At 72.4% G+C, this 56,493-nt stretch carries 53 protein-coding genes and 1 pseudogene; 39 read left to right on the plus strand and 15 right to left on the minus strand.

The genetic code is table 11. From position 1 onward, the window contains the following. Positions 1-252 precede the first annotated feature (252 nt). Positions 253-1,641 carry a nucleobase:cation symporter-2 family protein gene (locus OG982_RS24575; protein WP_266783255.1) on the plus strand — a complete coding sequence of 463 codons (1,389 nt, stop codon included), beginning with the start codon at positions 253-255 and terminating at the stop codon, positions 1,639-1,641. Positions 1,642-1,756: 115 nt separating this feature from the next. Here OG982_RS24575 and OG982_RS24580 read toward each other — a convergent pair whose 3' ends face one another. Both OG982_RS24580 and OG982_RS24585 read right to left on the minus strand, forming a co-directional pair. Beyond that, positions 1,757-2,362 carry a 3'-5' exoribonuclease gene (locus tag OG982_RS24580; RefSeq protein WP_266783253.1) on the minus strand — a complete coding sequence of 202 codons (606 nt, stop codon included), beginning with the start codon at positions 2,360-2,362 and terminating at the stop codon, positions 1,757-1,759. Between the two features lie 89 nt (positions 2,363-2,451). Continuing rightward, on the minus strand, positions 2,452-3,642 hold the full coding sequence (locus OG982_RS24585; protein ID WP_266783251.1) for a GDSL-type esterase/lipase family protein: 1,191 nt from the start codon (positions 3,640-3,642) through the stop codon (positions 2,452-2,454). Positions 3,643-3,926: 284 nt separating this feature from the next. On the opposite strand from OG982_RS24585, the gene OG982_RS24590 reads away from it, so the two are divergent. Then, the gene (locus OG982_RS24590) at positions 3,927-5,453 is read left to right on the plus strand and encodes an NnrS multi-domain protein (protein ID WP_266783249.1); all 1,527 of its coding nucleotides are present in this window, start codon (positions 3,927-3,929) and stop codon (positions 5,451-5,453) included. Positions 5,454-5,567: 114 nt separating this feature from the next. Here the strand turns inward: OG982_RS24590 and aceB are convergent, their stop codons facing one another. From aceB to OG982_RS24605, 3 genes are all read right to left on the minus strand, one after another. Continuing rightward, positions 5,568-7,187: a malate synthase A gene (gene aceB, locus OG982_RS24595; protein WP_266783247.1), complete on the minus strand. Its 1,620-nt coding sequence runs from the start codon at positions 7,185-7,187 to the stop codon at positions 5,568-5,570. A 262-nt stretch (positions 7,188-7,449) separates the two neighbouring features. Beyond that, positions 7,450-8,076, minus strand: coding sequence for an NTP transferase domain-containing protein (locus OG982_RS24600; protein ID WP_266783245.1), 627 nt, complete (start codon positions 8,074-8,076; stop codon positions 7,450-7,452). Further along, positions 8,028-8,279: a hypothetical protein gene (locus OG982_RS24605; RefSeq protein WP_266783243.1), complete on the minus strand. Its 252-nt coding sequence runs from the start codon at positions 8,277-8,279 to the stop codon at positions 8,028-8,030. Before OG982_RS24605 ends, OG982_RS24600 begins: the two co-directional genes overlap by 49 nt. A gap of 88 nt (positions 8,280-8,367) precedes the next feature. Between OG982_RS24605 and OG982_RS24610 the strand changes: the two genes are divergently transcribed. Beyond that, entirely contained in the window at positions 8,368-9,855 is a 1,488-nt protein-coding gene (locus OG982_RS24610) for a PLP-dependent aminotransferase family protein (RefSeq protein ID WP_266783241.1), read from the plus strand. A gap of 65 nt (positions 9,856-9,920) precedes the next feature. Here OG982_RS24610 and OG982_RS24615 read toward each other — a convergent pair whose 3' ends face one another. The 3 genes from OG982_RS24615 to OG982_RS24625 all read right to left on the minus strand — a co-directional run bounded on the left by OG982_RS24615 (position 9,921) and on the right by OG982_RS24625 (position 12,095). Further along, positions 9,921-10,100: a peptidoglycan-binding protein gene (locus OG982_RS24615; RefSeq protein WP_266783239.1), complete on the minus strand. Its 180-nt coding sequence runs from the start codon at positions 10,098-10,100 to the stop codon at positions 9,921-9,923. A 124-nt stretch (positions 10,101-10,224) separates the two neighbouring features. Further along, complete coding sequence (locus OG982_RS24620; protein WP_266783237.1) at positions 10,225-10,854, minus strand: response regulator transcription factor; 630 nt, start codon at positions 10,852-10,854, stop codon at positions 10,225-10,227. Beyond that, a complete protein-coding gene (locus OG982_RS24625; RefSeq protein ID WP_266783235.1) occupies positions 10,854-12,095 on the minus strand; it encodes a sensor histidine kinase in 1,242 nt (413 codons plus the stop codon). Before OG982_RS24625 ends, OG982_RS24620 begins: the two co-directional genes overlap by 1 nt. 133 nt (positions 12,096-12,228) lie before the next feature. Between OG982_RS24625 and OG982_RS24630 the strand changes: the two genes are divergently transcribed. Beyond that, positions 12,229-13,335, plus strand: coding sequence for an ABC transporter permease (locus tag OG982_RS24630; protein ID WP_266783233.1), 1,107 nt, complete (start codon positions 12,229-12,231; stop codon positions 13,333-13,335). Then, positions 13,332-14,015 carry an ABC transporter ATP-binding protein gene (locus tag OG982_RS24635; protein WP_266783231.1) on the plus strand — a complete coding sequence of 228 codons (684 nt, stop codon included), beginning with the start codon at positions 13,332-13,334 and terminating at the stop codon, positions 14,013-14,015. Before OG982_RS24630 ends, OG982_RS24635 begins: the two co-directional genes overlap by 4 nt. 86 nt (positions 14,016-14,101) lie before the next feature. On the opposite strand, the gene OG982_RS24640 is transcribed toward OG982_RS24635, so the two are convergent. Further along, positions 14,102-14,905, minus strand: coding sequence for an IclR family transcriptional regulator (locus OG982_RS24640; RefSeq protein WP_266783229.1), 804 nt, complete (start codon positions 14,903-14,905; stop codon positions 14,102-14,104). Positions 14,906-15,232: 327 nt separating this feature from the next. On the opposite strand from OG982_RS24640, the gene allB reads away from it, so the two are divergent. Further along, positions 15,233-16,576 (plus strand): allantoinase AllB, encoded by a 1,344-nt coding sequence (allB, locus tag OG982_RS24645; protein ID WP_266783227.1) that lies wholly within the window; start codon positions 15,233-15,235, stop codon positions 16,574-16,576. Between the two features lie 2 nt (positions 16,577-16,578). Then, positions 16,579-17,691, plus strand: coding sequence for an allantoicase (gene alc, locus OG982_RS24650; protein WP_266783225.1), 1,113 nt, complete (start codon positions 16,579-16,581; stop codon positions 17,689-17,691). Between the two features lie 118 nt (positions 17,692-17,809). On the opposite strand, the gene OG982_RS24655 is transcribed toward alc, so the two are convergent. After that, positions 17,810-18,538 carry an SDR family oxidoreductase gene (locus OG982_RS24655; RefSeq protein WP_266783223.1) on the minus strand — a complete coding sequence of 243 codons (729 nt, stop codon included), beginning with the start codon at positions 18,536-18,538 and terminating at the stop codon, positions 17,810-17,812. A 184-nt stretch (positions 18,539-18,722) separates the two neighbouring features. On the opposite strand from OG982_RS24655, the gene OG982_RS24660 reads away from it, so the two are divergent. The 3 genes from OG982_RS24660 to OG982_RS24670 all read left to right on the plus strand — a co-directional run bounded on the left by OG982_RS24660 (position 18,723) and on the right by OG982_RS24670 (position 21,639). Next, on the plus strand, positions 18,723-19,343 hold the full coding sequence (locus tag OG982_RS24660; protein ID WP_266783221.1) for a dihydrofolate reductase family protein: 621 nt from the start codon (positions 18,723-18,725) through the stop codon (positions 19,341-19,343). Between the two features lie 117 nt (positions 19,344-19,460). Then, positions 19,461-20,423, plus strand: a complete 963-nt coding sequence (locus OG982_RS24665; protein ID WP_266783219.1) for a DMT family transporter — start codon at positions 19,461-19,463, stop codon at positions 20,421-20,423. A 22-nt stretch (positions 20,424-20,445) separates the two neighbouring features. Continuing rightward, positions 20,446-21,639, plus strand: coding sequence for a cytochrome P450 (locus OG982_RS24670; RefSeq protein WP_266783217.1), 1,194 nt, complete (start codon positions 20,446-20,448; stop codon positions 21,637-21,639). 80 nt (positions 21,640-21,719) lie between these two features. Here OG982_RS24670 and OG982_RS24675 read toward each other — a convergent pair whose 3' ends face one another. Beyond that, positions 21,720-22,742: a Gfo/Idh/MocA family oxidoreductase gene (locus tag OG982_RS24675; protein ID WP_266783215.1), complete on the minus strand. Its 1,023-nt coding sequence runs from the start codon at positions 22,740-22,742 to the stop codon at positions 21,720-21,722. A 172-nt stretch (positions 22,743-22,914) separates the two neighbouring features. Between OG982_RS24675 and OG982_RS24680 the strand changes: the two genes are divergently transcribed. The 12 genes and pseudogenes from OG982_RS24680 to OG982_RS24735 all read left to right on the plus strand — a co-directional run bounded on the left by OG982_RS24680 (position 22,915) and on the right by OG982_RS24735 (position 33,157). Next, positions 22,915-23,925, plus strand: a complete 1,011-nt coding sequence (locus OG982_RS24680; RefSeq protein WP_266783212.1) for a sugar ABC transporter substrate-binding protein — start codon at positions 22,915-22,917, stop codon at positions 23,923-23,925. Further along, positions 23,922-24,953, plus strand: coding sequence for an ABC transporter permease (locus OG982_RS24685; RefSeq protein ID WP_266783210.1), 1,032 nt, complete (start codon positions 23,922-23,924; stop codon positions 24,951-24,953). The genes OG982_RS24680 and OG982_RS24685 overlap by 4 nt, the downstream gene beginning before the upstream one ends. After that, on the plus strand, positions 24,950-25,819 hold the full coding sequence (locus OG982_RS24690) for an ATP-binding cassette domain-containing protein (RefSeq protein WP_266783208.1): 870 nt from the start codon (positions 24,950-24,952) through the stop codon (positions 25,817-25,819). Before OG982_RS24685 ends, OG982_RS24690 begins: the two co-directional genes overlap by 4 nt. A 16-nt stretch (positions 25,820-25,835) precedes the next feature. Then, positions 25,836-26,957 (plus strand): annotated as a pseudogene (locus tag OG982_RS24695) (ROK family glucokinase); the annotation flags it as partial. A 230-nt stretch (positions 26,958-27,187) separates the two neighbouring features. Next, a complete protein-coding gene (locus OG982_RS24700) occupies positions 27,188-27,787 on the plus strand; it encodes a hypothetical protein (protein WP_266783204.1) in 600 nt (199 codons plus the stop codon). A gap of 9 nt (positions 27,788-27,796) precedes the next feature. After that, positions 27,797-28,429, plus strand: a complete 633-nt coding sequence (locus OG982_RS24705) for an MBL fold metallo-hydrolase (protein WP_266783202.1) — start codon at positions 27,797-27,799, stop codon at positions 28,427-28,429. A gap of 57 nt (positions 28,430-28,486) precedes the next feature. Further along, a complete protein-coding gene (locus OG982_RS24710; protein WP_266783200.1) occupies positions 28,487-29,272 on the plus strand; it encodes an exodeoxyribonuclease III in 786 nt (261 codons plus the stop codon). An 88-nt stretch (positions 29,273-29,360) separates the two neighbouring features. Continuing rightward, on the plus strand, positions 29,361-29,801 hold the full coding sequence (locus tag OG982_RS24715; RefSeq protein ID WP_266783198.1) for a DUF6278 family protein: 441 nt from the start codon (positions 29,361-29,363) through the stop codon (positions 29,799-29,801). A 142-nt stretch (positions 29,802-29,943) separates the two neighbouring features. Then, entirely contained in the window at positions 29,944-30,687 is a 744-nt protein-coding gene (locus tag OG982_RS24720; protein WP_266783196.1) for an amino acid ABC transporter ATP-binding protein, read from the plus strand. Between the two features lie 12 nt (positions 30,688-30,699). Beyond that, the gene (locus OG982_RS24725; RefSeq protein WP_266783194.1) at positions 30,700-31,620 is read left to right on the plus strand and encodes a glutamate ABC transporter substrate-binding protein; all 921 of its coding nucleotides are present in this window, start codon (positions 30,700-30,702) and stop codon (positions 31,618-31,620) included. A gap of 17 nt (positions 31,621-31,637) precedes the next feature. Next, complete coding sequence (locus OG982_RS24730; protein WP_266783192.1) at positions 31,638-32,282, plus strand: amino acid ABC transporter permease; 645 nt, start codon at positions 31,638-31,640, stop codon at positions 32,280-32,282. Then, positions 32,279-33,157, plus strand: coding sequence for an amino acid ABC transporter permease (locus tag OG982_RS24735; RefSeq protein WP_266783190.1), 879 nt, complete (start codon positions 32,279-32,281; stop codon positions 33,155-33,157). Before OG982_RS24730 ends, OG982_RS24735 begins: the two co-directional genes overlap by 4 nt. A 44-nt stretch (positions 33,158-33,201) precedes the next feature. Here the strand turns inward: OG982_RS24735 and OG982_RS24740 are convergent, their stop codons facing one another. Further along, positions 33,202-34,782, minus strand: coding sequence for a CocE/NonD family hydrolase (locus OG982_RS24740; protein ID WP_266783188.1), 1,581 nt, complete (start codon positions 34,780-34,782; stop codon positions 33,202-33,204). A 147-nt stretch (positions 34,783-34,929) separates the two neighbouring features. After that, positions 34,930-36,108: an Ig-like domain-containing protein gene (locus OG982_RS24745; protein WP_266791731.1), complete on the minus strand. Its 1,179-nt coding sequence runs from the start codon at positions 36,106-36,108 to the stop codon at positions 34,930-34,932. A gap of 254 nt (positions 36,109-36,362) precedes the next feature. On the opposite strand from OG982_RS24745, the gene OG982_RS24750 reads away from it, so the two are divergent. From OG982_RS24750 to OG982_RS24775, 6 genes are read left to right on the plus strand one after another with little or no spacing between them, the layout of a single operon-like run. Next, positions 36,363-37,526 (plus strand): peptidoglycan bridge formation glycyltransferase FemA/FemB family protein, encoded by a 1,164-nt coding sequence (locus OG982_RS24750; protein WP_266783186.1) that lies wholly within the window; start codon positions 36,363-36,365, stop codon positions 37,524-37,526. Next, on the plus strand, positions 37,451-39,199 hold the full coding sequence (murJ, locus tag OG982_RS24755; RefSeq protein ID WP_266783184.1) for a murein biosynthesis integral membrane protein MurJ: 1,749 nt from the start codon (positions 37,451-37,453) through the stop codon (positions 39,197-39,199). The genes OG982_RS24750 and murJ overlap by 76 nt, the downstream gene beginning before the upstream one ends. Positions 39,200-39,238: 39 nt before the next feature. Continuing rightward, on the plus strand, positions 39,239-39,922 hold the full coding sequence (locus OG982_RS24760) for a response regulator transcription factor (RefSeq protein ID WP_266783182.1): 684 nt from the start codon (positions 39,239-39,241) through the stop codon (positions 39,920-39,922). Beyond that, entirely contained in the window at positions 39,919-41,361 is a 1,443-nt protein-coding gene (locus tag OG982_RS24765) for a HAMP domain-containing sensor histidine kinase (RefSeq protein WP_266783180.1), read from the plus strand. The genes OG982_RS24760 and OG982_RS24765 overlap by 4 nt, the downstream gene beginning before the upstream one ends. Further along, positions 41,358-41,855: a hypothetical protein gene (locus tag OG982_RS24770; protein WP_266783178.1), complete on the plus strand. Its 498-nt coding sequence runs from the start codon at positions 41,358-41,360 to the stop codon at positions 41,853-41,855. The genes OG982_RS24765 and OG982_RS24770 overlap by 4 nt, the downstream gene beginning before the upstream one ends. Positions 41,856-41,899: 44 nt before the next feature. Next, positions 41,900-43,159 (plus strand): cytochrome P450, encoded by a 1,260-nt coding sequence (locus OG982_RS24775; protein ID WP_266783176.1) that lies wholly within the window; start codon positions 41,900-41,902, stop codon positions 43,157-43,159. Here OG982_RS24775 and OG982_RS24780 read toward each other — a convergent pair. Further along, on the minus strand, positions 43,119-43,844 hold the full coding sequence (locus OG982_RS24780) for a hypothetical protein (RefSeq protein WP_266783174.1): 726 nt from the start codon (positions 43,842-43,844) through the stop codon (positions 43,119-43,121). The two genes, OG982_RS24775 and OG982_RS24780, sit on opposite strands and share 41 nt — an antisense overlap. Positions 43,845-43,946: 102 nt before the next feature. Between OG982_RS24780 and ggt the strand changes: the two genes are divergently transcribed. Then, complete coding sequence (gene ggt / locus OG982_RS24785) at positions 43,947-45,743, plus strand: gamma-glutamyltransferase (protein ID WP_266783172.1); 1,797 nt, start codon at positions 43,947-43,949, stop codon at positions 45,741-45,743. A 26-nt stretch (positions 45,744-45,769) separates the two neighbouring features. On the opposite strand, the gene map is transcribed toward ggt, so the two are convergent. After that, positions 45,770-46,537: a type I methionyl aminopeptidase gene (gene map, locus OG982_RS24790; protein ID WP_266783170.1), complete on the minus strand. Its 768-nt coding sequence runs from the start codon at positions 46,535-46,537 to the stop codon at positions 45,770-45,772. A 64-nt stretch (positions 46,538-46,601) separates the two neighbouring features. On the opposite strand from map, the gene OG982_RS24795 reads away from it, so the two are divergent. The 10 genes from OG982_RS24795 to OG982_RS24840 all read left to right on the plus strand — a co-directional run bounded on the left by OG982_RS24795 (position 46,602) and on the right by OG982_RS24840 (position 56,441). Continuing rightward, the gene (locus OG982_RS24795) at positions 46,602-46,853 is read left to right on the plus strand and encodes a helix-turn-helix domain-containing protein (protein WP_008737976.1); all 252 of its coding nucleotides are present in this window, start codon (positions 46,602-46,604) and stop codon (positions 46,851-46,853) included. Between the two features lie 126 nt (positions 46,854-46,979). Next, positions 46,980-47,150 carry a hypothetical protein gene (locus OG982_RS24800; RefSeq protein ID WP_266783167.1) on the plus strand — a complete coding sequence of 57 codons (171 nt, stop codon included), beginning with the start codon at positions 46,980-46,982 and terminating at the stop codon, positions 47,148-47,150. Beyond that, positions 47,147-47,527, plus strand: coding sequence for a PPOX class F420-dependent oxidoreductase (locus OG982_RS24805; protein WP_266783165.1), 381 nt, complete (start codon positions 47,147-47,149; stop codon positions 47,525-47,527). The genes OG982_RS24800 and OG982_RS24805 overlap by 4 nt, the downstream gene beginning before the upstream one ends. A gap of 99 nt (positions 47,528-47,626) precedes the next feature. Further along, positions 47,627-49,189 (plus strand): UL36 very large tegument protein, encoded by a 1,563-nt coding sequence (locus OG982_RS24810; RefSeq protein ID WP_323139278.1) that lies wholly within the window; start codon positions 47,627-47,629, stop codon positions 49,187-49,189. Between the two features lie 184 nt (positions 49,190-49,373). Next, positions 49,374-50,216 (plus strand): nitrilase-related carbon-nitrogen hydrolase, encoded by an 843-nt coding sequence (locus tag OG982_RS24815; RefSeq protein WP_266783161.1) that lies wholly within the window; start codon positions 49,374-49,376, stop codon positions 50,214-50,216. Further along, on the plus strand, positions 50,213-51,508 hold the full coding sequence (locus tag OG982_RS24820; RefSeq protein ID WP_266783159.1) for an aspartate aminotransferase family protein: 1,296 nt from the start codon (positions 50,213-50,215) through the stop codon (positions 51,506-51,508). Before OG982_RS24815 ends, OG982_RS24820 begins: the two co-directional genes overlap by 4 nt. A 19-nt stretch (positions 51,509-51,527) precedes the next feature. Then, positions 51,528-52,928: a dihydropyrimidinase gene (gene hydA, locus OG982_RS24825; RefSeq protein ID WP_266783157.1), complete on the plus strand. Its 1,401-nt coding sequence runs from the start codon at positions 51,528-51,530 to the stop codon at positions 52,926-52,928. Positions 52,929-52,980: 52 nt separating this feature from the next. After that, the gene (locus OG982_RS24830; protein WP_266783155.1) at positions 52,981-53,982 is read left to right on the plus strand and encodes a TIGR03842 family LLM class F420-dependent oxidoreductase; all 1,002 of its coding nucleotides are present in this window, start codon (positions 52,981-52,983) and stop codon (positions 53,980-53,982) included. A gap of 34 nt (positions 53,983-54,016) precedes the next feature. Next, positions 54,017-55,519, plus strand: a complete 1,503-nt coding sequence (locus OG982_RS24835) for an NCS1 family nucleobase:cation symporter-1 (RefSeq protein WP_266949252.1) — start codon at positions 54,017-54,019, stop codon at positions 55,517-55,519. Between the two features lie 97 nt (positions 55,520-55,616). Continuing rightward, positions 55,617-56,441, plus strand: a complete 825-nt coding sequence (locus OG982_RS24840) for an inositol monophosphatase (protein WP_266783026.1) — start codon at positions 55,617-55,619, stop codon at positions 56,439-56,441. The last annotated feature ends 52 nt before the right edge of the window (positions 56,442-56,493 follow it).

The raw sequence follows: 56,493 nt of genomic DNA on the forward strand, positions 1-56,493 counted from the left end.
GGGACGGCCCTCGACCGGCGGTCGCGGACCCGAGCGGGGTCCGCGGCAGCCGTTCCCGGGAAGCGCCCAAGGATTTCCGAAGGCGCCCCCGGGGGCGGTGACTCGTGCCACTCCTGTTTTTCGTCTTCCGCGCAAACGACTCGGGCGAATCGTTTCTGCACAACTGAATACAAGGCTCGACTCGCACCGCTTTCGCACCACCTCCATGACACCCACGTCCCTGCCGACGTGTCTAACCGACCGGAGGAAGCCGTGGCAGAAACGCCCAGGTTTCGCAAAGACGCAGTCGTAGTACCGCAGGAGAAGCACCCGGTCGACGAGACCCTTCCTCCGCTGAAGATGTTCACGAGCGGTCTCCAGCACGTGGCCGCCATGTACGCGGGTGTGGTCGCACCACCCATGATCGTCGGGCCTGCCGTCGGTCTCTCCGCGACCGAGACCGCCTTCCTGATGGGTGCCTCGCTCTTCACCGCAGGCCTCGCCACCCTGCTCCAGACCCTCGGGTTCTGGCGGATCGGCGCCAAACTCCCCTTCGTCAACGGCGTCTCGTTCGCCGGCGTGACCCCGATGATCGCCATCGGCAAGGGGGAGGGGGCCGATGCCATCCCCGTCATATTCGGCGCGATCATCGTCGCCGGCCTGCTCGGCTTCCTCGCCGCCCCCTACTTCGGCAAGCTCGTCCGCTTCTTCCCGCCCGTGGTCACCGGCACGGTCATCACCCTCATCGGGGTGTCGCTGCTCCCCGTCGCCTTCAACTGGTCGCAGGGCGGCAACCGCACCGCCGCCGACTACGGCTCGATGAAGAACATCGGCATGGCCGCCCTCACCCTGGCGATCGTGCTGGTCATGCGCAAGTTCCTGCGCGGCTTCCTCCAGCAGATCGCCATCCTGCTCGGCCTCGTCGCGGGCACGCTCATCGCCATCCCGCTCCACATGACCAACTTCGACGCCGTCCGGAACGCGGACCTGGTGGGCTTCCCCACCCCGTTCCACTTCGGTGCCCCGCAGTTCCAGGTCGCCGCGATCGTCTCGATGTGCATCGTCATGCTGGTCTGCATGACCGAGTCCACCGCCGACATCCTGGCCCTCGGCAAGATCGTCGGCCGCCCGGCGGACGAGAAGACCATCGAGGGCGGGCTGCGCGCCGACACCCTCGGCAGCGCGCTCAGCCCCCTGTTCAACGGGTTCATGTGCAGCGCCTTCGCCCAGAACATCGGGCTCGTGGCGATGACCAAGGTGCGCAGCCGGTTCGTCGTCGCGGCCGGCGGCGGCATCCTGATCCTGCTGGGCCTGTGCCCGGTGGCGGCCTCCGTGATCGGCGTGGTCCCGCTGCCGGTCCTCGGCGGCGCCGGCATCGTGCTCTTCGGCTCGGTCGCGGCCAGCGGCATCCAGACCCTGGCGGGCGCGGCCATGGAGAAGGGCGAGAACGCCCTGATCGTCGCCGCCTCGGTCGGCATCGGCCTGATCCCGATCGCGGCGCCCGAGTTCTACCACGCCTTCCCGAAGGACCTGCTGGTCGTCCTCGACTCCGGCATCAGCACGGGCTGTGTCGTGGCGATCGGGCTGAACCTGGCCTTCAACCACCTCGGCGCCAGGACGGGCGCGGCCCCGGCCGCCGCCGACCCGGTGCCGGTGCACTAGCTCCGCTCCTCTTGGGGAGGGGTGCGCCGCCGGTGCGCCGACCAGCGTGCGGCGGTGCGTACGTCACCCACTGCGGGTGTGGCGTACGCACCGCCGCCGGTCGCGTTCCGGGTCCCTACTCGGGGACCGGCCCGGCCGGCTCCCAGAGCATCAGGTTGTTCATCAAGTCGGCCTGCTCGATGGCGTCGTCGAGTGCGTGGTGCGTGTGCGGCCGGCGCGAGAGCAGTTCGCGCGGCATCCGGCCCTTGACGGCGGCGCGCAGCGGGACCCGCGCCTTGGTGGCGTACAGGGTCTTCATGTCCAGGCAGCCGGAGTGGCCGAAGGGGCTGTCGTCGCCGAACTCGATCAAGTACCAGTACAGGAACGTCCAGTCGAAGGACGCCGGGTAGCCGCAGATCACCGGCTGCGCCCCGGCGGAGACCTCGCGGACCCAGGCGCGGAACTCGGCCATCGCCACGGCGGGGTCGGCGCCCTCGCGCAGCAGCCGGTCGCGGTCCAGCCCGCTCACGGCGAGCGCGGCCTCCACGTACCGCTCGCTGATCGGGCGCAACTCCCGGTAGAAGGTGTCCCGTTCGGGATCAGCGGCCGTGTACACGGGGCCGTCCTGGCGCCCGGCGACCGAGGCCCCGAAGCTGATCATCGAATACGAACCGGGGATCGGGCCGTCGGCCTCGACGTCGACGGAGATGTAGAGACTGGGACGTGCGGTGCGGGCTGTCATGTGCCGATCATGACAGCCCGCACCGCACGCGATCATCCCGATATCGGGGCCGTACGGCGCCACCGGGAGACGGCGGTGGCGCCATGAGACTAGGAGACGCTGGTGAGGTACATCCCGCTCTGGTCGGCGCCGGCGGTGTTCTTGCAGCCGACGTTCGCGGTGGCCGGCTGGGTGACGGCCAGGGCGAGGCAGCGTCCGGCGGCCAACTGCCCGAAGTAGTTCGGGTGCATCGACTCCTGGATCGGGCCCTGCGTCTCACTGCTGTCGATCCAGCGCGCCCACTCGCTCGTCTTCGCCGACGCCGGAGCCGACGAGCTCACCAGCTTGCTGGCCTTCGCACACACCTCGCGGCCCTGCATCATGTCCCGCAGGTCCAGGAACTGCACGCCCTTGGCGGCCGCGACGGCCTTGATGCGGCTCGCGATCTGCGGCACGAGCGAGTCGCGCGCCCAGTCCGAGTCCCGGTTCCAGAAGGGACAGCCGCCGGTGTTGAGCCGGCTCCAGTCGCTCTGGGTGTACCGGTTCTCCGCGCCGCGCGGGATCGGCGACGGGTAGGACTGGAGCACGATCCGGTACGAGGAGTCGCTGTAGCCGGCGCCGCGCATCACGGCCCGGATCTCGTCGACCGACTTGCCGACGCCCGCCATGACCCCGTCGATCTTCTGGTCGACGCCGTACTGCTGGTCGTCGTAGCAGTAGGAGTTCCAGAGGACGAAGTCGAGGGCGCAGTCCTTGATGATGTCGGCGAAGCCGAGGTCGTTCCCGCCGATGGACAGCGCGATGACCTTGACGTCGTGGCTCGCGGCGACGGCGGCCAGCTGATCGGCCTGCGGGGCCTCACCCTTGTAGGAGACGCCGCCGTTGGACGCGCGGAACACGTTCTGCGAGACGGCCCCGGAGCAGGCCAGGTTCACGGCGACGTCGGCGATGGGGCCGGCGCTCTTGACCTCGGCGGAGTCGGAGCGGTGACAGCCGCCGGCGGTGGTTCCGTATACCTTCGCGGGGTCGTAGCTGCTGCCGGACACCCACGCGCGGTCGGTCCCGGTGCGGTTCCCGCTGTTGGTCAGGCTGTTGCCCTTCCAACGGCCGGCCTCGCCGGAGATGTAGCTGTCGCCCATGGAGACCACGGCGGTGGGCCCGGTTCCGGGGCCCGCGACCGCGGTCCCGGCTCCGCCGGCCAACAGCGCGGCGACGGTGAGCGGAAGGGCCATCCCTGCACCGGCCAGTCGTCGCACGCGACTGCGGGTCCGGTCCTTGCTGACGTTGCGGAATCCGATCACTGCGGAACTCCTGCGGTCGGCCATGCAGGAGTCGGCGACAACTCCGCTGCATGGCTGGGGAAGTGGGGGAAACCGCCGGCCGGTGGCAAGCAGAAAGGTGACATGCCACACGTTGTTACCGCCAGGTAGCGGGAGATTACGATGACGTAACGACCGACCGGTCGTTCGGCTGCCGGACGGTCCGTGGCCCGGGCCGGGCCAAGTGGCCGAATCCCGTGTACGTCCGGGAGCCGCGCATCTACAGTCACCGGACGGGTGCGGGCAGTCTCAGGGGGGATGGACCGGTGGCGCGACGGCGGTACGACCAGCGCGTGCTCGCCCTCGTCGAAGTGCGGGGCGAGGCGCGGGACTTCGAGCAGGCCAAGGCGGAATTCGTCCTTCAGGGCTGGCCGGTGGTGGAGGAGTTCGGCCGGGGCGAGGGCCCCTCGGCCGACGTCCTCACCCCGGACCCCCGGTCACGGCTCTACTGGGTCGAGGTGCGCCTCTTCGGGGCGCGCAACGCCCGCACCGAGCGCGCGGCCGGTTGGCGCGTTCAGGGGCTTGCCAAAACGGCCGTCCTGGAGATGTACGTACGGCGCACGCGCCTCGTCGACCCCGACCGCGAGCAGTTGGAGGAGTACCGCTCCCACACCACGGCCCACCGCCGCGACCCCCGCCGCGCGACCGGCCGGTGGACGCGGGCCGTGGAGGGATCCGGCCACTACGACACCGGCTCCATCGCCCTTGGCACCCCCTCGGAGGCCAGGCGCCTGGCCCGGATGGCCACCCCGGGGAACACCCCCGCGCGCACGGACCTCGACGTGCGGATGTCCCCGAAACGGGGGCGCTGGGACATGGAGTTGCGGCGCGAGGACGACTTCATGAGGCGGCTGGCCCGGATGTTCGGCTGGCTGCTCGCCATGGCCTTCGCCGCCGGATGCTTCAGGGGGGCGGAGGGCGCGGTCCGCTGGCCGTGGCTGTTGATCGGCCTCGGCTGCCTGGCGCGGGGGATCCACCTCGCGAGCGGGCTGGCCGCGGCCCGGGGGCGCCTGTTCGGCTGCGGCGCCGGAGCGCTCGGCGCCCTCCTGCTGCTGCTCCTCGTGTACGGGGTGCCAGGGGTCGGGGCGGCCTGGACACCGGGCGGGATGCTGTTCGACGCGGTGGTGGTCGTGACCCTGGTCGGCATCTGGCTCCTGGTGCGCCAGTGGACCACCTGGTCGGAGTGGCTCACGGCGACCGTCCCGCTCGCGGTCACGCTGGCGGCGGGGCTGGTCGTCGCCTCCGGTTCGGTCCTGCACGGGCTGTACGGCAACGGCCTCGACCTCACGCCGCAGGAGCTGGACGTGCCGGGCCTGTGGCAGGTGGTGGCCGGGGCGAAGCTGGTCACCTACCTCGGGCTGGGGCTGCTGGGGCCCGCCCTGTGGGGGATCGCGCGGCACTTCCACGTCGGCTTCACCCGGCCCGGCGAGTACCTGAACGTGGTCATGTACGTCCTGCTGTACGTCGTGGTCCTGGCCTCGCTGGTGGGCCTCGCGACGGACAACGCGGCGACGGCGGTCGAGCGGACCAAGGCCGCCGCCGCCCACCGGCGCGAGGCGCCCGCGTACTTCGGGGTGCGGCCGGAGTGGACGTGCGTGCAGCCGACGGTGCCCGTGGCCGCGCTCAATGCCGAGGGGGGCCTCCTCGACCCGCGCCGGCCGTACCTGTTCTTCGGGGTGGCCGACGACATGGCGCTGCTGTGGAACACCGACACGGACGCCCCGCTGAAGCAGCGGACCGACCAGGTGCGCCTCGTACCGGCGAAGGATCCCGCGCGGCCGTGCGGTGTCTGACGGGTGAGAACGGCCCCGCCCCCGGGCCGTGGGGCCAGGGGGTGGGGCCGGGGTTCGACCGCTGTGCGTGGCCGGTCGAAGCCGTTCTCGGGCCGGATCAGCCCTCGGGCCGGATCAGCCTTCGAGGCGGTCGTACGCGGGGAGGGTCAGGAAGTCCGCGTAGTCGGCGTCGAGGGAGACCTGGAGCAGGAGGTCGTGGGCCTGCTGCCACTTGCCCGCAGCGAAGGCCTCGTCGCCGACCTCGGCGCGGATGGCGGCCAGTTCCCCGGCCGCGATCGTGCGGGTCAGCTCGGCGGTCGCCAGTTGGCCGTTCTCGAAGACCACGCCGGCGTTGATCCACTGCCAGATCTGCGAGCGCGAGATCTCGGCGGTGGCCGCGTCCTCCATCAGGCCGAAGATGCCGACGGCGCCCAGGCCGCGCAGCCACGCCTCGATGTAACGGATGCCGACCTGGACCGCGTTGCGCAGGCCCTCGTACGTCGGCTTCGCGTCCAGGGAGTCGATCGCGATCAGGTCGCCCGGGGCCACCGAGACGTCCTCGCGCAGGCGGTCCTTCTGGTTCGGCTTCTCGCCGAGCACCGCGTCGAAGGAGGCCATCGCGATCGGGACCAGGTCGGGGTGCGCGACCCAGGAGCCGTCGAAGCCGTCGCCCGCCTCGCGGTCCTTGTCGGCCTTGACCTTCTCGAACGCGACCTTGTTGACCTCGGCGTCCTTGCGGGACGGGATGAACGCCGCCATGCCGCCGATGGCGTGCGCGCCGCGCTTGTGGCAGGTGCGGACCAGGAGTTCGGTGTACGCGCGCATGAACGGGGCGGTCATCGTCACCGCGTTGCGGTCCGGCAGGACGAACTTCTCGCCCCCGTCACGGAAGTTCTTGACGATGGAGAAGAGGTAGTCCCAGCGCCCGGCGTTCAGGCCCGCCGCGTGGTCGCGCAGCTCGTAGAGGATCTCCTCCATCTCGTACGCGGCCGTGATGGTCTCGATCAGGACGGTCGCGCGGACCGTGCCCTGCGGGATCCCGACGTAGTCCTGGGCGAAGACGAAGATCTCGTTCCAGAGGCGCGCCTCCAGGTGCGACTCCGTCTTCGGCAGGTAGAAGTACGGGCCCTTGCCGAGGTCGATCAGGCGCTGCGCGTTGTGGAAGAAGTACAGGCCGAAGTCGACGAGCGCGCCGGAGGCCGGGCCCCCGTCGATCCGCAGGTGGCGCTCCTCCAGGTGCCAGCCGCGGGGCCGCATGACCACGGTCGCGAGCTGGTCGGCGGACTTCAGGGCGTACGCCTTGCCCGTGCGCGGGTCGGTGAAGTCGATGCGGCGCTCGTAGGCGTCGATGAGGTTGAGCTGGCCGAGGACGACGTTCTCCCAGGTGGGAGCGGAGGCGTCCTCGAAGTCGGCGAGCCAGACCTTGGCGCCCGAGTTCAGGGCGTTGATGGTCATCTTGCGGTCGGTGGGACCGGTGATCTCCACGCGGCGGTCCAGCAGTGCGGCCGGCGCCGGGGCGACCTGCCACTCGCCCTCGCGGACCTGTGCGGTGTCCGGGAGGAAGTCGAGGTGGGAGGTGCGGGCGATCTCGGCGCGCCGCTCGGAGCGGCGGGCGAGGAGTTCGGCCCGGCGGGGGCCGAACCGCCGGTGGAGTTCCGTCACGAAGGCGAGTGCCGCTTCGGTGAGGACTTCGTCCTGCCGGGGCAGGGGCTCGGCGTCGACGATGGCCAGCGGGGACGGCGCTGGTGCGGACATATCTGTCACTCCTTCAGCGGCGGTGCCTGGCGGCCGCGGGGGAATGCTCGCGCGAGACGGCACGCAGTGCCGTCGGGTGTGGAGAGTTCCGGAATACGGTCGCGGGCGCCGTCTGTGGTTCAGGGCGCTTCTGACCAGTGGATAGTAATTTCCTCATGGTGGAAGTTCAATGGTTTGTTGATGTCGAGATTCTCCTGGTCAACAGATTCCGCCGTCCGGTGGCCCTCGGTGCCATCGCGGTCACGCCCTGCTCAACCGGCGGTCACCCCAGACGTGCCAGGTCGGACGGGGTGTCGATGTCGAAGGCCTCCGCGACGTCCCCGCACTCCACCAGGGTGAGTTCCCCGGCGTGGCGCGTCAGATGCACCCGCGCGCCCTTGTCGCCGGTCGCCGTCGCCGCGATGTCCGCCCAGCGGTCCGCCCCGAACAGCACCGGGTGCCCGCGCTCCCCGTCGTACGAGGCCGCCACCAGGCTGGCCGGGGAGCGGTAGGCCTCGCGGACCCGGGCCACCGCCGCCGGGCCGATCCCCGGCTGGTCCACCAGGGAGACCAGGGCCGCGCGGGCGTCCGTACCGGCGAGCGAGGCGAGGCCGACGCGCAGCGAGGAGCCCATGCCCTCGGCCCAGTCCGGGTTGTCCACGACCACGCAGCCCGTCAGGTCGGCGCGCTCGCGGACCTCGGCCGCCGAGGCGCCGAGGACCACGTGCAGCGGGCCGAGGCCGGCCTCGCGCAGCACCCGTACGGCGTTCTCGACGAGGGGGCGCCCCCGGTACGGGAGCAGGGCCTTGGGGCGTCCGCCGAGCCGGCGGCCGCCGCCGGCGGCGAGGAGGAGGCCGGCGATCACCGGGGGAGCGGGGCGGGGAGCGGATGCTGCGCTGGCTTGTGACATGTCTCCGATTCTCGTCCTTCCGCGGGACGGGCCGCGGGACGGGCCGCGGTGCGGGCCGCCGGGCGGGCTGCCGGCCGGCGGCGGGGCGGACGCCGCGTCAGGACGCGGCGTACGGCGGCCAGCGCCGCCCCGATGCGCAACGGCTCGGAGATCCGGTTCTCGGCGGCCGCCAGCAGGGCGCGTTCCTCGCGGTCGGTCAACATTTCGGCATCTCCTTGCCAATCGGGGGCCAATACCGCGAGTCTGGAGCCTGATTGGCCTGGCAGGCAGAGCCAATCAGGGGAGGTTGGCATGGCGAACGGGCGAGTGGTCCAGACGGCGGACAGGACGATCGGCAGCCGCCAGCTCGCGGCGCTGCTGCCCGCCGAGGTACTGGCCCGCCCCGGTTACCGGGCGCTCGCCGACGCCGTCCGCACCCTGATCCTCGACGGCCGGATCGCCCTGCACGTACGGCTGCCCGCCGAGCGCGAGCTCGCCGAGGCGGTCGGCGCCAGCCGGGCCACCGTCACCGGGGCGTACGACCTGCTGCGCGAGAGCGGGTACGTCCGCAGCCGGCGCGGCTCCGGCACCTGGACCGAGCTCCCCGAGGGCCACGGCCCGGTCGGCACCCACATGCTGGTCGGCGCCGGTGGCTACAGCGCCGACGGCGAGCCGGGCATCGACCTGGCCATCGCCGCCATGGGCGCCCCCGAGGAGAGCCTCACCGACGCGCTCGCCTGGGCCGCGTCCCGGCTGCCGGGGCTGGCGCGCAACCCCGGCTACCTGCCCTTCGGGCTGCCGGACCTGCGCGGCGCGATCGCCGACCGCTTCACCCGGCGCGGCCTGCCGACGCGGCCCGAGCAGATCCTGGTCACGGCGGGCGCCCAACAGGCGTTCGCCCTGGTCGTGAGCCTGCTGTGCCGGGCGGGGGACCGGGTGCTCACGGAGAGCCCCACCTACGCGAACGCCCTGGACGCGCTGCGGCACGCCCGGCTGCGCGCCGGGTCCATCGCCGTCTCGGACGCGGGCTGGGACATGGAGATAGCCGAGTCCACGCTGCGGCAGACGGTGCCGAGGCTGGCCTACGTGGTACCCGACTTCCACAACCCCACCGGGTCCCTGATGCCGCAGGAGCAGCGGCTGCGGCTGCTGGCGGCGACCCGGCGCACGGGGACCTGGCTGGTGGTGGACGAGACCATCGCGGACATCGCGCTGGACGTGCCGCCGCCGGCCCCGCTGGCCTCCCTCGCCCCGAGGGGCGGCGCCGACCACGTGGTGACCATCGGCTCGCTGAGCAAGACCCACTGGGGCGGGCTGCGGGTGGGCTGGGTTCGGGCCACCGCCAAGATGATCACGGAGCTGACCTCGGTCCGGGTCGCGGCGGACATGACCGGCTCGGTACTGGACCAGCTGGTAGCCCTCCCGCTGCTGGCCGGCCTCGACCGCTCGCTCCCCGATCGGCTGGAGCAGCTGCGGATCCGCCGGGCGGCGCTGGTACGCGCGCTGGAGCGGCACACGCCCGAGTGGTCCTGGCAGCTCCCGCCCGGCGGCCTCTCGCTCTGGGTGGACCTCGGCGAACCGGTCAGCTCCGCCTTGGCGGAGCGGGCGGCCGCGGCCGGCGTCAACATCGGCCGCGGCGCCCGCTTCGGCGTCGACCCGGGCACCTTCGAACACCGCCTGCGGATCCCGTACACCCTCCCCCCGGACCGGCTGGAGGAAGCCGTCCGCCTCCTCGCCGCGGCCTTCCACGAGGGCGTCCCCCTCACCCCGGCGGTGGAACGCCCGCACTGGGTGGCCTGAGCGGCGCGCCGGGGCTTTGGGGAACACCCGTGCCGCGCCGTGCCCGGCCCGGCCGTCGCGCGGTGTCAGCTGTGCCGGAGCTCGGACCAGGTCGCGGCGTCGACCACGCCGGTCACCGGCAGCCCGCGCACCGTCTGGAAGGACCGCGTGGCCGCCGCGGCGTCGGGCCCGAAGACCGTGTCGGGCTCGTCGTCGGTCGCCTGCAGGCCGGTCCAGAAGTCGAGGAGGCACCGCGCCTCCTTCACCGTCCTGCCGGAGCTGGCGACGTCGACGGTGGGCGGCGGGGTGCGGTCGTCGAAGCCGTAGCTCAGGCCGGTGAGGTCGGGCTCATCGGATGCGGCGGCCCGTACCGCCCCGCACGCCCTCGTCTCAGGGCGTGCGGATCAGGCGGCGGGTGGCGGCTGCGGCCACCGCCGAGGTGCGGGAGTCGACGCCGAGTTTGGCGTAGACGTGCACCAGGTGGGACTTCACCGTGGCCTGGCTGAGGAAGAGCCGCTTCGAGATCTGCTGGTTCGACAGCCCGTCCGCGACCAGCTGGAGGACCTCCAGCTCCCGCTTCGTCAGCGCCTCCGCCGGTGTGCGCATCCGGTCCATCAGGCGCAGCGCCACCGCCGGGGCCAGCGCCGACTGGCCGGCCGCCGCCGTGCGGACCGCGGCCGCCAGTTCCTCCGGCGGGGCGTCCTTGAGCAGGTACCCCGAGGCGCCCGCCTCCACCGCCGCAAGGATGTCCGCGTCCGTGTCGTACGTGGTCAGGACCAGGACCCGGGGCGCCCCCGGCGCGGCCGTGATCAGCCGGGTCGCCGCCGAGCCGTGCATGCCCGCGCCGAACTGGAGGTCCATCAGCACCACGTCCACCGGCTCCGACGCGGCCAGCTCCACCGCCCGCTCGGCCGTCGCGGCCTCCGCGACCACCGCGAAGTCCGGCTCGGTGTCCAGTACGGCGCGCAGCCCCGCCCGTACCACCGGGTGGTCGTCGGCCAGCAGCAGCCGGATCGTCATCAGGAGACCTCCACGGCCAACGGCAGGGTGACGGCCACGGCGGTGCCCTGGCCCGGGGCGGATTCGACGGTGAACAGCCCGCCCAGCGTCTCGGCACGCGAGCGCATCGCCGGGAGGCCGAAGCCGCCCTCGCCGCCCGCCCGCGTGCTGCCCGGGTCGAAGCCCTGCCCGTCGTCCACGATGTCCAGGGTGACCGAGGCGTCCATGAAGGTCAGGGTGATCTCGGCGCGCCCGGCCGCCGCGTGCCGCACCACGTTGGCCAGCGCCGACTGCGCGATCCGCAGCAGGGCCACCTCGTAGGGCGTGGGCAGCACCCGCGCCGTCCCGCTCAGGGAGAACCGGACCCGCGGCCCCCGCACCCCCGAACAGAGCCGCTCCAGCGCTGCCGGGAGCGAGCCGTGCTCCAGGTCCGGCGGTGTGAGGGCCCGTACGAAACGCCGCGCCTCGGCCAGGTTCTCCTGCGCCGCCTCGCGGGCCCGGGCGATGTGCGACAGGGCCGGCGCGTCCTGGGGCAGCGAGCGCTCCGCCGCCCTCAGCAGCAGCTGGATCGACGACAGCCCCTGGGCCAGGGTGTCGTGGATCTCCCGCGCCAGCCGCTCCCGCTCGGCCAGGATCCCGGCGTCCCGCTCGGCCGCCGCGAGCTCGGCCCGCGTGGTGATCAGCTCCTCGATCAGCTCCCGGCGCCGCTCGCTCTCCCGGTACAGCGCCTCGTACCCCAGTACGGTCGCCACCGCCACCGCCCCGCCCAGCAGCGGCCCCAGGAACGGACCCGGGGTCACCGCGCCGCTGTGCGCCAGGAACCCGCCGATGGCCGCGCACGCGGTCACCGCGACCGCCGGGATCGCCCAGCGCAGCCGCAGCAGGTGCAGCTCCAGGAAGTACAGCGGGAACGCGATCCACAGCCCGTCGGGGGAGAGCACCAGCAGCGCCGCCCAGGCCGCGCCCAGCCCCGCCAGCCACAGGGCCCCGGCGCGCGGCGAGTTCCGCACGGCGGGGGACAGCGCCCCGGCGAGGTATCCGGCGGCCAGCACCGCGCACACCGCGACCACCCATCCGGCGCCCGGCGCGGAGCCGGTGACGGCCCGGCCGGCGGCCAGCGCGAGCAGCCCGAGGAACAGCGCGTGCAGGCAGAGCCGCAGCACGCGCGAGACGGGCGTCAGCGGGCGGGACTGGCGGGACGGGCAGGACTGGTGGGACGCACGGGACGGGTGGGACGCGCGGGATCGCGGGGCAGCAGACATGGCCTGACCAGCGTAAGTGGGTCCCGGCCGGCCCCGGTCAACCAAAAGTTTGATGTCGGGATGCGTCCTTCGATACCAGGATCTCTCCTGTGGCGCGATGACCGGTGCCCGCGCGGAGGACCAAGGTGGGGACATGTTCGTCGCATGGAGAGATCTACGGTTCGCCAAGGGGCGGTTCGCCCTCATGGGCTCGGTCGTCCTGCTGATCACGCTGCTGGTCGGCCTGTTGTCCGGGCTCACCTCCGGACTGGCCCGGGAGAACATCTCGGCCATCACCGCACTGCCCGCCACGCACCTGGCCTTCGCCGCGCCCACCGGGGACCAGAAGGTGTCCTTCACCAACTCCCAGGTGCCCGAGAGCGCCTGGCGGGCCTGGCGCGAGCGGCCCGGGGTGAAGTCGGCCGAACCGCTCGGCATCCGCACCACCAACGCCGTCGCCGGTGAGCGCACCGCCGCCGTGTCCGTGTTCGGCGTCGAACCGGCCGGGCGCCTCGCGCCGAAGGGGCCCGCCGCAGGCCCGGGCCCGGGCCTGGCCCAGGGCCGGGTGGTCCTCACCGAGAAGGCCGCCAAGGAACTCGGCGGGCTCGCCGCGGGCGCCAAGCTCAGGATCGGAGCCCTCGAACTGACGGTGGCCGCCGTCTCCGGCACCGCCGCCTACAGCCACACCCCCGTCGTCTGGATGGACCTGAACGACTGGCAGCGCATCGGCAACCCCGGCACTTCCCTCGACACCCTCGCCACCGTCGTCGCCCTCGACGCGACCGGCTCCGCCGACCTCTCCGCCGGGGACGCGGCCGCCGCCACCAAGGCCCAGACCGTCGAAGAGGCCCTCGGCGCCATAGGGTCGTACCAGGCCGAGAACGGTTCGCTCCAGCTGATGCGCGGGTTCCTCTTCGTCATCTCCGCGCTGGTCATAGGGGCCTTCTTCACCGTGTGGACGATCCAGCGCAGCGGCGACGTCGCCGTCCTGAAGGCACTGGGTGCCTCCACTCCGTACCTGCTGCGGGACGCCCTCGGACAGGCCGTCGTGATGCTGGCCGTCGGCACCGGGATCGGCACCGCCCTCGCCGCCGGCTTCGGCGCGCTGATCAGCGGCGGCGACGTGCCCTTCGTGCTCGACGCCGCGACCGTGCTCGTCCCCGCCGCGATCATGATCGTGCTCGGCGCGCTGGGAGCAGCCCTGTCCATCCGGCGGATCACCGCCGTCGATCCCCTGACCGCCCTCGGGAGCGCCCGATGACCCTGCTCGTGCACGACGTCACGCTCACCTACCCGGACGGCGACGGCCGCCTCACCGCGCTGGACGCGGTCCGCCTGGAGGTGCCCGCCGGCACGCTGACGGCGGTGATCGGACCCTCCGGCTCCGGCAAGTCCAGCCTGCTCGCCGTCGCCGCCACACTGGTCACCCCGGACTCCGGGCAGGTGGTGGTGGCGGGCGAGGACACCGCGCGGCTCAGCGCCGCCGAGAAGTCGGCGCTGCGCCGCGAGAGGATCGGCATCGTCTTCCAGCAGCCGAACCTGCTGGCCTCGCTGACCGCCGCCGAGCAGCTCCAGGTCATGGCCCACCTCTCCGGCAGGCCCTCCCGGCAGCTGCGCCGGCGCGCGCTGGAGCTGCTGGAGGCGGTGGGCCTGGCCGACAAGGCCGACAAGCGCCCCCACCAGCTCTCCGGAGGGCAGCGCCAGCGCGTCAACATCGCCCGCGCGCTGATGAACGAGCCCGCCGTGCTGCTCGTCGACGAGCCCACCAGCGCCCTCGACCACGAGCGGGGCGCGGCGATACTCGACCTCCTGGTCACCCTGACCCGCGAGCGCTCCACCGCCACGGTGCTGGTCACCCACGACCACGCCCACCTGGAGCGGATGGACCGTACGGCGACCATGACGGACGGCCGCCTGACGCAGCCGGTCCCCGCCTCCTGACGCCGGGAAGCGGCTGCACGAAGGCCCCGGCCGCCCCTGATCCAGGGGTGGCCGGGGCCTTTGCGGACGTCCTCGCGCGGGGGCCGCTACGCCGGGCTCTGGCTCTGCAGCGCCACCGACAGCTCGGCCGCGACGCCCTGCAGGATCGGCACGAAGGACTCGGCCACCGCCTCGGTCACCCGGCCCGCCGGGCCCGAGATGGAGATCGCGGCGGCGGTCGGCGAGTTCGGCACCGACACGGCGAGGCAGCGGACTCCTATCTCCTGCTCGTTGTCGTCGACCGCGTAGCCCGTCTTGCGGACCTGCTCCAGCGCCTCCAGGAAGCCCTCGGGCGTGGTGATGGTCTTCTCGGTCGCGGCCGGCATCCCGGTGCGCGCCAGCAGCGCCCGTACCTCGTCGGCGGGGGTGTACGCGAGCAGCGCCTTGCCCACGCCGGTGGAGTGCGGCAGCACGCGGCGGCCGACCTCGGTGAACATGCGCATCGAGTGCTTGGACGGCACCTGGGCGACGTAGACGATCTCGTCCCCGTCGAGCAGGGCCATGTTCGCGGTCTCGCCCGTCTCCTCGACCAGCCGGGCGAGGTACGGGCGGGCCCACGTGCCCAGCAGCCGCGACGCGGACTCGCCGAGGCGGATCAGCCGGGGGCCGAGGGAGTACCGTCGATTGGGCTGCTGCCGGACGTAGCCGCACGCCACGAGGGTGCGCATGAGGCGGTGGATGGTGGGCAGCGGGAGACCGCTGGCGGCGGAGAGCTCGCTGAGGCCGACTTCGCCCCCGGCGTCGGCCATGCGTTCGAGCAGATCGAAGGCGCGCTCAAGGGACTGGACGCCACCGCTGGCGGCGGTGGGCTTGGCGGAAGCGTCGGTGGTGCTGGCGCTGGACGTCGGCACGGCGCGGTCCTTTCGGTGCTGGCAGGCAAGGAATCAGCCTACCGGTCGGTCGACATCGGCCCTAGAGCCGGGGCGATGCCGTCCCCGCCGGTCAGAGGGGGTTTGTCCGGGTGGTGGACGTCCTCGGGAAGTTACCTGCCCGTTCCCCGGTGGTGATAGCTACATTCTGGATAGTGAAATCTTAATTCCATCCTGTGGAAACATCCAATTGCGGTGCGCGCGTGTCAGTGGTCCGTCCGGTCACTCTTGACTGGCCCCGGATCGCGGTGAAGACTCCGTCAACAGAACGTTGAATTTCGCTCTGTGGAAGTAGATGGGGAGGTTCCGGTGGCCGACGTGGCTGTGGAACTGGTACTGCGCTCGACGCGCGTCATCACCCCCGAGGGGACGCGCGCCGCCTCGGTGGCCGTCGCCGGCGGGAAGATCACGGCCGTGCTCGCCCACGACGCCGAGGTACCGGCCGGAGCCCGGCTGGAGGACTTCGGCGACGACGTCCTGCTCCCCGGCCTGGTCGACACCCACGTCCACGTGAACGACCCGGGCCGCACCGAGTGGGAGGGCTTCTGGACGGCCACCCGCGCCGCCGCGGCCGGAGGCATCACCACGATCCTCGACATGCCCCTCAACTCCCTGCCGCCGACCACCACCGTCGACCACCTGCGCGTCAAGCAGGACGTCGCCCGCACCAAGGCGCACGTGGACGTCGGCTTCTGGGGCGGCGCGCTGCCGGACAACGTCAAGGACCTGCGCCCGCTGCACGACGCCGGCGTCTACGGCTTCAAGTGCTTCCTGTCGCCGTCGGGCGTCGACGAGTTCCCCCAGCTCGACCAGGAGCAGCTGGCCACCTCCCTCGCCGAGATCACCGGCTTCGGCGGCCTGCTGATCGTGCACGCGGAGGACCCGCACCACCTGGAGTCGGCGCCGCAGCACCCGGGCCCCAAGTACGCCGACTTCCTGGCGTCGCGGCCCAAGGACGCCGAGAACACCGCGATCCAGAACCTGATCGACCAGGCCAGGCGGCTGAACGCCCGCGTCCACGTCCTGCACCTGTCGTCCTCCGACGCGCTGCCGCTGATCGCCGCCGCCAAGGCCGAGGGCGTCCGGATCACCGTCGAGTCCTGCCCGCACTTCCTCACCCTGACCGCCGAGGAAATCCCGGACGGCGCCACCGAGTTCAAGTGCTGCCCGCCCATCCGCGAGGCCGCGAACCAGGACCTCCTGTGGGACGCGCTGGCCGACGGCACCATCGACTGCATCGTCTCCGACCACTCGCCCTCCACCGCGGACCTCAAGACCGGCGACTTCGCCACCGCGTGGGGCGGCATCTCCTCCCTCCAGCTGGGCCTCCCCGCGATCTGGACCGAGGCGAAGCGGCGCGGCCGCACCCTCGAGGACGTCGTCCGCTGGATGTCCGCAGCCCCGGCCGCGCTGGCCGGACTGGACGCCAAGGGCGCGATCGAGGCCGGCCGCGACGCCGACTTCGCCGTCCTGGCCCCCGACGAGACCTTCACCGTGGACCCCGCGGAGCTGCACCACCGCAACCAGGTCACGGCGTACGCGGGCAAGACCCTGCACGGCGTCGTGAAGTCCACCTGGCTGCGCGGTACGCGGATCGCCGACCACGGCACCCCGACCGAGCCCACCGGCCGACTCCTTGAAAGGCAGAACTGACAGTGGCGATTGAATCCTTCACCGGTAACGCGAACCCGTACGGAGGCGGCGACCCGTACGCCGACTACCGCACGGCCGAGTTCCCGTTCACCCAGTACGCGAACCTCGCCGACCGTCAGCTCGGAGCCGGTGTCATCGCCGCCAACGACGAGTTCTTCGCCCAGCGCGAGAACCTGCTGATCTCCGAGGCCGCGCACTTCGACCCCGAGGACTTCGGGCACAAGGGCAAGGTCATGGACGGCTGGGAGACCCGCCGCCGCCGCGGCGTCTCCGCCACGCAGCCCTGGCCGACCGCCGAGGACCACGACTGGGCCCTCGTGCGCCTGGGCGCCCCCGGCGTCATCCGCGGCATCGTCGTCGACACCGCCCACTTCCGCGGCAACATGCCGCAGGCCGTCTCGATCGAGGGCACCTCCGTCGAGGGTGCCCCGACGCCCGAGGAACTCCTCGGCGACGACGTGAAGTGGACGACCCTCGTCCCGCGCACCCCCGTCGGCGGCCACGCGGCCAACGGCTTCGAGGTCACCGCCGAGCAGCGCTTCACTCACCTGCGCGTCAACCAGCACCCCGACGGCGGCATCGCCCGCCTGCGGGTCTACGGCGAGGTCCTGCCCGACCCGAAGTGGCTCGCCGCGCTCGGCTCGTTCGACGTGGTCGCGCTGGAGAACGGCGGCGCCGTCCAGGACGCCTCCAACCGCTTCTACTCCCCGCCGACCAACACCATCAACCCGGGCCGCTCCCGCAAGATGGACGACGGCTGGGAGACCGCGCGCCGCCGCGACAACGGCAACGACTGGATCCGCTACCAGCTCGTCGCCGAGTCGGCGGTCCGCGCCGTCGAGATCGACACCGCGTACCTCAAGGGCAACTCGGCCGGCTGGGCCTCGCTGTCCGTCAAGACCGGCGAGGAGGGCGAGTGGCAGGAGTTCCTGCCGCGGACCCGCCTGCAGCCCGACACCAACCACCGCTTCGTGCTGGACGCCCCGGCGGTCGGCACCCACGTGCGGATCGACATCTTCCCGGACGGCGGCTTCTCCCGCCTGCGGCTGTTCGGTTCGCTGACGGAGACCGGCGCGGCGGCGCTCGCCGCCCGCCACCAGGAGCTGGGCGGCTGACGCCACCCCTCCCACTGGCTGCCCCGGGGGCCGACACCCCCGGGGCACTCGTGTGCCCGGGCCGCCGGGCCCGCCGGGCCGCCTGCCCCGGGCCTGCCCCGGCCCTGCCCCGGTCCCGCTACGCGGCGTGGCCGCCGTCGACGGAGAACTCGGCGCCCGTGACGTACCCGGCGTCCGCTCCCGCGAGGAACGACACCATCGCCGCCACCTCCTCCGGGCGCGCGAAGCGGCCGAGCGCGGTCAGCGCGCTCTGCGGGGCCGCGTAGGGGCCGTCGGCCGGGTTCATGTCCGTGTCCACCGGGCCCGGGTGGACGAGGTTGGCGGTGATCCCGCGCTCGCCGAGTTCCCGGGCGAGGGCCTTGGTCAGGCCGCTCAGCGCGGCCTTGCTCATCGCGTACAGGGTGCCGCCGGGGCCGGGGACCCGCTGGGTCATGCAGCTGCCCACGGTGATGATCCGCCCGCCGGGGCCCATCCGGCCGGCGGCGGCCTGGGCGGCGAGGAACGCGCCGCGGACGTTGACCGCCAGCACCCGGTCCACGTCGGGCAGTGCGAGCGCCTCCAGCGGCCCGAGCACGCCGACGCCGGCGTTGTTGACCAGCACGTCGAGCCGGCCGAGGCCGCGTACGGTCTCCTCCACCGCAGCGTCGGTGTCCGCCGGGGCGGCCGCGTCGGCCCGTACCGCCAGGCCGCGCCGGCCGAGGGCCTCGACCTTGCCGACGACCTCGGCCGCCGCGCGGGCGTCGTTGACGTAGGTGATCGCGACGTCGATGCCGTCCTGCGCGAGACGCAGGGCCGTCGCGGCTCCGATGCCGCGGCTGCCGCCGGTGATGAGTGCCACGGTGTTCATGGTGGTTCCTCCCCTTGTCGGTCCATTTATCGTTGCGGGTTCAATGAAACCGGGGCGGGGGAGTGGGCGCTGGCCGGAATCCGACGTGGCGTTCGCGCGTGCCGCGCCGATGAGTCCCGGGCCGCCGGGGAGTCTGAACCGGTACAGGCGACACGGAGCGACTTGGAGCGAGGAGCGCAGAGCCATGGGCAAGCTGACCGTCACCACCTTCGTCACGCTCGACGGAGTGATGCAGGGACCCGGTGGGCCGGAGGAGGACACCAGCGACGGCTTCGCGTACGGCGGGTGGGTGGTGCCGTACGCCTCCGAGGGCATGGGCGAGTTCATGGTCGAGGTCTTCGACCGCGCCGAGGCGTTCCTGCTGGGGCGCCGGACGTACGAGATCTTCGCGGGGTACTGGCCGGAGCACGACGACCCGGCCGACCCGATCGCGAGCCGGCTGAACCGGCTGCCGAAGTTCGTGGCGACGGCGTCACTGAAGGAGCCGGCGGCGTGGGAGGCGACGACGTTCATCGACGGGGAGCACCTGCAGGCGGAGATCGTACGGGTCAAGGACGCGATGGAGGGGGAGCTCCAGGTCCACGGCAGCGGCGCGCTGGTGCGGTGGCTGCTGGCGCGGGACCTGGTGGAGGAACTGAACCTGCTGGTGTTCCCGGTGTTCCTGGGGGCGGGGCGGAAGCTGTTCTCGACGGGCGGGCTGCCGACGTCCTGCGAGCTGCTCAGCTCGCGCACGACGGCTTCGGGGATCGCGATCCACACCTACCGCCCGTCGGGCCGCGCCACGTTCGCCACCTTCGCCGACTGACCCCGGACCCCCGCGGAAAAGGGTCGCCCGGGCAAGATCGGGTCCGGTAGCTTGGCCGGGCACGTGTGCGAGCCGCCGATGTCTCCACTGCCGTCCCGCACCGATGGAGACCCCTCAGTGAGCTCAGCCGCTCTCGCCGTGCCCACCGCCCCGCCCCGCAGGGCATGGGTCGCGGATCTGCCCGTGCTCGCCGTCGCCGTGGTGTGGGGCGGGAGTTATCTCGCCGCGAAGGGGATCACCACCGCCCACACCGTCATCGCCGTCCTCGTGCTCCGCTTCGGCGTCGTGCTGCCGGTGCTGGTCGGCGCCGGGTGGAGGCGGCTGCGGGCGCTGAGCCCCCGGCAGGTCCGCGGCGGGGCCCTCCTCGGGCTGGTGCTCGGCGGGATCTTCATCCTGGAGACCTACGGCGTCGTCCACACCTCCGCCACGAACGCCGGTCTGATCATCAGTCTGACCATGATCTTCACGCCCCTCGCCGAGGCGGCCGTCCGCCGCGCCCGGCCCTCCGCCGCCTTCCTCGGCGCCGCCGGGGTCTCCGTCGCCGGTGTCGTCCTGCTTACCCAGGGCGGCGGGTTCACCGCCCCCAGCCTCGGCGACCTGCTGATCCTCGGCGCCGCCCTCGCCCGTACCCTCAACGTGCTGCTGACCGCCCGGATCAAGGCCGTCCAGGACGCAGACTCGCTCTCCCTCACCACCGTCCAGCTCGGCGGCGCCCTCGCCGTGTTCGCCGTACTCGCGGCCCTGCCCGGCACCGGCGAGAACCCCTGGTCCGTCGCCGCCGGGTTCGGGCCCGCCGAATGGGCCGGGCTCGCGTTCCTCTCCGTCTTCTGCACCCTCTTCGCGTTCTTCGTGCAGATGTGGGCCGTCCGCCGGACCTCGCCCTCCCGCGTCAGCCTGCTGCTCGGCACCGAGCCCCTGTGGGCGGCCGCCGCCGGCATCGCCATCGGCGGGGAGCACCTCGGCCCGGCCGGCTTCGCGGGCGCCGCGCTGGTGCTGGCCGGCACGGCCTGGGGCAGGCGCGCCGCGCACCCCGCCCAAGACCCCGCGGGACTGTCCGGAAAACGTCGCGTGCCCGCGTGAACGCCGGTCGTACTGTGGCCCAATGCCTGTTGTGGACATCAGCGCGAACGCCGAGGGCTTCCGAGCCGACCCGTACCCGTTCTACGCACGCCTGCGCGCCGCGGGCCCCGTCCACCGGATCGCCGCCCCCTCTCCCGAGTACGAACCCTGCTGGCTCGTCGTCGGGTACGAGGAGGGCCGCCTGGCCCTCAACCGCCCCGGCCTGTCGAAGGACTGGCGCGGCTCCGACCTGTTCGCGACCGGCCTGGCCACCGCCGTCAACGCGAACATGCTGGAGTCCGACCCGCCTCAGCACACCCGGCTGCGCCGCCTGGTCGCCCGCGAGTTCACCGCCCGCCGCGTCGAGGCCCTGCGCCCCCGCGTCGAGCGGATCACCCACGACCTGCTCGACGCGATGGCCGCCCGCCCGGAGCGCTCCGCCGACCTGATCGAGGCCCTCGCGTTCCCGCTGCCGATGACCGTCATCTGCGAGCTCCTCGGCGTCCCGGACCTCGACCGCGCCCGCTTCAGCCACTGGTCCAGCGAGGTCGTGGCGCCCACCAGCTCCGCCCCGGACAACACCGCGCACCGTGAACTCGGCGCCTACCTCGCCGAGCTCGTCGAGGCCAAGTCCAAGAGCCCGGGCGAGGACCTCCTCGGCGCCCTGATCCGCACCAGGGACGAAGACGGCGACTCCCTCTCGCCCGACGAGCTGATCGGCATGGCCTTCCTGCTGCTGGTCGCGGGCCACGAGACCACCGTCAACCTGATCTCCAACGGAGTCCGGGCCCTGTTCGCCCACCCCGCACAGCTCGCCGACCTGCGCGCCGACTACGACGGCCTGCTCGGCGGGGCCGTCGAGGAGATGCTCCGCTACGACGGCCCGGTACAGAACGCGACGTTCCGCTACGCCCGCGAGGACGTGGAGATCGCCGGGACGGCCATCCCGGCCGGCGCCACCGTCATGGTCTGCCTGGCCGCCGCCGACCGGGACCCCGGCCGGTTCCCGGAGCCCGACCGGTTCGACATCCGCCGCGCCCCGCAGGGCCACCTCGCCTTCGGGCACGGCCTGCACTTCTGCATCGGCGCCCCGCTGGCCCGGATGGAGGGCCGCATCGCGATCCGGGCCCTGCTGGAACGTTTCCCCGACCTCGCGGAAGATCCCGCCGGCGGCCCGCCGCTCTGGCTCCCGGGCAGCCTGATGCGGGGCGTGAGCCGGCTCCCGGTGCGCTGGTAGCCGCCCGGATGCCGTTCGGACCAGGGCCCGGGAAGCGCCGCCGGGCCTCGTCAGGGCCCGGGGAAGGCCGCCGGGCCCCGTCAGGCGCCGAGGAGCGGCGGCAGGTCCGGGAGCTCGGTCAGCCGGACCCGGCGCCCCTCCCGCCGCGACAGCTCGCAGGCCTCGGCCACGCGCAGCGCCGCCAGGGCCTCCCGGCCGTCGCACGGGTTGGTGCCTTCGCCGCGCACCAGCCGTACGAAGGCCGCCAGCTCCGCCTCGTAGGCGGGGCCGAACCTCTCCAGGAAACCCGTCCACGGCTTGCTGGCCGGGGGCGGGCCCTGCGGCTCCGTCGAGGCGATGGGCGTACGGTCGTCCAGCCCGGCGGAGACCTGGTCCAGCTCCCCGGCGAGCTCCATCCGTACGTCGTACCCGGCGCCGTTGCACCGCGTACCGCTGCTGGTCACCAGCGTCCCGTCGTCCAGCGTCAGCAGCGCGGCGCCGGTGTCGATGTCACCCGTGTCGCGGAACCGCACCGGACCGGCGTCCGACCCGGCCGCGTACACCTCGGTCACCTCGTGTCCGGTCACCCAGCGGACCATGTCGAAGTCGTGCACCAGGCAGTCCCGGAACAGGCCCCCGGAGGTCGCCAGGTACTCGGTCGACGGCGGCGCGGGATCGGCCGTCATCGTGCGTACGGTGTGCAGCCGCCCCAGTGCGCCCGAGCGGACCAGCTCCCGCGCGGTCCGGTAGCCGGCGTCGAAGCGGCGCATGAAGCCCACCTGGAGCAGCCCGCCCGCGGCCGTCACCTCGCGCAGCACGGCCAGGCTCCGGCCCAGGTCCGTGGCCAGCGGTTTCTCGCAGAACACCGGCAGCCCGCCCCGTACCGCCCGGACGACCAGCCCGGCGTGCCCCTCGGTGGCGCAGGACACCACCACCGCGTCCACGCCCCAGGTGAAGACCTGCTCCACGGAGGGCGCGGCGGTGGCCCCGAGCCGGTCCGCGAGCCGCGCGGCCCGCGCCGGGTCGGCGTCGGCGAGCAGGAGCGAACCCGCGTCCTGGTTGCGGGCCAGTGCCGCCGCGTGGAACGAGCCGATCCGGCCAGTTCCGATGAGCCCGATGCGCATGCACTCAACGTGGCCCCGTCCGGGGGACCTGTCAATCCGCCCGGCTGCGCCGCGGCGGCCGCTCCGGCCCCGATGAGCTCCCATGGTCCACTGTGGCGGATACTGGGCGGCTGGAACCGGAATGACCGCTTTGACATCAGTGACACGTACAACGAGGGAAGGGCGCGGAGACGTGGCTAGGGTTCGGACAGGGGTACGCGTCGTCGGCGCCGTGCTCGCGGCGGTACTGGGAGCCTCCCTCGCGGGATGCAGCAGTACGGGCGGCAAGCGCGCCGAGGAGCGGGCGAAGGCCGCCGAGGCGGGCCGGCCCGCCGTGTCGACCCCGCGCTGGACCTTCGCGATGGTCACGCACGCGGGCGACGGCGACACCTTCTGGGACATCGTCCAGAAGGGCGCCAAGGAGGCCGCGGCGAAGGACAACATCAACTTCGTCTACGCCCACGACGACCAGGCACAGCAGCAGGCCCAGTTCGTCCAGAACGCCATCGACCAGAAGGTCGACGGGATCATCGTGAGCCTCGCCAAGCCCGAGGCCCTCAAGGACGTCATCGCCAAGGCCGTCAAGGCCGGCATCCCGGTCGTCACGGTCAACTCCGGATCCGCCCAGTCCGCCGAGTACGGCGCGCTCACCCACATCGGCCAGGACGAGGCGATCGCCGGCGAGGCGGTCGGCGCCGAGCTGACCAAGCGGGGGAAGAAGAAGGCCGTCTGCGTCCTGCACGAGCAGGGCAACGTCGGCCACGAGCAGCGCTGCGCCGGGGCGAAGAAGACCTTCGGCGGCTCCATGGAGAACCTCTACGTCGAGGGCACCAACATGCCCTCGGTCCAGGCGGCCATCCAGGCGAAGCTCCAGGCCGACCCCTCCGTCGACTCGATCGTCACCCTCGGCGCCCCGTTCGCCCCCACCGCCGTCAAGGCGAAGGACGCGGCGGGCAGCAAGGCCGAGGTGGACACCTTCGACCTCAACGAGTCCGTGGCCCGCGACCTGAAGTCCGGCGCGCTCGGTTTCGCCGTCGACCAGCAGCCGTACCTCCAGGGCTACCAGGCCATCGACCTGCTCTGGCTCTACCGCTACAACCTGAACACCCTCGGCGGCGGCCGCCCGGTGCTCACCGGACCCCAGATCGTCACGGCCGACGAGGCCGCCAAGCTGGAGGAGTACATCAAGCGGGGCAGCCGATGAGCACGGCAACGGCCGTCGACGAGCGGCTCGCCCCCACCTCCGTGATCCGCAAGCTGCTCGGCCGCCCCGAGCTCGGCGCGGTCGTCGGCGCGGTCGCCGTCTTCGTCTTCTTCTCCTTCGCCGCGCCCAGCTTCCTGCAGGCCTCCAGCCTCAGCACGATCCTCTACTCGGCCTCCACCATCGGGATCATGGCCGTCCCGGTCGCGCTCCTGATGATCGGCGGCGAGTTCGACCTGTCCGCCGGGGTCATGGTCACCACGTCGGCGCTGGTCAGCTCGATGTTCAGCTACCAGATGACCGCCAACGTCTGGGTCGGCGTCCTCGTGTCGCTGCTGGTCACGCTGGCCATCGGGTTCTTCAACGGGTTCATGCTGACCCGCACCAAGCTGCCCAGCTTCATCATCACGCTCGGCACCTTCCTGATGCTGACCGGCCTGAACCTCGGCTTCACCAAGCTGATCAGTGGCTCGGTCTCCACCAAGACCATCGCCGACATGGAGGGCTTCGCCTCCGCGCGGGCCCTTTTCGCCTCGCAGTGGAACATCGGCTCGGTCACCCTCAAGGTGACCATCCTGTGGTGGTTCGCGCTGGTCGCCGTCGCCACCTGGATCCTGCTGCGCACCCGCGCCGGAAACTGGATCTTCGCCGTCGGCGGCGGCGCGGACGCGGCCCGCGCGACCGGCGTCCCGGTCGTCAAGACCCGTATCGGCCTCTACATGGGCGTCGCCCTGTGCGCCTGGATCTCCGGGCAGCACATCCTGTTCTCGTTCGACGTCGTCCAGTCGGGCGAGGGCGTCGGCAACGAGTTCCTCTACATCATCGCGGCCGTCATCGGCGGCTGTCTGATGACCGGCGGCTACGGCTCCGCCATCGGCTCGGCCGTGGGCGCCTTCATCTTCGGCATGACCAGCAACGGCATCGTCTACGCCCAGTGGAATCCGGACTGGTTCAAATTCTTCCTCGGCGCGATGCTGCTGCTCGCCACGCTGCTCAACGCCTGGGTCCGCAAGCGGGCGGAGGCGAAGTGAGCACCGACACGAAGGCCGCGGCGACGGCCGATGCGACCGCCCTGGTCAAGCTGACCGACGTCAGCAAGTACTACGGCAACATCCGCGCCCTCCAGGGCGTCTCCCTGGAGGTCTCGGCGGGCGAGATCACCTGCGTCCTCGGCGACAACGGTGCGGGCAAGTCCACCCTCATCAAGATCATCGCGGGACTGCACCGGCACGACGCGGGCACGTTCGAGATCGAGGGCCGCGAGACCGTGCTCGCCAACCCGCGCGCCGCCCTCGACCACGGCATCGCCACCGTCTACCAGGACCTCGCCGTCGTCCCGCTCATGCCGGTCTGGCGGAACTTCTTCCTCGGCTCCGAGCCCACCAAGGGCCGCGGTCCCCTCCGCCGCCTCGACGTGGCGTTCATGCGCGAGACCACCCGTACCGAACTGCTCCGCATGGGCATCGACCTGCGCGACGTGGACCAGCCCATCGGCACCCTGTCGGGCGGCGAGCGGCAGTGCGTGGCCATCGCCCGCGCCGTCTACTTCGGCGCGAAGGTCCTCGTACTCGACGAGCCCACCGCCGCCCTCGGCGTGAAGCAGTCCGGGGTGGTCCTCAAGTACGTCGCCGCCGCGCGCGACGCGGGTCTCGGAGTGGTCCTCATCACCCACAACCCGCACCACGCCCACCTGGTCGGGGACCGCTTCGTGCTCCTCAAGCGCGGCACCATGGCGGGCAGTCACACCCGCGACTCGATCACCCTGGACGAGCTGACCCGGCAGATGGCGGGCGGCTCCGAGCTGGACGAACTGAGCCACGAACTGGAGCGGGTGGCAGAATCAGGTTCCGAGAACGAATCCGGCTCCGCCTCCGCCTCCGGCACCACCGCACCCTGAGGGACGACACGACTCGATGAGCACGTACCGGGACTTCACGCTCGCCCACCGGGGGTCGGCGCGAGGCACCGTCCTGCGGACCATCGGGACCCGTGAGCGCCGGTCGCACCTGACCGCCCCGCGCGTCCCGACCGTCGGCATCGACATCGGCGGCACCAAGGTGATGGCCGGCGTCGTCGACGCCGACGGGGTCATCCTGGAGAAGATCCGCACCGAGACCCCCGACAAGTCCAAGAGCCCCAAGGTGGTCGAGGACACCATCGTGGAGCTGGTGCTGGACCTCTCCGACCGGCACGACGTCCACGCCGTGGGCATCGGCGCCGCCGGCTGGGTCGACGCCGACCGCTCCCGGGTGCTGTTCGCACCGCACCTGGCCTGGCGCGACGAGCCGCTGCGCGACGCGCTCCAGTCCCGGCTCGCGGTCCCGGTCATGGTGGACAACGACGCCAACACCGCCGCCTGGGCCGAGTGGCGCTTCGGCGCCGGGCGCGGCGAGGACCACCTCGTCATGATCACGCTGGGCACCGGCATCGGCGGCGCCATCCTCGAAGGCGGCCAGGTCAAGCGCGGCCGCTACGGGGTGGCCGGCGAGTTCGGCCACATGCAGGTCGTCCCCGGCGGGCACCGCTGCCCCTGCGGCAACCGCGGCTGCTGGGAGCAGTACAGCTCCGGCAACGCCCTGGTCCGCGAGGCCCGCGAGCTCGCCGCCGCCGACTCCCCGGTCGCGTACAACATCATCGCCCGGGTCGGCGGCAACGTCGCCGAGATCACCGGCCCGCTCATCACCGAGCTGGCCCGCGAGGGCGACGCCATGTGCGTCGAGCTCCTCCAGGACATCGGCCAGTGGCTGGGCGTGGGCATCGCCAACCTCGCCGCCGCCCTCGACCCCTCCTGCTTCGTCATCGGCGGCGGGGTCAGCGCAGCCGACGACCTGCTGATCGGCCCCGCCCGGGACGCCTTCAAGCGCCACCTCACCGGCCGCGGCTACCGGCCCGAGGCCAGGATCGCCAAGGCGCAGCTCGGCCCCGAGGCCGGCATGGTCGGCGCCGCCGACCTCGCCCGGCTCGTCGCCCGCCGGTTCCGGCGCGCCACGCGCCGCCGCGTCGAGCGGTACGAGCGGTACGAGCGCTACGCGCGACTGGCCCGCGGGGCCGCCGGCGTGGCGGACCCCAAGGCCGCTGACCCCAGGGCCGTGGACCCCAAGGCCGTGGACGCCAGGGCCGCGGACCCCAAGGCCGTGGACCCCAAGCCCGGGGGCTCCACCGCCGTGGACCCCGAAGCCGTGGATCCCACGTTCCCGGACACCACGCCCGCCGGCCCGAAGACGGCCGGCCCCAACGCCGCCGGCTCCACCGACGGGGACGCGCGGTGACCCCGCCGCCCCGGCTGCCCCGCCAGGCCGCCGCCCCCGACGAGGGCGGCGCGCCGAAGCCCCCGGCCGAGGACCGGGGGCGGGTGGTCCGGCGCCGCTGGATAACCGCGATCATCATCCTGCTGCTCGTCGGCGTCCCGGCGGGCTACCTGCTCGTCTCCGCCCAGCAGAGCCGCGAGAGCGGCCGCGACAAGGCGGCCAAGGTCGGCGCGACGCACGTCCGCCCGGCCTGGCCGTCGGCGGTGCAGCGCAGCATCTACGAGGTCCCGATCCCGGACGACGCCTGGCGGGTCGGGTACCTGGAGACCAACAACTGGCACACCAGCCGGCTGTACGCCGAGTTCACGGTCTCCGCGGCGGACCTCGACGCCTTCCTCGCGGCGGTCGGCACCGGCCGCGACGCCCTGAAGCCCGGGCCCCCCGGGGACACGATCTCCGGGCACGACTCCAGGGCCGCGGGCTGGACCTGGGCGCCGGGCACCGTGCTCTCCGGGGTCACCCTCGAACAGCGCGACCCGCGCCCCACGCGGGACATCGCCGTGGACTTCAGCGGCCCCAACCCCCGGGTGTACGTGGTCTCCACGGCGACCCCCTAGCCTGGGATCATGAAGCTCACCAAGCGGCTGCACTCCTGCGTCCAGCTGGAGAAGGACGGGCGCGTGCTCGTCATCGACCCGGGCGCCTTCAGCGAATCCGACGCGGGACTGGGGGCGGACGCCCTGCTGGTCACCCACGAGCACCCCGACCACTTCGACGAGGGCCGGCTGCGGGCCGCCCTCGACGCGAACCCGGCCGCCGCGCTGTGGACCCTGCGCAGCGTCGCCGAGCGGCTCGCCCCGGCCTACCCCGGCCGCGTCCACACCGTCGGCCACGGTGACGCCTTCACCGCGGCCGGGTTCGAGGTCCAGGTCCACGGCGAGCTGCACGCCGTGATCCATCCGGACATCCCCCGCGTCACCAATGTCGGCTTCCTCGTGGAGGGTTCCCTCTTCCACCCGGGCGATGCGCTGACCGTCCCCGAGGTGCCCGTGGACACCCTGATGCTCCCGGTGCACGCGCCGTGGAACAAGGTCGCCGAGGTGATCGACTACCTGCGCGAGGTCAAGCCGCGCCGGGCGATCGACATCCACGACGCCTACCTCTCGGAGATCGCCCGGCCGATCTACGACAACGCCCTCGGCGCCCTCGGCGGCACCGACCACGGCCGGCTCGCCGCGGGGGGCACCGCCGACCTGTGACGGGCGGCGCCGGGCGGTACCGGCCGGCTGTCAGTGCCGGGCGGTAGGTTGGTGGACATGCGTATCGCCACGTTCAACGTCAACTCGATCACCGCCCGGCTGCCCCGCCTGCTGGCCTGGCTGGAGAGCTCCGGCACGGATGTCGTGTGCATCCAGGAGACCAAGTGCTCGGCGGAGCAGTTCCCGCACGATCAGCTGCGCGAGCTGGGCTACGAGGCGGCCGTCAACGCCACCGGCCGGTGGAACGGCGTGGCCCTGATCTCCAAAGTCGGCCTGGAGGACGTGGTGACGGGCCTGCCCGGCGGGCCGGACTACGAGGGCGTCCAGGAGCCCCGGGCGATCTCCGCCACCTGCGGCGGGGTGCGCCTGTGGTCGGTGTACGTGCCGAACGGCCGCGAGGTCGAGCACGACCACTACGGGTACAAGCTGAACTGGTTCGGCGCGCTGACCACCGCCGTCGCGGAAGACGCGGCCGGCCCGCGCCCGTTCGCGGTGCTCGGCGACTTCAACGTGGCCCCGACCGACGAGGACGTGTACGACCCGGCCGTCTTCGAGGGCCTCACCCACGTCACCCCGGCCGAGCGCGCCGCCCTGGAGGCGCTGCGGGCCGCCGGGCTGTCCGACGTGCTGCCGCGCCCGCTCAAGTACGACCGCCCGTACACGTACTGGGACTACCGCCAGCTCGCCTTCCCCAAGAACCGGGGCATGCGCATCGACCTGGTGTACGGCAACGAGGCCTTCACCAAGGCCGTCACCGACGCCTACGTGGACCGCGAGGAGCGCAAGGGCAAGGGCGCCTCGGACCACGCGCCGGTCGTCGTGGACCTGGACCTCGACCGGTAGCACCCCGGTGCGCGCACCGGGGGCGGGCCCGGCCGGTTTCAGGCGCGTCCTGTGGCCAGCGGCGGATCCTGGTGCGAGGCTGGGCGGTATGAACATCCCCTTCCTGGACAACTGGCTTAACCGGCGCGAAACGGAACGGGGTGCGGGGCTCGCCGCCGCCCTCGCGGACGATCCCGAGGGCATCAACGAGTTGTTCTCGGAGTGCGAGATGCTGCGCTCGCAGGCGCGGGCGGCCGGGCTCCAACTGGATGAGAGTCCGGCCTCGTTGGAGGCGCTCGACCAGCTGATGCCCCGCTGGCGGCGGGACCCCGAGGCCGTGCCGTGGCTGGGCAACGACGCCGGCTTCTACCTCGGGACCGTGATCATCCGGACCATCCCGGGCACCGCCTGGCAGGTGTGGCCGAACGGCCGGCCGGTGATCCGGCTGGCCTCCGGGCGCGAGCTGAACGTCGTCGAATCCGGGGTTTCCTGGGCGATGACCGGCTCCCCGGAGCTCTGCCAGGCCTACGCGGAGGCCTCGGAGGGATAGCCCGGCCAGAGGTACGGCGACGGGCCCGGGCAGGGCACCGATGTTCTTTATGTGGCTTTTAGGCGTGTCGTCGCGAAGTCCCGTTCCGCGGCTGGATAGTTTGCGCTGACCTCGGCACTCCGACAAGTGGGCAGGGCAGCGCATGGCCGTCGATCCGTTGATCGAGCTGCGGGACGTCAACAAGCACTACGGGACCTTGCACGTCCTCCAGGACATCAACCTCACCGTCGGCCGCGGGGAGGTGGTGGTGATCATCGGCCCCTCCGGCTCCGGGAAATCCACCCTCTGCCGGGCCATCAACCGCCTGGAGACCATCGAGTCGGGCACGATCCTGCTCGACGGCGAGCCGCTGCCCGAAGAGGGCAAGGAGCTGGCCGGGCTGCGCGCCGAGGTCGGCATGGTCTTCCAGTCCTTCAACCTCTTCGCGCACAAGACCGTCCTGGCCAACGTCTCCCTCGCCCAGGTCAAGGTCAGGAAGCGCAAGAAGGACGAGGCCGACAAACGCTCCCGGCAGCTGCTGGAGCGCGTGGGCCTCGCCGACCAGGCCGACAAGTACCCCGCCCAGCTATCCGGCGGCCAGCAACAGCGCGTGGCCATCGCCCGGGCCCTGGCCATGAGCCCCAAGGCGCTGCTCTTCGACGAGCCCACCTCCGCGCTCGACCCCGAGATGATCAACGAGGTGCTGGAGGTCATGCAGCAGCTCGCCCAGGAGGGCATGACCATGGTCGTGGTCACGCACGAGATGGGCTTCGCCCGCTCCGCCGCCAACCGCGTGGTGTTCATGGCCGAGGGGAAGATCGTCGAGGACCGCACCCCGGAGGCCTTCTTCACCGCCCCCGAGAGCGAACGGGCCAAGGACTTCCTCTCCAAGATCCTCAAGCACTGAGGGGCGGCCCCGATGAAGCGCTTCCTGCGTTCCCGCCTGCCCGCGTACCTCCTCGCCCTCGCCCTGCTGGGCGCCGCCGCCGGATGCGGGAAGTCCGGCAGCCCCCCGGTCAAGGGGCCGCAGCCCGAGGACCTGCCCGCGTACAAGGTGGCGACCGGCTTCAGCCTGCCAGGGTCCCCCACCTGGGAGCGGGCCAAGCGGCGCGGCCACCTCGTGGTCGGCGCCAAGGAGGACCAGCCGTACATGGGGGAGAAGGACCCCGCGAGCGGCCGCTACTCCGGGTTCGACATCGAGATCGCCAAGATGATGTCGGCCTCCCTCGGCTTCGACCCCAAGACGATCGAGTTCAAGACGATCGCCTCCGCCAACCGCGAGACCGCCCTCCAGAACGGCCAGATCGACTACTACGTCGGCACCTACACGATCAACGACAACCGCAAGAAGCAGGTCGGCTTCGCCGGCCCCTACTTCATGGCCGGCCAGTCGCTCCTGGTGCGCAAGAACGAGAAGGACATCAAGGGCCCCGAGGACCTCGCCGGCAAGAAGGTCTGCTCGGCCGCCGGCTCCACCCCGTACCAGCGCCTCCAGAAGGAGTACCCGCGGGCCGTCCTCGTCGCCTACGACACCTACTCGGTCTGCGTGGACAACCTGCTGACCTACCAGGTCGACGCCGTCTCCACTGACGACTCCATCCTCCTCGGCTACGCCGCCAAGGTCCCCGAGGAGCTCAAGGTCGTCGGCAAGCCCTTCTCCGAGGAGCCCTACGGCATCGGCGTACCGCGCTCCGACAACGCCCTGCGCCTCGCCCTCGACGACGCCCTGGAGGAGAACGAGAAGAACGGCAACTGGAAGAAGGCCTACGAGGCCACCCTCGGCCTGTCCGGGGAGCCCGCCCCGAAACCGCCCGCCATCGACCGCTACCCGGCGGGCTGAGGGGAGACCGCACCGCCATGAAAGTGCTCACCGACAACTTCGCGCTCTACGGCGAGGGCTTCCTCGGAACCGTGCAGCTCACGGTCTACGCCTCGCTCCTCGCCCTGGTCCTCGGCTTCCTGATGGCCTCGTTCAGGGTCGCGCCGGTCGGCTCCTTCCGCGTCTTCGGCACGGTCTGGGTCACCGTGCTGCGCAACACCCCGCTCACGCTGCTCTTCTTCGCCGTGCTGCTGGGCCTGCCGCGCTTCGGCCTGGTGCTGCCCTTCCAGGTGTTCGCGGTCCTCGCGCTCGGCTGCTACACCTCCGCGTTCATCTGCGAGGTGCTGCGCTCGGGCATCAACACCGTCCCCAAGGGCCAGGGCGAGGCGGCCCGCAGTCTCGGCATGAACTTCAGCCAGACCCTCGCCGGCGTGGTCCTCCCGCAGGCCTTCCGCTCGGTGATCCCGCCCATCGGCTCCACCCTGATCGCGCTCGCCAAGAACTCGGCGATCGCCGGCGCCTTCAGCGTCACCGAGCTGCTGGGCACCTACAAGACCCTCAACGAGCTGGGCTACAGCATCGTCTGGACCTTCGTCTGGATCGCCGTCGGCTACCTGATCATCACCCTGTCCATCAGCGCGCTCTTCCACCTGCTGGAAAAGCGCTACGGAGTCGCCCGATGACCGCGCTCGCCCTGCACGGGGACACGCAGTCCACCGCCCTCTACGACTTCCCCGGCCCCAAGACCCGTCGGCGCCACTTCTACTACGGGATCCTGTCGACGGCGGTGATCCTGGCGCTGCTGGGCTGGATCCTCTACCTCCTCTTCGACACCCACCAGTTCACCGCCGCCAAGTGGAACCCCTTCACGTACGAGGGGATCCAGGAGCTGCTGCTCAGGGGGCTGGGGAACACCCTCAAGGCCTTCGCGTACGCCTCGGTGTTCTCGCTGGTGCTCGGCGCGGCGCTCGCCGCGGGCCGGCTCTCGGAGCACCGGCCGGTGCGCTGGCCGGCCACGCTGCTGGTGGAGTTCTTCCGGGCCATGCCGGTGCTGGTGATGATCTTCTTCATCTTCGTCGCGCTGAAGGTGCAGCCGCTGCCGGCCCTCGTCGCGGGACTGACCCTGTACAACGGCGCGGTGCTCGCCGAGGTCTTCCGTACGGGGATCAACGCCGTGGACCGGGGCCAGCGCGAGGCGGCGTACGCGCTGGGCATGCGCAAGACCCAGGTGATGACGTACGTCCTCGCGCCGCAGGCGGGCCGGGCGATGCTGCCCGCGATCATCAGCCAGCTGGTGGTGGCGCTGAAGGACACCTCGCTCGGCTACCTGATCACCTACGAGGAGTTCCTGCACGCGGGGAAGCTGATCGCCTCGAACCTCGACTACGACCTTCCGTTCATCCCCGTCGTGATGATCATCTCCCCGATCTACATCGGCATGTGCATGCTGCTGTCCTGGTTCGCCACCTGGGTGGCGAGGTACGAGCGGCGCAGCGTGAAGACCGAGGGGATCGTCGTCGCCCCGGCGGGGGAGGAGACCGTGCTGCCGGGCCGCTAGCGGGTCGGCTCCGCGGAGCCGACCCGCCCGGCAGCGGCCGTGGATCACTGCTCGCGCAGTGGCACCGAGACGTACGAGGGATCGGTGCGCGGCGAGGAGAAGGTCAGCTGCGCGCCGGTGGGGTTGTGCTCGATGTACAGAGGATCGACGGTGTCGATGACGAGGGCGAGGCGATGGCCGGCGGGTACGTCGTAAGCGGTGGAGAAGAGGTCCAGGTCCACGCCGAACGCCTGCCCCGGGGTCTTCCCGTGGAAGGTGTACGGGGCGTTGCTGACGAGCTTGCCGAGGCCGAGCGGGCCGACGTCGTAGAGGTACGCGACGAAGGTGCCGTCCCCCTTGGTGGGCGTGACGGTGGTGTGCAGCCGCACCGTGCCCCGCACGCGGCGGGCCGCGTCGTGGCGCTCGGACTGCCAGACGGCGGCGAAGGCGCGCGGCAGCAGCGGGATGGAGGCGACCGGCGGGGCCTTGGCGAACTGGTCGAGGACGCTGGAGAGGAAGATGACGCCGCCGTTGGCACCGGAGTCGACGTTGGCGAAGACGTGCTCGCTGTCGGGGAGCGGGATCCGCTGGGTGGCGGCGGCCCCGACCGACTTCCAGTCGGCGTAGCCCTCGTATCCGTCCTCGCTGCGGGACTTGATCTGCACCGGGGACTCGGAGTCGATGCCGCCCCGCTCGCCCTTGAGGTAGCGGTCGAACCAGCGGTGGGCGTTGGTCCAGGTGTCGTTGGGCAGCCCGAGCAGGCCGGTGGCCTCGGCCGTGGCGTGGTCGCCGGGGCGGAACTCCAGGCGCTTGGGGCCGGTCAGCTTCTCGAAGAAGGCGGCGTACTGGTTGGGCGGGAAGATGGTGTCGCCCCAGGCGTTGCCCAGCATGACGGCGGCGCCGTTGGCGTTGATCCGGTCGATCTGTTCGGCGGGCGATCTCTTCTTGCCCCACTCGATCATCTGCTGCTCGCGCTCCAGGTGGGAGCCGAGGAAGTCGCCGAGGATCTGCTTCAGTTCCGGGCCGGGCCGGCCGGTGAGGTAGCCGGCGGCGCCGAGCATCCCGGCGGCCTGGAGGTGCTGGGTGCGGCCCGAGTAGATGGACTCGATGAGGTCGGCCCAGCCGCTGAGCGCGACGACGGCCTTGATGCGGGGGTCGTGCGCGGAGGCCAGCAGGCTGATCCCGGCGCCGTACGAGACGCCGCCGACGCCGATCCGGCCGGGGTCGGCGGGGGTGGTGGCGAGGGCCCAGTCGATGACGGCGGAGACGTCGGCGATGTCCGGAGGCCCGGCGACCTCGATCTCGCCGCCGGAGAGCCAGAAGCCCCGCGAGGTGTAACTGACCACGACGTAGCCGGAGTCGGCGAGCTTCTTCGCCTGGGCGATGTATTCGATCTGCGGCATGCCCCAGCTCGTGGGGAGCACGATCAGGGGGTACTTCCGGCCCGGCTGGGCGCCGGCCGGGGTGAAGACGTTGCCCTTGAGGGTGATGCCGCCGGAGCCCGGGATGTCGTGGAAGCGGACCTCCGACGGGGCGGTGGCGACGGCGGGCGCGGGCGCCGCCTGGGCCTGGTGGGGGGCCAGGCCCAGGGCGGCGGCCGCCAGTACGGCCGTCAGGGCAGCCGCGGTGCGGGTGGCACGGACCATCGATCGCTCCTCGCGTGCGCCGGTGTCAAAGTGAGCCGACGGTAACGGGAGGGGCTTACCGGAGGTAACCCGCCAGTAAGTTACGTGGTGGTAACAATTGAACGAGAGTCAGGAGCCGGTGTGCGGCGGCGGGCCGGGGCGTCGGGGTCAGCCGTTCTGGGCGGTCCCGGACAGGGCGCTCTTGGACTTCCATTCGTCCCACGACAGGTTCCACTCGCCGTAGCCGTTGCCGATGTCGGCCTTGCCCTTGGAGCCGTTGCCCTTGACCTCGACCAGGTCGCCCACCTGGGCGGAGCCGAAGAGGGCCTTGGCGTCGGAGTCGCTCATGCCCACGCAGCCGGAGCTGGTGTTGGCACGGCCGAAGTTGCCGGTGTTCCACGGCGCGGCGTGGATGTACATGCCCGACCAGGTGACCCGCATCGAGTAGTCGACCATCTTGTCGTACGCGTCGGCCAGGCCCACGGTCCGGGAGTCCATCCGGATCGTGCCCTCCTTGGTCATCAGCACCATCTTCCCGGACCACGAGGCCTTCTGGCCGCCGGGCGTGCCCGCCGAGACCGGGATGGTCTTCACCTTCTGGCCGTCCTCGATCACCGCCATCGTGCTGGAGTCCAGGTCGACCTCCAGCCGGCGGTCCTTGCCGATCTTGAACTCGGTGTTGTAGTCCTTGACGAAGTAGCCGCCGCCCTGGCCCGAGTCCACGCCGTTGAGGTTCATCTCGACCTTGACCTCGGTGCCGGACTTCCAGTACTCCTTCGGGCGCCAGTCCACCCGGTCGTTGCCGGTGTAGTCCTTGAACCAGCCCCAGGAGCCCTCGGTGTTGTTCGAGGTGGTCACCTTCAGGTGCTTCTCCACCTCGGCCTTGTTCTTCACCGGGTTGTCGAAGACGATCGAGACCGGCTGGGCGATGCCCACCACCGGGTTCGCCTTGCCCGGGTTGATCGTGACCTTGTTCACCTTGTCCGCGGCCGCCGTCTTGAACTGGGCGCTTGCGGTCTGGCTGTCCTTGTTCCGCGCCTCGACCTTGTACTCCGTACCCGGCGCGGCATTGCGCTCGGAGGTCCACGTCCTGCCGTCGTCGGATATCTTGCCCGGCAGTTCGGCACCCTTGCCGTCGGACACCTTCACCAGCGCCAGCTTGCCCGCGCCGAGGGTGACCTTCACCGGCTCGCCGGGCTTGGCCTGATCGCCCGTGAGGTTCACGGACATCGCCATGTCCGGCTTCTTCTCGGCCTCGGGCTTCGCGTCACCGCCGGCGGTCGCGGCGCCGGAGCCGCCCCCGCATGCGGTCAGCGCGGCGGCCAGGAGCGCGGTCCCCGCCAGCATGGCGTGGCGACTGCGTGCGAAACGGCGTGTGCGGCTCAACGAAACCCCTCCAAGTAATGATTCGTCCGCAAAAGGAGATGCGAACGGCACGACTGTAGGTTGCGCATTCCGCCGAAAAGATCGGACTTTCGGTTGTGACGTCGACCGCAGCGAAACGGTCATCGTCCGGTCACAATCGCCGCGCACCACGGTCACGGGCCGCTGTGAGAGTCCCCGTACATCCCCACCCGGACGTACAGGAAGGGCCCTCAGCCATGTGCGCACTGCTCGTCACCGCCCCCCGGCAGCACCAGGACCGGGAGCTGACGGTGCGTCCCCTGTCCGTCCCCGAATACCTGGCATTCCTGTCCCGGCACGGCCGGGCGAGTTTCCTCCAGTACCCGTCCTGGGCCGAGGTAAAGGACCTTTGGCGCTCGGAAAGGGTCGGATGGCACTATCCCGGTAGCGAAATATCGGGTTCCGCTCTCGTCCTCTACCGTCAATTCCCCGGAACCCGAAAATACTTCGCCTACCTGCCCGAGGGCCCCGTCGCCGACTGGTCCGACCCGCACATCGACCGGTGGCTCGACCCCCTCATGCGCCACCTGCGCGCGGCCGGCGCCTTCGCCGTCCGGATCGGGCCCACACCCGCCTACCGCCGCTGGGACGCCGCCGCCGTCAAGGCCGCCACCGGACCGGGCCGCCGACTGTCCGACGTACTCGCCACCGAGGTCGACCCGGTCGGCGCCGCCCTCGCCGACCGGCTGCGCACCCGCGGCTGGAAGCGCTGCGGCGGCGAGGACGACGGCGACGCCCAGCCCCGCCACGTCTTCCGCGTCCCGCTCGCCGGCCGTTCCCCCGCCGACCTGTGGGGCGGCCTCAACCAGGAGTGGCGGCGCAACATCCGCAAGGCCGAGAAGGCGGGTGTCGAGACGGTCGTCGGCTCCGCCGCCGACCTGCCCGAGTTCTACCGGCTGCTGCGGATCACCGAGGAGCGCGACGGGTTCCGGCTCGGCCGCTCCCTCGCCTACTACGAGCGCCAGTACGAGGTGCTCAACGCCGAGGAGCCCGGCCGGATGCGGCTCTACCTGGGCGTCCACCAGGGCGAGATCCTCGCCGCCCACACGATGATCGTGGCCGGCTCCCGGGTCTGGTACCAGACCGGCGCCTCCGCCGACCACCGCCGCGAGGTCCGCCCCAGCAACGCCCTGCAGTGGCGCATGATGTGCGACGCCCACGCCCTCGGCGCCGACGAGTACGACATGCGCGGGATACCCTCCACCCTTGACCCCGATGATCGTCCGTTCGGTTTGCTGCGCTGGAAGCTCGGCACCGGCGGGCAGGTCGTCGAAACGCTCGGTGAATGGGAGACCCCGGTGGACGGATACGCCAACACGGCGCTCTACAAGGCCTTCCAGGCCTACCTCGCCCGCCGGTGACGGCCACCGACACCCGCCCGGCCGGTCCCGCCCCGGCCGCCGATCCGCCGGCGGCGCCCGCGAAGGGCTCGGTGGTGCGCAGCGGCGCGCTGATGGCGGCCGGCTCGATCGTCTCCCGCGCCACCGGGTTCGTCCGCTCCGCCGTCGTCGTCGCCGCCCTGGGCACCGGGCTGATGGGCGACGGCTACGCCGTCGCCAACACCGTCCCGAACATCCTGTACATGCTGCTCATAGGCGGCGCGCTCAACGCCGTCTTCGTGCCCGAGCTGGTCCGGGCCGCCAAAGAGCACAAGGACGGCGGCGCCGCCTACACCGACCGGCTGCTGACCGCCTGCACCGCGGCGCTCGTGCTGCTCACCGCCGTCGCCGTCCTCGCGGCGCCGCTGATCGTCGCCGGATACACCGGCTACACCGGGGCGCAGGCGAGCACCACCGTGGCCCTGGCCCGGTTCTGCCTCCCGCAGATCCTCTTCTACGGGCTGTTCACCCTGCTCGGACAGGTGCTGAACGCCCGCGGCCGGTTCGGCGCGATGATGTGGACCCCGATCCTGAACAACCTCGTCATCATCGGCGTCTTCGGGCTGTTCCTCTCCGTGTCGCACGGCTCCGCGGACGGCCTCACCGCCGCCGACACGCGGCTGCTCGGCCTCGGCACCACCGCCGGGATCGTCATCCAGGCCCTGGCCCTGATCCCCTCGCTGCGCGCCGCCGGCTTCCGCTGGCGCCCCCGCTTCGACTGGCGCGGCAGCGGCCTGGCCCGCCCGCTGCGCAACGCCGGCTGGCTGGTCATGCTCGTGCTCACCAACCAGATCTCCTACTGGGTCGTGACCCGGCTCTCCACCGCGACCGGCCGGCACGCCCACGCGGCGGGGCTGGCGGGCGGCGCCGGGTACACCGCCTACAGCAACGCCTACCAGCTGTGGATCGTCCCGCAGGGCATCATCACCGTCTCCCTCGTGACCGCGCTGATGCCCCGGATGAGCTCCGCCGCGACCGACGGCGACCTCGCGGCGGTCCGGCGCGACGTGTCGTACGCGCTGCGCTCCAGCGCCGCCCTCGTCGTCCCCGCCGCCGTGATCTTCGTGGCCCTCGCCCCCTGGGTGATGGGCGGCGTCTTCGAGTACGGGCGCACCACCGCCGCCGACATCGAGGTGATGGCCGGCATGCTCATGGCGTTCGCGCCCGGCCTGATCGCCTTCTCCGGTCAGTACGTCCTCTCGCGCGGCTTCTACGCCCTCTCCGACACCCGGACCCCGTTCTTCCTGAACCTGGTCATCGCCGGCCTGTGGGCCGCGCTGTCGATCGCCGCTTACCTGCTGCTGCCGCCGCGCTGGGCGGTCACCGGCATGGCCGGCGCCTACTCCGTCGCGCTCTTCGCGGGCCTCGCGGTCACCGCGTACACCCTCGCCCGGCGGCTCGGCCCGCGCGCGGGGACCCGTACCGAACGGCGGGCCACCGCCGTCCGCACCCACCTGCGGCTCCTGGCCGCCTGCCTCCCGGCGGGCGCCGCCGGGTACGCGGCCGCCCGCGCCGCCGAGCGGTTCGGGGACTTCGCCGCCGTGGGAGCGGGAACCGCGGCGATCGCCCTGGTCGTCGTCCTCCTCGCCGGGCCGCTGCGCCTGACCGAGATCACCGACCTGCTGGACTCCCTGCGGCGCAAGATCCGCCGTTAGCGGGAGGCACGGCCCCGAACCCCCTTGGACAATGACCGGATGCCACGCGTACTGCTGATCGAGGACGACCCTTCCATCCGCGAAGGGGTGGGCCTCGGCCTGCGCCGCCGCGGCCACGAGGTGAGCGCCGCCGAGACCGGCGAGGCGGGCCTCGCACTGATGGCGAGCTTCCGCCCGGAACTGGTGCTGCTCGACCTCATGCTGCCCGGGATGAACGGCGTACAGGTCTGCCGCCGCATCCGCGAGACCAGCCAGCTCCCGATCATCATGCTGACCGCGCGCGGCGACGACTTCGACATCGTCATCGGCCTGGAGGCCGGCGCCGACGACTACATCGTCAAGCCCGCCCGCACCGAGGTCATCGAGGCCCGCGTCAGGGCCGTCCTGCGCCGCCTGAGCACCCCGGCGGGCAGCCGTCCCGGGATCGAGTTCCACGGCGCGCTCGCCGTCGACCGCGCCGGACTGACCGTCGCCAAGAACGGCGAGCGCGTCCCCCTCGCGCCCAGCGAGATCAAGCTCCTGCTGCACCTGTCGGCCTCACCCGAGCAGGTCTTCTCCCGCCAGCAGCTCCTGGAGTACGTGTGGGAACACAGCTACCACGCCGACGCCCGGCTCGTGGACGCCTGCGTACGCCGCCTGCGCACCAAGATCGAGGACCCCGCGGGCAGCCCCCGCTACATACAGACGGTGCGGGGCTTCGGCTACCGCTTCGGCCCGCTGTGAGGCGGATCGCGCCGCTCGGGCTGCGCACCCGGCTGATCGCGGCGTTCCTGCTGGTCGCCGCGATCAGCGCCGTGACCACGGCCGCCCTGACCTACCAGCAGGCCCGCACGGCGATCCTCAAGCAGAGCCAGGACACCGCCGTCAGCACCCTGCGCGACCTGGTCGAGTCCCAGTCCGTCTCGCTGGCGATGGACCAGGAGCAGCTCCAGCGCATCGTCAACGAACTGGGCAAACGCGGCAAACCGCATCCCTGGACCGTCTTCGGCGAGTACGGGAACCTGCGGGCCTCCAGCGGCAGCTCGCCCACCTCCACCGTGGTCTCCGAGCAACTCCGCCGCCAGGTCACGGCCCATCCGCACGGCGCCTTCCAGCGGGTGACCGACGCCTCCGGCACCCCGTACCTCGCCGTCGGCATGCCGGCCGTCCTCAACCACGACGACACCCGCCAGTCCACCGGCCTGGTCGTCTTCGCCACGATGCCCCTGGCCACCGAGGCGAAGACGGTCGAGGCCATGGTCGAAGCCGCCAAGCGCGGCGCCGTCCCGGGCCTGGCCATCGCGGTCGTCCCCGCCCTGCTCGCCGCGCGCAGCGTGCTGCGCCCCGTACGCGACATGCGCAGCGCCGCCCTGCGCCTCGGCAGCGGCCGCCTCGACACCCGCATCGAGGTCCGCGGCGCCGACGAGCTCGCCGGACTCGCCCGCACCTTCAACGAGACCGCCTCCGCCCTCGAACAGTCGGTGAGCGAACTGCGGGACGCCGAGGTGCGGGCCCGCCGCTTCGCCTCCGACGTCTCCCACGAACTGCGCACCCCGCTCTCCGGGATGCTCGCCGTCACCGAGGTCCTGGACGAGGACGCCGGGAGCCTCGACCCCGACACGGCCGCCGCCCTGCGGCTGGTCAGCGCCGAGACCGGCAAGCTCGCCGTCCTCGTCGAGGACCTCATGGAGATCTCCCGCTTCGACGCCCGCGCGGCCGAACTCAACCTCGACGACGTGGACGTGGCCGAGGCCGTGCGCAAGACCCTGGAGCGCCGCCGCTGGGACGACGAACGGGTGGTCACCGACCTCCCCGAGCGGCTCCGCGCCCGGCTCGACCCGCGCCGCTTCGACGTGGTCCTCGCCAACCTCGTCGGCAACGCCCTCAGACACGGCGGCGCCCCCGTCCGCGTCACCGTACGCACCGAGACGCGGCCCGACGGCCCGTGGCTGCTCATCGAGGTGGCCGACAGCGGGCCCGGCATCGCCCCCGAGGTGCTGCCGCACATCTTCGACCGGTTCTTCAAGGCCGACGCCGCCCGTACCCGCTCCGCCGGCAGCGGCCTCGGCCTCGCCATCACCCTGGAGAACGTCCGGCTGCACGGCGGCACCCTGCACGCCGCGAACGGCCCCGCCGGGGGAGCCGTGTTCACGCTCGACATGCCGCTGGAGGCCGACGCATGACCCGGGTACGGACGACCGCCTGCGCCGCCCTGCTGCTCGGCGGCGTGCTCACCGGCTGCGGGATCAAGCCCACCGGGGTCATCGAGAGCGGCGCCGCCGCCAAGGTGGTCGTGCCCGCGCCCGACACCAAGGCGATGGTGTACTTCGTGGCCCCCGACGGTCGGCTCGTCCCCACGACCGAGCCGTACGACTCGGTGTCCGCGACCAACAACCTGCTGCGGCTGCTCATGGGCCCCACCCAGCGGGAGAGCGCCGCGGGCCTGGAGACCCGGCTGCCCCCGTGGGACCTCAAGAAGCTGGGTGCCAGCGCCGGGATGAGCGTCGTCTCGGCGGACACCATCGAGGTCGGCGTGCCGTTCGACGTCGGCCGCCTCTCCGAGACGGGCCGCCGTCAGCTCGTGTGCACGGTGGCCTCCACCAACCCGCGCTACAAGGTGGTCCTGCGCGGCGGGGACGCCGATCTCGCACCCGCCCGCTGCGACCTCGGCGACTGATCGTCCCCTTGCGGCGGGGCCGGTGCTCCCGCCACCGTGGCCCCATGGACCCCGCCGCGTACCCGCCCGACGTCTTCGACCCCCGGATCTACGCCGCCGGCATCCCGTACGACACCTACCGGCTGCTGCGCGACCGGGACCCCGTCGTCCGGCAGGAGGAGCCGGAAGTCCTCGGCTGGCCCGCCGGACCCGGCTTCTGGGCGGTCACCCGGCACGCCGACGTGGTCCGGGTGCTGCGCGACCACGGGACGTACTCCTCCTGGCTCGGCGCCACCCAGATCCGCGACCCCGACCCCGCCGACCTGCCCTTCCTGCGGCGCACCATGCTCAACCAAGACCCTCCGGGCCACGGGCGGCTGCGCCGGCTGATCTCCCGCGCCTTCACCCCGGCCCGCGTCGACGCCTTCGCCGGCCGGGTGCGCGAGCGGGCCCGTACCCTGCTCGCCGAGGCCCGGGCGAAGGCCGAGGACGGCGCCACCGACCTCGTCGCCGCCGTCACCGACGAGTACGCGCTGCTCAACCTGACCGACCTGCTGGGCGTCCCCGCCGCCGACCGGGGCCTGCTGCTGGAGTGGACCGTAAGGGTCATCGGCTACCAGGACCCCGAGGACGCGCCCGCGCCCCTGCTCGGCACCGACGGCAAGCCGCTCAACCCGCGCTCCCCGGCGCTGCTCGGCGAGATGTTCTCGTACGCCCGCGAACTGGCCGCCCACAAGCGGACGCACCCCGGCGACGACGTCATGACCGCCCTCGCCGAGGCCGGACTGGACCCGGCCGAGCTGGAGATGTTCTTCTTCCTGCTCACGGTCGCCGGCAACGACACCGTGCGCAGCGCGGCGCCCGGCGGCCTGCTCGCCCTGGCCCGCGATCCGGACGCGTACCGGCTGCTCGCGCGCGGCCGGGCCCCGATGCCCGCCGCGGTGGACGAACTCCTGCGCGTCCACCCGCCGGTGCTGAGCTTCCGCCGCACCGCGGCCGTCGACACCGAACTCGGCGGGCAGCGGGTCCGGGCGGGCGACAAGGTGGTGGTCTTCCACGCCTCCGCCAACCACGACGAGCGCGTCTTCACCGACCCCGGGCGCCTCGACCTGGCCCGGACGCCCAACCCGCACGTCTCCTTCGGCGACGGCCCGCACGTCTGCCTCGGCGCCCACTTCGCCCGGCTCCAGCTGCGCGTGCTCTACGAGGAGTGGCGCGCGGCCATGCCGGCCCCCGAACTCGCGGGCGAGCCGAGGCGGCTGGTGTCGAACTTCATCAACGGGATCACGCGGCTGCCGCTACGGGTGTCCGGGCGGCCCGCGTGACGTCCGCGAGCAGGTCGACCACGTCCGGGCCGTACGCATCGGAGTTGTTGACCTTCAGCACCACACAGAAGGTGTCCTTGCCGTACCGGCGCGCCAACTCCTTGTGGTGACGCGCCAGATAGCGCGCGCCCGCCTGGTTGCTGATCGCCGTCTGCCCCGAGATCAGGAACACCGGCCGGGTCCCCGGCACGGTCGTCAGCCGGGCCAGCAGCACGTGGTCCACCTGGCCCTTCTCCCAGCGGTACGCCTCACCGCCGACCTGGATCGCGCCGCGGTCCCGGCCGGCCTCGGTGGTCATGTCGACGCGGACCCCCGGCAGCATGGAGGCCAGGTGGGCGGCCGTCCGCGCGTTGGAGACCGGCCCGCCGACGCAGAACTCGGCGCGCTCGCCGAAGCCCTGACGGACCCCGTCGTGGGAGACGATCTGCAAGTTCGCCCCGCAGTCCTTGATCAGGGCGGATATCTCCAGCAGCGCGAACGCGTCGTTGCGGTGCACCGACCCCTCCGTGCCGCCCATCTGCCGGTTGACCACGAACAGGCAGTCCGAGCCGGTCGGCAGCCCGAAGAACGTCTGCTTGCGGCGCAGCGCACGACGCCACAGATAGGTCCGGCCGAACCAGCCGAACCCGCCGCTGACGGCGGTGGCCACCAGCCCGAGCACGATGTTGCGCACGTCGTCGTTCATGCGGCGGATGGTAGCCGCCCCGGTGCGCTCCTGACGTGGGGGGTGCGGTGAAGTTACAGTGCGGGACCTGGCTCTGACCGGCCGTCGACTGGGAGGTTCGGGATGCGTCGTCCCGCCGTTCGTCCGTTAGCGCTCATCGCCCTCGCCGGGGCGCTCGTCTCCACCGGAGCCGCCGCCCCGCCCACCACCGCCGCCCCGCCCAAGGTGCCCGTCGCCGCCGGGTACGGCGGGGCCGTCGCCAGCGTCGATCCCGATGCCTCGGCCGTCGGCATCGCCGTGCTGCGCTCCGGCGGCAACGCGGTGGACGCCGCCGTCGCCACCGCCGCCGCGCTCGGGGTCACCGAGCCCTACTCCGCCGGCATCGGCGGGGGCGGCTACTTCGTCTACTACGACGCCGGATCCCGCCGGGTGCACACCATCGACGGCCGCGAGACCGCCCCGGCATCGGCCACCGCCACCCTGTTCCAGGAGAACGGCGTCCCGATCCCCTTCGATCAGGGCCAGACCAGCGGCCGCTCCGTCGGAGTCCCCGGCACGCCCGCCACCTGGACCGCCGCCCTCGACGCCTGGGGCAGCCGCCCGCTGCGCGGGCTGCTGGCGCCGGCCGAGAAACTGGCCCGCGACGGGTTCACCGTGGACCCGACCTTCCGGGCCCAGACCGAGCTCAACCAGGACCGCTTCAAGGACTTCCCCGACACCCGGAAGCTGTTCCTGCCGGGCGGGGCCCTGCCGGTGGTCGGCTCCACCTTCAAGAACCCGGACCTGGCCGCCACGTACGCCGAACTCGGCCGCAAGGGCACCGGCGCGCTCTACCGGGGCCCGATCGCCGAGGACATCGTCCGGGCCGTCCGCAAGCCCCCGGTGGACCCGGCCGCCACCCGGATCGTCCGGTCCGGCGACCTGACCGCCCGCGACCTGCGCGCGTACGAGACCAAGCGCCAGGCCCCGACACAGGTGAGCTACCGGGGCCTGGACGTCTACGGCATGGCGCCGTCGTCCTCCGGCGGCACCACCGTCGGCGAGGCGCTGAACATCCTGGAGCGCACCGACCTCTCGAAGCTGTCCCAGGCGCAGTACCTGCACCGCTTCATCGAGGCCTCGCGGATCTCCTTCGCCGACCGCGGCCGCTGGGTCGGCGACCCGGCCGCCCAGAAGGTGCCGACCCGGCAGCTCCTCTCGCAGCGGTACGCCGACTCGCGCGCCTGCCTCATCAAGCCCGACCGGGCGCTGACCAGCCCGCTGGCCCCGGGCGATCCGGGCAACCCGGTGCCCTGCGCCACCACCGGCCAGGCCGCCCCGACCACGTACGAGGGGGAGAACACCACCCACCTGACGGTCGCCGACCGCTGGGGCAACGTGGTCTCGTACACCCTGACCATCGAGTCCACCGGCGGCAGCGCGATCACCGTTCCGGGGCGCGGCTTCCTGCTCAACAACGAGCTGACCGACTTCTCCTTCGCCCCGGCGGCTCCCGGCGTCCCGGACCCGAACCTGCCCGGCCCCGGCAAGCGGCCGCGCTCCTCCATGTCCCCGACCATCGTGCTGGACGACGGGCGTCCGGTGCTCGCCGTGGGCTCCCCGGGCGGGGCCACCATCATCACCACGGTGCTCCAGACCCTCATCGGGCACCTGGACCGGGGTCTCGCGCTGGTCGATGCCATCGCGGCGCCGCGCGCCAGCCAGCGCAACCAGACCACCACCGAGCTGGAGCCGGGCTTGTGGAACAGCCCGGTCCGGGCCGAACTGGAGGCGCTCGGCCAGGGCTTCCGGCAGAACCCGGAGATCGGCGCCGCGACCGGCGTCCAGCGGCTGCCGGACGGCCGCTGGCTGGCAGCGGCGGAGACCAGCCGGCGCGGCGGCGGCTCGGCCATGGTGGTCCGTCCGTACGGGAAGCCGTAGGGGAGGCCGCAGGGGAGCCGCGGGGCTCAGAGCGCCGTGAGGATCCTCGGGCCGTCGGCGGTGATCGCGACCGTGTGCTCCGCGTGCGCGGCGCGGCTGCCGTCGACGGTGCGCAGGGTCCAGCCGTCCGCGTCGCACCGGTAGTCGTCCGTACCGCCCGCGATCACCATCGGCTCGATCGCGAGGACCATGCCGGGGCGCAGCTTCATGCCGCGCCCCGGCCGGCCCTCGTTGGGCACGCCCGGGTCCTCGTGCATGGCGCGGCCGATGCCGTGGCCGCCGAAGCCGTCCGGGATGCCGTATCCGGCGGCGCGGCAGACCCCGCCGACGGCGTGGGCGATGTCGCCGATCCGGTTGCCGGGGACGGCGGCGGCGATGCCGGCGGCGAGGGCCGCCTCGGCGGTCCCGATCAGCCGGAGGTCGGCGGGGCGGGCCCGGCCGACGGTGAAGCTGACGGCCGCGTCCCCGGCCCAGCCGTTCAGCCGGGCGCCGAAGTCGATGCTGACCAGGTCGCCGTCGCGCAGCCGGTGGTCGCCGGGGATGCCGTGCACGATCGCGTCGTTGACCGAGGCGCAGATGACGGCGGGGAAGGGCACGGGCGCGAAGTGCGGCCGGTAACCGAGGAAGGGCGAGGTCGCGCCGGCTTCCCGGAGCACCTCGCGGGCCACCTCGTCCAGGTCGAGGAGGGTGACGCCGACGCGGGCGGCCTCCCGGGTCGCCGCGAGGGCCTGGGCGACCACGCGGCCGGCGGCGCGCATGTCGTCGATGTTCTGGTCCGTCTTCAGTTCCACCATGCCAATAACTATACCGGTATAACTTTAACGGGATAGTTATTGGGGTGAGGGGTAGGATGGCGGCATGGTCCGTACCCCACTCACCCCCGAAGAGCGCGAGCGCGGCGAGCGGCTCGGCGCGCTGCTGCGCGAGGCGCGCGCCGGTCGCAGCATGGTCGAGGTCGCGGCGAGCGCCGGCCTGTCCGCCGAGACCCTGCGCAAGATCGAGACGGGGCGTGCGCCCACCCCCGCGTTCTTCACCGTCGCCGCGCTGGCCGAGGCGCTCGGCCTCTCGCTCGACGACGTGATGCGGCGCTGCGCGTTCGTGCCCGTCTGAGCCGGGCCGCCGAGTCGCCGGGCCGCCGAGTCGCCGGGCCGCCGGGCCGCCGTTCGGGCGGGGCCGGGCGGCCGAACGGCCGATTCGGGGTTGGGTTCGCCCGGGGCGCGGGGCAAGCGTGAAGGCGTGTCTGCCAAGAACGCATCGAAGCAACTCGGCATCGGACTGGTCGGCGCCCTCCTCGCGGCCGGCCTGCTTCTCGCGGCCTGCGCCGTCCCCGACGGGCGTGCGCACGACGCCCGGGATCCGGGAGCGGCCCGGGAGGCCGGCGAGGAACCCCCTAAGGTCGGGGGATGACGCTTGAGGAGCTCGGCAAGGCGCGGTACGTCAGTCTCACCACCTTCCGCAAGGACGGCACGCCGGTGGCCACCCCGGTGTGGGCGGTGGCGGACGGCGGTGAGCTGTACGTGTGGACGCGCAGCGACTCGTGGAAGGTGAAGCGGATCCGCAACAACGGGCGGGTCGCCGTCTCCGCGTGCGATGTGCGGGGGCGGGTGGTGGAAGGCGCGCCGGTGCTGGAGGGCGAGGCGCGGCTGCTGGACGAGGCGGGGCTGAAGCGGGTGCGGGGGCTGATGTCGCGCAAGTACCGCTGGCAGTTCTGGATGCTGGACGTGCCCGCCGCGGTGTTCCGGCGGGGCGTGCGGCCGCACACGGGGATCGCCGTCAAGCTTTGAGACTCCCGTAGCCCGCCCGTAACACGGGTGGGATCCAATGCGGGCATGGAGACCGCGACTTCGCCGGCGATCAGTCAACTCTCGGACTACTTACGGGCGTTGACGCAGAGACTGGATCCCGGGGCGGGCTGGTACGGGGAGTTCCTGCGGCGGGACCGGGAGGGCCTGCGGGCCTGCGTGGACGGGGTGGCGATGCCGCCGTGGGACGTCGTGGAGTCGCTGCTGTGGGACGCGGGAGCGGACGCCCGCGAGGCGGCGTACGCGGCCCGGCTGCGGGCGGCGGCCGTCACGGCGTGGGACATGCGGCCGGGCGGGACGGCGGAACTCCGGACCCTGCTCGCGGCGGCCGCGGCGCAGCGCGCCGCGTCGGAGACGACCCTGCGCCACCTGACGGACCGCCTCGCCGCGACCCCGCCGGACGCGGCCGCCCTGTCCCGGGAACTCACCTGGGCCCAAGACGATGCCACCCGGGCCGCCGCCCGTCACGCGGACCTGACGGCCCGCCTGACCGCCGCCACCCCGGCTCCGCCGGGCGGCCCCGCGCCCGGGCGCACCGTATACGGTCCGCCCGCACCCCAGGACCGAGCGGGCGGCGGATCGGCCGCCGCATCGCCGGAGGCGGGGGCGGGGCCCGCGCCCGGCCCCGAACCGGATTTCACGGGCGGGGAGTTGCCCGGGGCTCCGCAGCGGCCCATGGGGAACGCGGAGGTCGCGGCGCCGGTGGGGCGGGCCGAGGGGCGGTGGCTGCGGGGCGGCCGCCGGGCCGGTGGCGCCCGGTACGCGGGGTCGGCGGCCCCCGACGCCCCGGCATTCACCCCGCCCCCCGGCCACCCGGCCGGCGGCGCCCCGGTGAAGTCCCCACGCGGCGCCCGCTTCGCCCCGCCCGACAACGTCGCCCCGGATCCCGACCTCCCCGCCCCGCCCGGCGAGCCGCTCGCCCCGCCCGGGGGTGTGGCTCCGGAGCCCGTGCTGCCCGCCCCGCGCGGCGCCCGGTTCGGCCCGCCGCGGACCGGCGTCCCGGAGGGTGGGCTGTCCGAGTCCCGTGGTGCCCTGTTCGGTTCGCGCGCGGACGCGGCGGGTGGGGGTGTGGCGCCGGAAGGCGGTCCGTCCGACGCCGTCGGGTGGGGTTCGGGTGCTGCCGGGGAAACGCGGGGGCTGGTCGCCGCGCTGGGGGCGCTGCGGGCGCAGGGGCGGGGCGGGGAGGCGCACGTGCTGTTGTGCGAGGCCGCCGCCGGGCCCGCCGCGTGGTTGCCCGGGCTGGCCGAGGAGTTGGGGCGCGCCGGGCTCGCGGCCGACTGGGCCACGCTGCTCTGGGAGGCGGCCTCGCTCCCGCCCGAGCGGCTGGCCGCGGCCGCCGCAGCCCTCGGCGAGGCCGGCCGGCACGCCGACTGCGACGCGCTGCTGCGCCAGGGCGCCGCCCGCCCCACCGCCGAGATCGCCGACGCCGCCCAGGCCCTCGCCACCGCCGGCCGCGCCCGCGAGGCCGACGCCCTGCTCGGCGCCTTCGTCCGCGTCCGCACCCCGGCGGAAGCCGCCGCGCTCGCCCGCCGCGCCCCGCAGTGGTTCGCCCCGCGCCTGCTCCGCGCCGCCCGAGCGGTCTCCGCCTCCAGCCACGGCGACCTCGTGCACGCCTTCCGCGTGGCCGGAATCGTCCCCGCGTAAGGGGTGTAAATGGCGCAGACCGCCCGCCTTCTGACCACAAGCGACCGGACGGCGACGTAACGTGATCGACTACTCCAACCGCGCACGGCGCTCTTGCCCCACGCGGTGACGAGGCCTACGTTCTACTCCCTACGCACTCCGTCTACGTGCGTAGAACCGGCGTTCCCGTCGCGAGGAGCAGCTCATGGCCCAAGTCGTCCGCGCCGCGCTGGTCCAGGCCACCTGGACCGGAGACACCGAGTCGATGATCGCCAAACACGAGGAACACGCCCGCCGGGCCGCCGCCCAGGGCGCGAAGATCATCGGGTTCCAGGAGGTGTTCAACGCCCCCTACTTCTGCCAGGTCCAGGAACCCGAGCACTACCGCTGGGCCGAACCCGTCCCCGACGGCCCCACCGTCCGGCGCATGCAGGAACTCGCCCGCGAGACCGGCATGGTGATCGTCGTACCGGTCTTCGAGCTGGAGGCCGAGGGGTTCTACTACAACACCGCCGCCGTCATCGACGCCGACGGCAGCTACCTCGGCAAGTACCGCAAGCACCACATCCCCCAGGTCAAGGGGTTCTGGGAGAAGTACTACTTCCGCCCCGGCAACCTCGGCTGGCCCGTCTTCGACACCGCCGTCGGCAAGGTCGGAGTCTACATCTGCTACGACCGCCACTTCCCCGAGGGCTGGCGCGCCCTGGGCCTGGCCGGCGCCCAGCTCGTCTTCAACCCGTCCGCCACCTCCCGCAGCCTGTCCTCCTACCTCTGGCAGCTGGAACAGCCCGCCTCGGCCGTCGCCAACGAGTACTTCATCGCCGCGATCAACCGCGTCGGCCGGGAGGAGTACGGCGACAACGAGTTCTACGGCACCAGCTACTTCGTCGACCCCCGCGGCCAGTTCGTCGGCGAGGTCGCCAGCGACAAGGAGGAGGAACTCCTCGTCCGCGACCTCGACTTCGACCTGATCAAGGAGGTCCGCGACCAGTGGGCCTTCTACCGCGACCGCCGTCCCGACGCCTACGGAGGACTCGTACAGCCGTGACCAACCCGATCCCCCTGCACAGCAGGCACCGCGGCGTCCTGCCCGAATGGCTCGCGCTGTACTACGACCGGCCGCTCGAACTCACCCACGGCGAGGGCCGCCACGTCTGGGACGCCGACGGCAACCGCTACCTCGACTTCTTCGGCGGCATCCTCACCACGATGACCGCCCACGCCCTGCCCGAGGTCACCAAGGCCGTCTCCGAACAGGCCGGGCGGCTCATCCACTCCTCCACCCTGTACCTCAACCGCCCGATGATCGAGTTGGCCGAGCGGATCGCCGCCCTCTCCGGCATCCCCGACGCCCGGGTCTTCTTCACCACCTCCGGCACCGAGGCCAACGACACCGCCCTGCTGCTCGCGACGACGTACCGCCGCTCCAACCAGATCCTGGCGATGCGCAACAGCTACCACGGCCGCTCCTTCTCCACCGTCTCGATCACCGGCAACCGCGGCTGGTCCCCGACGAGCCTCTCGCCGCTCCAGACGTACTACGTCCACGGCGCCGTCCGCACCCGCGGCCCCTTCGCCGGCCTCGACGACACCGCCTTCACCGCGGCCGCCGTCGCCGACCTCGAAGACGTGCTCGGCCAGGCCCGCGGCGGCGTGGCGGCCCTCATCGCCGAGCCCATCCAGGGCGTCGGCGGGTTCACCTCCCCGCCCGACGGCCTCTACGGGGCCTTCCGCGAAGTCCTCGACCGGCACGGGATCCTCTGGATCAGCGACGAGGTACAGACCGGCTGGGGCCGTACCGGCGACCACTTCTGGGGCTGGCAGGCGCACGCCCAAAGCGGCCCGCCGGACATCCTCACCTTCGCCAAGGGCATCGGCAACGGCATGTCCGTCGGCGGCGTCGTGGCCCGCGCCGAGGTGATGAACTGCATCGACTCCAACTCCATCTCCACCTTCGGCGGCTCCCCGGTCACCATGGCGGCCGGTGTCGCCAACCTCGGGTACCTGCTGGAGCACGACCTCCAGGGCAACGCCCGCCGCGTCGGCGGCCTGCTCCTGGAACGGCTGCGCGCCATCGCCGCCACCGTGCCCGCCGTACGGGAGGTCCGCGGCCGGGGCCTGATGGCCGGGCTGGAACTCACGAAGCCCGGAACCGACCAGGCCGACCCGGACGCGGCCGCCGCCGTCCTGGAAGCAGCCCGCGCCGGCGGCCTGCTGCTCGGCAAGGGCGGCGGGTACAACACCAGCGTGCTGCGCATCGCGCCGCCGCTCTCCCTCACCGTCGCCGAGGCGGAAGAGGGCGCCGAGATCCTCTCCGAGGCCCTGCACGGCCTCAACTAGCCACGGGGAGACGTACTCCATGAGCCCACGCACCCTCATCCGCGGCGGTCTCGTCATCACGGCCGCCGACGAACTCCACGCCGACGTGCTGATCGAGGACGGCCGCGTCGCCGCCCTCGCGGCCCACGGCTCGGCGGCCGCCGAGGCCTGGACGGCCGACCGTACGATCGACGCGAGCGGGAAGTACGTCATCCCCGGCGGCGTCGACGCGCACACCCACATGGAGCTGCCCTTCGGCGGCACCGCCGCCTCCGACACCTTCGAGACGGGCACCCGGGCCGCCGCCTGGGGCGGCACCACCACCATCGTCGACTTCGCCGTGCAGAGCATGGGCCAGGCCCTGCGCCAGGGGCTCGACACCTGGTACGCCAAGGCCGACGGCAACTGCGCCATCGACTACGCCTTCCACATGATCCTCTCGGACGTCAACGAGGGGACCCTGAAGGAGATGGACCACCTGGTGGGGGAGGGGATCACCTCCTTCAAGCTGTTCATGGCCTACCCCGGCGTCTTCTACAGCGACGACGGGCAGATCCTGCGCGCCATGCAGCGGGCCTCCGGCAACGGCGGGCTGATCATGATGCACGCCGAGAACGGCATCGCGATCGACGTCCTCGTCGAGCAGGCCCTGGCCCGCGGCGAGACCGACCCCCGCCACCACGGCGAGGTCCGCAAGGTCCTCCTCGAAGCCGAGGCCACCCACCGGGCCATCCAGCTCGCCCGGGTGGCCGGCTCCCCGCTGTACGTCGTCCACGTCTCGGCCGAGGAGGCGGTGGCCGAGCTCGCCGCCGCCCGCGACAAGGGCCTGCCGGTCTTCGGCGAGACCTGCCCGCAGTACCTGTTCCTGTCCACCGACAACCTCGCGGAGCCCGACTTCCAGGGCGCCAAGTACGTCTGCTCCACCCCGCTGCGGCCCAGGGAACACCAGGCCGCGCTCTGGCGGGGCCTGCGGACCAACGACCTCCAGGTGGTCTCCACCGACCACTGCCCCTTCTGCTTCCGCGGCCAGAAGGAGCTCGGCCGCGGCGACTTCTCGAAGATCCCGAACGGGCTGCCGGGCGTGGAGAACCGGATGGACCTCCTGCACCAGGCCGTCCTGGACGGGCACATCAGCCGCCGCCGCTGGATCGAGATCGCCTGCGCAAGCCCGGCCCGGATGTTCGGCCTCTACCCGCAGAAGGGCACCATCGCGCCGGGCGCCGACGCCGACATCGTCCTCTACGATCCGCACGCCGAGCAGGTCATCTCCGCCGAGACGCACCACATGAACGTGGACTACTCGGCGTACGAGGGCAAGCGGATCACCGGACGCGTCGACACCGTTCTCTCGCGCGGCGAACTCGTCGTCGACCGGCGCGAGTACACCGGCCGGGCCGGCCACGGCGTCTTCGTCGCCCGCTCCACCTGCCAGTACCTGTAAGGGCCGAGAGCCACCGCAGCAAGGAGCACAGAGCAAGGAGCAAGGAGCCGCCATGGATTTCGGCCTCGTCCTGCAAACCGACCCCCCCGCCTCCGGGGTGGTCAGCCTCATGAAGCGCGCCGAGCGCAACGGGTTCCGCTACGGCTGGACCTTCGACTCGGCCGTGCTGTGGCAAGAGCCCTTCGTCATCTACAGCCAGATCCTCGCCAACACGCAGAAGCTGCACGTCGGCCCCATGGTCACCAACCCGGGCACCCGCACCTGGGAGGTCACCGCCTCCACCTTCGCCACCCTCAACGACATGTACGGCAACCGCACCGTGTGCGGGATCGGCCGCGGCGACTCGGCGATGCGGGTCGCCGGGCGCAAGCCCAACACCCTGGCCCGCCTCGGCGAGGCCATCGGGGTCATCCGCGACCTGGCGGAGGGCCGGGAGGCCCTCGTCGACGGCAACGCGCTGCGGCTGCCGTGGGTCAAGGACGGGAAGCTGCCCGTCTGGATGGCGGCGTACGGGCCCAAGGCCCTCGCCCTGGCCGGGGAGAAGGCCGACGGGTTCATCCTCCAGCTCGCCGACCCCTTCCTCACCGAGTGGATGGTCAAGTCGGTCCGGGAGGCCGCCGCGGCGGCCGGCCGCGACCCGGACGCGATCACCATCTGCGTCGCGGCGCCTGCGTACGTGGGCGACGACCTCGCCCACGCCCGCGACCAGTGCCGCTGGTTCGGCGGGATGGTCGGCAACCACGTCGCCGACCTCGTCTCCCGCTACGGAGAGCACTCCGGCCTGGTCCCGGACGCCCTCACCGAGTACATCAAGGCCCGCCAGGGCTACGACTACAGCCACCACGGCCGCGCCGGGAACCCGTCCGCGGACTTCGTCCCGGACGAGATCGTCGACCGCTTCTGCCTGCTGGGCCCGCCCGAGGCCCACATCGACAAGCTCCGCGTCCTGCGCGACCTCGGCGTCCACCAGTTCGCGGTCTACGACATGCACGACGCGAAGGAGGCCACGATCGACGCCTACGGGCAGCACGTGATCCCGGCCCTCAGATCCTGACCCCGATCCCCACCCGACGCGAAGGGGTGCGCTCATGACGGACCGCACAGCCGGCGAGAGCCGGGACCGAGTGGAACTCGCGCCAGGCGAAGTCCCCTCGGACGATCGCTTCGCCAACGCCGACCTGCTCCCCGTACCGGTCGAGGCCAGGCGCTGGACGACGTACAACTTCGCGGCCCTGTGGGTCGGCATGGCGCACAACATCCCCTCCTGGCTGCTCGCCTCCGGGCTGGTGGCCCTGGGGATGGACTGGAAACAGGCAGTCTTCACCATCGCCCTCGCCAACGTCATCGTGCTGGCGCCGATGCTGCTCACCGGGCACGCGGGTCCCAAGTACGGGATCCCGTTCCCGGTGCTGGCCCGGGCCTCGTTCGGGGTGCGCGGCGCCAACCTGGCCGCGCTGATCCGGGCGGCCGTGGCCTGCGCCTGGTTCGGGATCCAGACCTGGATCGGCGGCTCGGGGATCTACGTCCTGCTCGGCGAGATCTTCGGCGGCTGGAGCGACGCGGGGAAGATCGCCGGGCAGCCCTGGCCGCTGTGGCTGTGCTTCCTCCTCTTCTGGGCCCTCGAACTCGCCATCATCTACCGGGGGATGGAGACCCTGCGGCGCTTCGAGAACTGGGCCGCGCCGTTCGTCATCGTCGGCGCGCTCGCGCTCTTCGTGTGGATCGGGCTGAAGGCGGGCGGCTTCGGCGAACTCCTCGACCAGCCGTCCGAGCTCGGCTGGGGAGCGGAATTCTGGCCGGTCTTCTTCCCGTCGCTGATGGGGATGATCGCCTTCTGGTCCACCCTCTCGCTCAACATCCCGGACTTCACCCGCTTCGGCGCCGGCCAGCGCTCCCAGATCCTCGGACAGACGCTGGGCCTGCCGACCACGATGACCCTCTTCGCGCTGCTGTCGGTGTTCGTCACCTCCGGGTCGCAGGCGGTGTACGGCACGCCGATCTGGGACCCGGTGGAGCTGGTCGCCAAGGTGGACAGCGTCTTCGGGCTGCTCTACGCCCTGGTGACGGTGCTCGTCGCGACGATCTCGGTGAACATCGCGGCGAACGTGGTCTCCCCGGCGTACGACCTGGCCAACCTGGCCCCGCGCCTGATCAACTTCCGCACCGGGGCGATGATCACGGGCGTGGTCGGGGTGCTGATCATGCCGTGGAAGCTGACCTCCACCCCCGAGCTGTACATCTTCACCTGGCTCGGTCTGGTCGGCGGGCTGCTGGGCACCGTCGCGGGCATCCTCATCGCCGACTACTGGATCGTGCGGCGCACCCGGCTGTCGCTGCCCGACCTCTACCGGGAGGGCGGGCCGTACTGGTACCGGGGCGGCTGGAACCCCAAGGCGCTGGCGGCCTTCGTGGTCGGCGGCGTCCTGGCCATCGGGGGATCGCACTCGGCGCCCGGCGAGGGGCCGTTCCCCGAGGAGGGGCTCATCCCCTTCCTGCGGCCGCTGGCGGACTACGGCTGGGCGGTGGGGCTGGCCTCGTCCATGGCGCTCTACACGCTCCTCATGCGCGCGGAGCGGCGGAGGGCGGCCTGAGGGGCGCGGGCGCGTTCACCGGCGGTCCATCCGGTGTGCGGCCGCCCGTCGGTCACGGGCGGTGGGGATTGTCCGTCCCGCGTGCTTTGCTGGGGACATGATCGATGAATTCCTGGCCCGTGACCTGTCCGACGTGGAAGAGGCCGTCCGCAAGGCGGCGGCGGTCGAGATCATGCCCCGGTTCCGCCAGCTCGCCGACCACGAGGTCGACGAGAAGAGCGGCCCGCACGATCTGGTGACCGTCGCCGACCGCAAGGCGGAGGAGCACCTCACCGCCGCCCTCACCCGGCTGCTGCCCGGCTCGGCCGTCGTCGGCGAGGAGGCCGTGCACGCCGACCCGAACGTGTACGGGGCGCTGCGCGCCGACGCCCCGGTGTGGATCGTGGACCCGGTCGACGGCACCCGCCAGTTCGTGGCCGGCGATCCGAACTTCTGCACCCTGGTGGCGCTGGCGCAGCGCGGCGAGATCCTCGCCTCCTGGACCTTCGCCCCGGCACTGGACGAGCTGGCGACGGCCGTCCGCGGGCAGGGCGCGTACGTCAACGGCGAGCGGATCCACAGCGGTTCGCCCGAGCCGGGCGCCGAACTGCGCGTGGCGATCGCCCACCACTTCTACACCAGTGCCGAGGACAAGGAGATCCTGGCCCGCCTGGAGGTGAACGGCGTCGCGCCCCGCCCCTGCGGCTCGGCCGGCCTCGAATACCTCAAGGTGGCGCGGGGCGAGATGGACGGCCTGGCCTTCACCTGGCCCTCGGCGTGGGACCACGCGGCCGGGCTGCTCCTGGTCGGCGAGGCGGGCGGCGCGCAGAGCACCGTCGGCGGGGTCCCGTTCCGGGTGGACCGGGACAACGACCTGCCGTTCGCGGTGGGCCGGGACGAGGCCACGACGGTGCGGATCCGCGGGCTCCTGCGGGGCGAGTGAGCGACCGTGGCGACCGGCCGCGGGGATCGACCGTAGGGATCCGGGAGCGGGC

The organism is Streptomyces sp. NBC_01551, from assembly GCF_026339935.1.
Classification (GTDB): Bacteria; Actinomycetota; Actinomycetes; order Streptomycetales; family Streptomycetaceae; genus Streptomyces.

Bases quoted from the DNA above. Each gene is read 5' to 3' on its own strand.
- OG982_RS24580 (WP_266783253.1), bottom strand. From the start codon at position 2,362: ATGACAGCCCGCACCGCACGTCCCAGTCTCTACATCTCCGTCGACGTC.
- OG982_RS24720 (WP_266783196.1), top strand. From the start codon at position 29,944: ATGGCCGTCGATCCGTTGATCGAGCTGCGGGACGTCAACAAGCACTAC.
- OG982_RS24600 (WP_266783245.1), bottom strand. From the start codon at position 8,076: ATGTCACAAGCCAGCGCAGCATCCGCTCCCCGCCCCGCTCCCCCGGTG.
- OG982_RS24745 (WP_266791731.1), bottom strand. From the start codon at position 36,108: ATGCTGGCGGGGACCGCGCTCCTGGCCGCCGCGCTGACCGCATGCGGG.
- hydA (WP_266783157.1), top strand. From the start codon at position 51,528: ATGAGCCCACGCACCCTCATCCGCGGCGGTCTCGTCATCACGGCCGCC.
- OG982_RS24830 (WP_266783155.1), top strand. From the start codon at position 52,981: ATGGATTTCGGCCTCGTCCTGCAAACCGACCCCCCCGCCTCCGGGGTG.
- OG982_RS24605 (WP_266783243.1), bottom strand. From the start codon at position 8,279: ATGTTGACCGACCGCGAGGAACGCGCCCTGCTGGCGGCCGCCGAGAAC.
- OG982_RS24840 (WP_266783026.1), top strand. From the start codon at position 55,617: ATGATCGATGAATTCCTGGCCCGTGACCTGTCCGACGTGGAAGAGGCC.
- OG982_RS24620 (WP_266783237.1), bottom strand. From the start codon at position 10,854: ATGACGATCCGGCTGCTGCTGGCCGACGACCACCCGGTGGTACGGGCG.
- map (WP_266783170.1), bottom strand. From the start codon at position 46,537: ATGGTGGAACTGAAGACGGACCAGAACATCGACGACATGCGCGCCGCC.
- OG982_RS24660 (WP_266783221.1), top strand. From the start codon at position 18,723: ATGGGCAAGCTGACCGTCACCACCTTCGTCACGCTCGACGGAGTGATG.
- OG982_RS24760 (WP_266783182.1), top strand. From the start codon at position 39,239: ATGCCACGCGTACTGCTGATCGAGGACGACCCTTCCATCCGCGAAGGG.
- OG982_RS24725 (WP_266783194.1), top strand. From the start codon at position 30,700: ATGAAGCGCTTCCTGCGTTCCCGCCTGCCCGCGTACCTCCTCGCCCTC.
- ggt (WP_266783172.1), top strand. From the start codon at position 43,947: ATGCGTCGTCCCGCCGTTCGTCCGTTAGCGCTCATCGCCCTCGCCGGG.
- OG982_RS24715 (WP_266783198.1), top strand. From the start codon at position 29,361: ATGAACATCCCCTTCCTGGACAACTGGCTTAACCGGCGCGAAACGGAA.
- OG982_RS24705 (WP_266783202.1), top strand. From the start codon at position 27,797: ATGAAGCTCACCAAGCGGCTGCACTCCTGCGTCCAGCTGGAGAAGGAC.
- OG982_RS24805 (WP_266783165.1), top strand. From the start codon at position 47,147: ATGACGCTTGAGGAGCTCGGCAAGGCGCGGTACGTCAGTCTCACCACC.
- OG982_RS24710 (WP_266783200.1), top strand. From the start codon at position 28,487: ATGCGTATCGCCACGTTCAACGTCAACTCGATCACCGCCCGGCTGCCC.
- OG982_RS24735 (WP_266783190.1), top strand. From the start codon at position 32,279: ATGACCGCGCTCGCCCTGCACGGGGACACGCAGTCCACCGCCCTCTAC.
- OG982_RS24630 (WP_266783233.1), top strand. From the start codon at position 12,229: ATGTTCGTCGCATGGAGAGATCTACGGTTCGCCAAGGGGCGGTTCGCC.
- OG982_RS24635 (WP_266783231.1), top strand. From the start codon at position 13,332: ATGACCCTGCTCGTGCACGACGTCACGCTCACCTACCCGGACGGCGAC.
- OG982_RS24625 (WP_266783235.1), bottom strand. From the start codon at position 12,095: ATGTCTGCTGCCCCGCGATCCCGCGCGTCCCACCCGTCCCGTGCGTCC.
- OG982_RS24815 (WP_266783161.1), top strand. From the start codon at position 49,374: ATGGCCCAAGTCGTCCGCGCCGCGCTGGTCCAGGCCACCTGGACCGGA.
- OG982_RS24740 (WP_266783188.1), bottom strand. From the start codon at position 34,782: ATGGTCCGTGCCACCCGCACCGCGGCTGCCCTGACGGCCGTACTGGCG.
- OG982_RS24775 (WP_266783176.1), top strand. From the start codon at position 41,900: ATGGACCCCGCCGCGTACCCGCCCGACGTCTTCGACCCCCGGATCTAC.
- OG982_RS24655 (WP_266783223.1), bottom strand. From the start codon at position 18,538: ATGAACACCGTGGCACTCATCACCGGCGGCAGCCGCGGCATCGGAGCC.
- OG982_RS24610 (WP_266783241.1), top strand. From the start codon at position 8,368: ATGGCGAACGGGCGAGTGGTCCAGACGGCGGACAGGACGATCGGCAGC.
- OG982_RS24685 (WP_266783210.1), top strand. From the start codon at position 23,922: ATGAGCACGGCAACGGCCGTCGACGAGCGGCTCGCCCCCACCTCCGTG.
- murJ (WP_266783184.1), top strand. From the start codon at position 37,451: ATGGGAGACCCCGGTGGACGGATACGCCAACACGGCGCTCTACAAGGC.
- OG982_RS24770 (WP_266783178.1), top strand. From the start codon at position 41,358: ATGACCCGGGTACGGACGACCGCCTGCGCCGCCCTGCTGCTCGGCGGC.
- OG982_RS24675 (WP_266783215.1), bottom strand. From the start codon at position 22,742: ATGCGCATCGGGCTCATCGGAACTGGCCGGATCGGCTCGTTCCACGCG.
- OG982_RS24730 (WP_266783192.1), top strand. From the start codon at position 31,638: ATGAAAGTGCTCACCGACAACTTCGCGCTCTACGGCGAGGGCTTCCTC.
- OG982_RS24795 (WP_008737976.1), top strand. From the start codon at position 46,602: ATGGTCCGTACCCCACTCACCCCCGAAGAGCGCGAGCGCGGCGAGCGG.
- OG982_RS24835 (WP_266949252.1), top strand. From the start codon at position 54,017: ATGACGGACCGCACAGCCGGCGAGAGCCGGGACCGAGTGGAACTCGCG.
- OG982_RS24670 (WP_266783217.1), top strand. From the start codon at position 20,446: ATGCCTGTTGTGGACATCAGCGCGAACGCCGAGGGCTTCCGAGCCGAC.
- OG982_RS24750 (WP_266783186.1), top strand. From the start codon at position 36,363: ATGTGCGCACTGCTCGTCACCGCCCCCCGGCAGCACCAGGACCGGGAG.
- OG982_RS24780 (WP_266783174.1), bottom strand. From the start codon at position 43,844: ATGAACGACGACGTGCGCAACATCGTGCTCGGGCTGGTGGCCACCGCC.
- aceB (WP_266783247.1), bottom strand. From the start codon at position 7,187: ATGTCCGCACCAGCGCCGTCCCCGCTGGCCATCGTCGACGCCGAGCCC.